Source organism: Streptomyces sp. NPDC103540, assembly GCF_055584445.1.
In genome coordinates this window covers 279846-335798 of sequence record NZ_JBVJMA010000008.1, presented here as the reverse complement: position 1 = coordinate 335798, position 55953 = coordinate 279846, and the positions used below count along the sequence as shown (strand labels likewise).

General features: G+C 72.0%; 49 protein-coding genes and 1 pseudogene (1 of these 50 cut by a window edge). 25 read left to right on the top strand and 25 right to left on the bottom strand.

The features are described from left to right. Positions 1 to 95, top strand: partial view of an ABC transporter permease gene (locus tag ACZ6ZI_RS21570; protein ID WP_469523274.1) — the final stretch only. It extends 775 nt beyond the left edge of the window; 95 of the gene's 870 nt are visible here — the last part of the coding sequence; the start codon falls outside the window, past its left edge; the stop codon is at positions 93 to 95. Next, positions 92 to 841: a nucleoside phosphorylase gene (locus tag ACZ6ZI_RS21565; RefSeq protein WP_469523271.1), complete on the top strand. Its 750-nt coding sequence runs from the start codon at positions 92 to 94 to the stop codon at positions 839 to 841. Before ACZ6ZI_RS21570 ends, ACZ6ZI_RS21565 begins: the two co-directional genes overlap by 4 nt. A gap of 979 nt (positions 842 to 1820) precedes the next feature. On the opposite strand, the gene ACZ6ZI_RS21560 is transcribed toward ACZ6ZI_RS21565, so the two are convergent. Together ACZ6ZI_RS21560 and ACZ6ZI_RS21555 are read right to left on the bottom strand one after the other, a co-directional pair. Next, positions 1821 to 2147, bottom strand: a complete 327-nt coding sequence (locus tag ACZ6ZI_RS21560) for a hypothetical protein (protein WP_469523268.1) — start codon at positions 2145 to 2147, stop codon at positions 1821 to 1823. Positions 2148 to 2489: 342 nt separating this feature from the next. Next, a complete protein-coding gene (locus ACZ6ZI_RS21555) occupies positions 2490 to 2975 on the bottom strand; it encodes a response regulator transcription factor (RefSeq protein WP_469523265.1) in 486 nt (161 codons plus the stop codon). A gap of 758 nt (positions 2976 to 3733) precedes the next feature. Here ACZ6ZI_RS21555 and ACZ6ZI_RS21550 point away from each other — a divergent pair. Both ACZ6ZI_RS21550 and ACZ6ZI_RS21545 read left to right on the top strand, forming a co-directional pair. Beyond that, positions 3734 to 4465: pseudogene (locus ACZ6ZI_RS21550) on the top strand (NUDIX hydrolase); the annotation flags it as partial. A gap of 392 nt (positions 4466 to 4857) precedes the next feature. Continuing rightward, entirely contained in the window at positions 4858 to 5406 is a 549-nt protein-coding gene (locus ACZ6ZI_RS21545; RefSeq protein ID WP_469523262.1) for a P-loop nucleotide/nucleoside kinase family protein, read from the top strand. Positions 5407 to 5634: 228 nt separating this feature from the next. Here ACZ6ZI_RS21545 and ACZ6ZI_RS21540 read toward each other — a convergent pair whose 3' ends face one another. The 3 genes from ACZ6ZI_RS21540 to ACZ6ZI_RS21530 form a co-directional block, all read right to left on the bottom strand. Then, positions 5635 to 7080: a hypothetical protein gene (locus ACZ6ZI_RS21540; protein ID WP_469523259.1), complete on the bottom strand. Its 1446-nt coding sequence runs from the start codon at positions 7078 to 7080 to the stop codon at positions 5635 to 5637. Positions 7081 to 7126: 46 nt separating this feature from the next. After that, on the bottom strand, positions 7127 to 8542 hold the full coding sequence (locus ACZ6ZI_RS21535; RefSeq protein ID WP_469523256.1) for a DUF1214 domain-containing protein: 1416 nt from the start codon (positions 8540 to 8542) through the stop codon (positions 7127 to 7129). Positions 8543 to 9001: 459 nt separating this feature from the next. After that, positions 9002 to 9535 (bottom strand): MarR family winged helix-turn-helix transcriptional regulator, encoded by a 534-nt coding sequence (locus ACZ6ZI_RS21530; protein WP_469523253.1) that lies wholly within the window; start codon positions 9533 to 9535, stop codon positions 9002 to 9004. A gap of 90 nt (positions 9536 to 9625) precedes the next feature. Between ACZ6ZI_RS21530 and ACZ6ZI_RS21525 the strand changes: the two genes are divergently transcribed. Next, positions 9626 to 10225 (top strand): malonic semialdehyde reductase, encoded by a 600-nt coding sequence (locus ACZ6ZI_RS21525; RefSeq protein WP_469523251.1) that lies wholly within the window; start codon positions 9626 to 9628, stop codon positions 10223 to 10225. 24 nt (positions 10226 to 10249) lie between these two features. Continuing rightward, positions 10250 to 11473: an MFS transporter gene (locus ACZ6ZI_RS21520; RefSeq protein WP_469523248.1), complete on the top strand. Its 1224-nt coding sequence runs from the start codon at positions 10250 to 10252 to the stop codon at positions 11471 to 11473. A gap of 82 nt (positions 11474 to 11555) precedes the next feature. Here ACZ6ZI_RS21520 and ACZ6ZI_RS21515 read toward each other — a convergent pair whose 3' ends face one another. Further along, positions 11556 to 12044 carry a GNAT family N-acetyltransferase gene (locus tag ACZ6ZI_RS21515; protein ID WP_469523245.1) on the bottom strand — a complete coding sequence of 163 codons (489 nt, stop codon included), beginning with the start codon at positions 12042 to 12044 and terminating at the stop codon, positions 11556 to 11558. 362 nt (positions 12045 to 12406) lie between these two features. Further along, positions 12407 to 12868, bottom strand: coding sequence for a hypothetical protein (locus tag ACZ6ZI_RS21510; RefSeq protein ID WP_469523243.1), 462 nt, complete (start codon positions 12866 to 12868; stop codon positions 12407 to 12409). Positions 12869 to 13173: 305 nt separating this feature from the next. On the opposite strand from ACZ6ZI_RS21510, the gene ACZ6ZI_RS21505 reads away from it, so the two are divergent. Continuing rightward, a complete protein-coding gene (locus ACZ6ZI_RS21505; protein ID WP_469523241.1) occupies positions 13174 to 14046 on the top strand; it encodes a DUF4394 domain-containing protein in 873 nt (290 codons plus the stop codon). A gap of 280 nt (positions 14047 to 14326) precedes the next feature. Here the strand turns inward: ACZ6ZI_RS21505 and ACZ6ZI_RS21500 are convergent, their stop codons facing one another. After that, complete coding sequence (locus ACZ6ZI_RS21500; protein ID WP_469523238.1) at positions 14327 to 14566, bottom strand: chaplin; 240 nt, start codon at positions 14564 to 14566, stop codon at positions 14327 to 14329. Between the two features lie 358 nt (positions 14567 to 14924). Here ACZ6ZI_RS21500 and ACZ6ZI_RS21495 point away from each other — a divergent pair, with 358 nt between their 5' ends. Both ACZ6ZI_RS21495 and ACZ6ZI_RS21490 read left to right on the top strand, forming a co-directional pair. Then, complete coding sequence (locus ACZ6ZI_RS21495; RefSeq protein WP_469523236.1) at positions 14925 to 16031, top strand: metalloprotease; 1107 nt, start codon at positions 14925 to 14927, stop codon at positions 16029 to 16031. 121 nt (positions 16032 to 16152) lie between these two features. After that, positions 16153 to 17766: a sigma-70 family RNA polymerase sigma factor gene (locus ACZ6ZI_RS21490; protein ID WP_469523233.1), complete on the top strand. Its 1614-nt coding sequence runs from the start codon at positions 16153 to 16155 to the stop codon at positions 17764 to 17766. Between the two features lie 152 nt (positions 17767 to 17918). Here ACZ6ZI_RS21490 and ACZ6ZI_RS21485 read toward each other — a convergent pair whose 3' ends face one another. Further along, a complete protein-coding gene (locus ACZ6ZI_RS21485; protein WP_469523230.1) occupies positions 17919 to 18362 on the bottom strand; it encodes a hypothetical protein in 444 nt (147 codons plus the stop codon). 323 nt (positions 18363 to 18685) lie between these two features. Between ACZ6ZI_RS21485 and ACZ6ZI_RS21480 the strand changes: the two genes are divergently transcribed. Next, positions 18686 to 19798, top strand: coding sequence for a DNA alkylation repair protein (locus tag ACZ6ZI_RS21480; RefSeq protein WP_469523227.1), 1113 nt, complete (start codon positions 18686 to 18688; stop codon positions 19796 to 19798). 457 nt (positions 19799 to 20255) lie between these two features. Next, positions 20256 to 21734, top strand: a complete 1479-nt coding sequence (locus ACZ6ZI_RS21475; RefSeq protein ID WP_469523223.1) for an MFS transporter — start codon at positions 20256 to 20258, stop codon at positions 21732 to 21734. 348 nt (positions 21735 to 22082) lie between these two features. On the opposite strand, the gene ACZ6ZI_RS21470 is transcribed toward ACZ6ZI_RS21475, so the two are convergent. After that, positions 22083 to 22520: an NUDIX domain-containing protein gene (locus tag ACZ6ZI_RS21470; RefSeq protein ID WP_469523220.1), complete on the bottom strand. Its 438-nt coding sequence runs from the start codon at positions 22518 to 22520 to the stop codon at positions 22083 to 22085. Between the two features lie 418 nt (positions 22521 to 22938). On the opposite strand from ACZ6ZI_RS21470, the gene ACZ6ZI_RS21465 reads away from it, so the two are divergent. The 3 genes from ACZ6ZI_RS21465 (at position 22939) to ACZ6ZI_RS21455 (ending at position 26306) form a co-directional block, all read left to right on the top strand. After that, positions 22939 to 23934, top strand: coding sequence for a DUF4344 domain-containing metallopeptidase (locus ACZ6ZI_RS21465; RefSeq protein WP_469523217.1), 996 nt, complete (start codon positions 22939 to 22941; stop codon positions 23932 to 23934). 212 nt (positions 23935 to 24146) lie between these two features. Beyond that, positions 24147 to 25556, top strand: a complete 1410-nt coding sequence (locus ACZ6ZI_RS21460) for a DHA2 family efflux MFS transporter permease subunit (RefSeq protein WP_469523214.1) — start codon at positions 24147 to 24149, stop codon at positions 25554 to 25556. 144 nt (positions 25557 to 25700) lie between these two features. Next, entirely contained in the window at positions 25701 to 26306 is a 606-nt protein-coding gene (locus ACZ6ZI_RS21455) for a dihydrofolate reductase family protein (RefSeq protein ID WP_469523211.1), read from the top strand. Positions 26307 to 26529: 223 nt separating this feature from the next. Here ACZ6ZI_RS21455 and ACZ6ZI_RS21450 read toward each other — a convergent pair whose 3' ends face one another. Together ACZ6ZI_RS21450 and ACZ6ZI_RS21445 are read right to left on the bottom strand one after the other, a co-directional pair. Beyond that, positions 26530 to 27156 (bottom strand): NAD(P)-dependent oxidoreductase, encoded by a 627-nt coding sequence (locus tag ACZ6ZI_RS21450; RefSeq protein ID WP_469523208.1) that lies wholly within the window; start codon positions 27154 to 27156, stop codon positions 26530 to 26532. A gap of 49 nt (positions 27157 to 27205) precedes the next feature. Beyond that, a complete protein-coding gene (locus tag ACZ6ZI_RS21445) occupies positions 27206 to 28123 on the bottom strand; it encodes an EamA family transporter (protein WP_469523204.1) in 918 nt (305 codons plus the stop codon). A gap of 79 nt (positions 28124 to 28202) precedes the next feature. Here ACZ6ZI_RS21445 and ACZ6ZI_RS21440 point away from each other — a divergent pair, with 79 nt between their 5' ends. Further along, positions 28203 to 29093: a LysR family transcriptional regulator gene (locus tag ACZ6ZI_RS21440; RefSeq protein ID WP_469523201.1), complete on the top strand. Its 891-nt coding sequence runs from the start codon at positions 28203 to 28205 to the stop codon at positions 29091 to 29093. Between the two features lie 161 nt (positions 29094 to 29254). Here the strand turns inward: ACZ6ZI_RS21440 and ACZ6ZI_RS21435 are convergent, their stop codons facing one another. After that, complete coding sequence (locus ACZ6ZI_RS21435) at positions 29255 to 31327, bottom strand: transglycosylase domain-containing protein (RefSeq protein ID WP_469523199.1); 2073 nt, start codon at positions 31325 to 31327, stop codon at positions 29255 to 29257. Positions 31328 to 31574: 247 nt separating this feature from the next. Then, positions 31575 to 33191 carry an RICIN domain-containing protein gene (locus ACZ6ZI_RS21430; protein ID WP_469523195.1) on the bottom strand — a complete coding sequence of 539 codons (1617 nt, stop codon included), beginning with the start codon at positions 33189 to 33191 and terminating at the stop codon, positions 31575 to 31577. Positions 33192 to 33419: 228 nt separating this feature from the next. Between ACZ6ZI_RS21430 and ACZ6ZI_RS21425 the strand changes: the two genes are divergently transcribed. Together ACZ6ZI_RS21425 and ACZ6ZI_RS21420 are read left to right on the top strand one after the other, a co-directional pair. Next, positions 33420 to 34358, top strand: coding sequence for an NlpC/P60 family protein (locus tag ACZ6ZI_RS21425; protein WP_469523192.1), 939 nt, complete (start codon positions 33420 to 33422; stop codon positions 34356 to 34358). 81 nt (positions 34359 to 34439) lie between these two features. Next, a complete protein-coding gene (locus ACZ6ZI_RS21420; RefSeq protein ID WP_469523190.1) occupies positions 34440 to 35900 on the top strand; it encodes a phospholipase A2 in 1461 nt (486 codons plus the stop codon). A gap of 133 nt (positions 35901 to 36033) precedes the next feature. Here the strand turns inward: ACZ6ZI_RS21420 and ACZ6ZI_RS21415 are convergent, their stop codons facing one another. The 3 genes from ACZ6ZI_RS21415 to ACZ6ZI_RS21405 all read right to left on the bottom strand — a co-directional run bounded on the left by ACZ6ZI_RS21415 (position 36034) and on the right by ACZ6ZI_RS21405 (position 40206). Next, positions 36034 to 37104 carry a hypothetical protein gene (locus ACZ6ZI_RS21415; RefSeq protein WP_469523452.1) on the bottom strand — a complete coding sequence of 357 codons (1071 nt, stop codon included), beginning with the start codon at positions 37102 to 37104 and terminating at the stop codon, positions 36034 to 36036. A gap of 2 nt (positions 37105 to 37106) precedes the next feature. Beyond that, entirely contained in the window at positions 37107 to 38456 is a 1350-nt protein-coding gene (locus ACZ6ZI_RS21410; RefSeq protein WP_469523188.1) for an ATP-binding protein, read from the bottom strand. Between the two features lie 373 nt (positions 38457 to 38829). Beyond that, positions 38830 to 40206 (bottom strand): MFS transporter, encoded by a 1377-nt coding sequence (locus ACZ6ZI_RS21405; RefSeq protein ID WP_469523185.1) that lies wholly within the window; start codon positions 40204 to 40206, stop codon positions 38830 to 38832. Positions 40207 to 40334: 128 nt separating this feature from the next. On the opposite strand from ACZ6ZI_RS21405, the gene ACZ6ZI_RS21400 reads away from it, so the two are divergent. Both ACZ6ZI_RS21400 and ACZ6ZI_RS21395 read left to right on the top strand, forming a co-directional pair. Further along, positions 40335 to 40694: an ArsR/SmtB family transcription factor gene (locus ACZ6ZI_RS21400; RefSeq protein WP_469523183.1), complete on the top strand. Its 360-nt coding sequence runs from the start codon at positions 40335 to 40337 to the stop codon at positions 40692 to 40694. Between the two features lie 466 nt (positions 40695 to 41160). Further along, positions 41161 to 42984 carry an alpha/beta fold hydrolase gene (locus ACZ6ZI_RS21395; protein WP_469523180.1) on the top strand — a complete coding sequence of 608 codons (1824 nt, stop codon included), beginning with the start codon at positions 41161 to 41163 and terminating at the stop codon, positions 42982 to 42984. 189 nt (positions 42985 to 43173) lie between these two features. Here ACZ6ZI_RS21395 and ACZ6ZI_RS21390 read toward each other — a convergent pair whose 3' ends face one another. Both ACZ6ZI_RS21390 and ACZ6ZI_RS21385 read right to left on the bottom strand, forming a co-directional pair. Further along, positions 43174 to 43893: an NADPH-dependent F420 reductase gene (locus tag ACZ6ZI_RS21390; protein WP_469523177.1), complete on the bottom strand. Its 720-nt coding sequence runs from the start codon at positions 43891 to 43893 to the stop codon at positions 43174 to 43176. A 199-nt stretch (positions 43894 to 44092) separates the two neighbouring features. Next, positions 44093 to 45007: a LysR substrate-binding domain-containing protein gene (locus ACZ6ZI_RS21385; protein WP_469523175.1), complete on the bottom strand. Its 915-nt coding sequence runs from the start codon at positions 45005 to 45007 to the stop codon at positions 44093 to 44095. 79 nt (positions 45008 to 45086) lie between these two features. Here ACZ6ZI_RS21385 and ACZ6ZI_RS21380 point away from each other — a divergent pair, with 79 nt between their 5' ends. Further along, the gene (locus ACZ6ZI_RS21380; RefSeq protein WP_469523173.1) at positions 45087 to 45815 is read left to right on the top strand and encodes a helix-turn-helix domain-containing protein; all 729 of its coding nucleotides are present in this window, start codon (positions 45087 to 45089) and stop codon (positions 45813 to 45815) included. 225 nt (positions 45816 to 46040) lie between these two features. Here the strand turns inward: ACZ6ZI_RS21380 and ACZ6ZI_RS21375 are convergent, their stop codons facing one another. Beyond that, on the bottom strand, positions 46041 to 46421 hold the full coding sequence (locus ACZ6ZI_RS21375; protein ID WP_469523170.1) for a winged helix-turn-helix transcriptional regulator: 381 nt from the start codon (positions 46419 to 46421) through the stop codon (positions 46041 to 46043). Between the two features lie 139 nt (positions 46422 to 46560). Between ACZ6ZI_RS21375 and ACZ6ZI_RS21370 the strand changes: the two genes are divergently transcribed. Together ACZ6ZI_RS21370 and ACZ6ZI_RS21365 are read left to right on the top strand one after the other, a co-directional pair. Next, positions 46561 to 46968 carry a RidA family protein gene (locus ACZ6ZI_RS21370; protein WP_469523166.1) on the top strand — a complete coding sequence of 136 codons (408 nt, stop codon included), beginning with the start codon at positions 46561 to 46563 and terminating at the stop codon, positions 46966 to 46968. Positions 46969 to 47277: 309 nt separating this feature from the next. After that, a complete protein-coding gene (locus ACZ6ZI_RS21365) occupies positions 47278 to 47766 on the top strand; it encodes an STAS domain-containing protein (RefSeq protein WP_469523164.1) in 489 nt (162 codons plus the stop codon). A gap of 167 nt (positions 47767 to 47933) precedes the next feature. Here the strand turns inward: ACZ6ZI_RS21365 and ACZ6ZI_RS21360 are convergent, their stop codons facing one another. Continuing rightward, entirely contained in the window at positions 47934 to 48365 is a 432-nt protein-coding gene (locus ACZ6ZI_RS21360; protein WP_469523161.1) for a VOC family protein, read from the bottom strand. 133 nt (positions 48366 to 48498) lie between these two features. Between ACZ6ZI_RS21360 and ACZ6ZI_RS21355 the strand changes: the two genes are divergently transcribed. From ACZ6ZI_RS21355 to ACZ6ZI_RS21345, 3 genes are all read left to right on the top strand, one after another. Continuing rightward, positions 48499 to 49917 carry a hypothetical protein gene (locus ACZ6ZI_RS21355; RefSeq protein WP_469523159.1) on the top strand — a complete coding sequence of 473 codons (1419 nt, stop codon included), beginning with the start codon at positions 48499 to 48501 and terminating at the stop codon, positions 49915 to 49917. A gap of 224 nt (positions 49918 to 50141) precedes the next feature. Next, positions 50142 to 51425 (top strand): AAA family ATPase, encoded by a 1284-nt coding sequence (locus ACZ6ZI_RS21350; RefSeq protein WP_469523157.1) that lies wholly within the window; start codon positions 50142 to 50144, stop codon positions 51423 to 51425. A gap of 65 nt (positions 51426 to 51490) precedes the next feature. After that, positions 51491 to 52771 (top strand): vWA domain-containing protein, encoded by a 1281-nt coding sequence (locus tag ACZ6ZI_RS21345; RefSeq protein ID WP_469523155.1) that lies wholly within the window; start codon positions 51491 to 51493, stop codon positions 52769 to 52771. A 231-nt stretch (positions 52772 to 53002) separates the two neighbouring features. Here the strand turns inward: ACZ6ZI_RS21345 and ACZ6ZI_RS21340 are convergent, their stop codons facing one another. The 4 genes from ACZ6ZI_RS21340 to ACZ6ZI_RS21325 form a co-directional block, all read right to left on the bottom strand. After that, positions 53003 to 53188 (bottom strand): hypothetical protein, encoded by a 186-nt coding sequence (locus tag ACZ6ZI_RS21340; RefSeq protein WP_363053975.1) that lies wholly within the window; start codon positions 53186 to 53188, stop codon positions 53003 to 53005. Positions 53189 to 53205: 17 nt separating this feature from the next. Then, positions 53206 to 53745 (bottom strand): hypothetical protein, encoded by a 540-nt coding sequence (locus ACZ6ZI_RS21335; protein WP_469523153.1) that lies wholly within the window; start codon positions 53743 to 53745, stop codon positions 53206 to 53208. Between the two features lie 134 nt (positions 53746 to 53879). After that, complete coding sequence (locus tag ACZ6ZI_RS21330) at positions 53880 to 54632, bottom strand: IclR family transcriptional regulator (RefSeq protein WP_469523149.1); 753 nt, start codon at positions 54630 to 54632, stop codon at positions 53880 to 53882. A gap of 22 nt (positions 54633 to 54654) precedes the next feature. After that, a complete protein-coding gene (locus ACZ6ZI_RS21325) occupies positions 54655 to 55728 on the bottom strand; it encodes a sugar kinase (RefSeq protein ID WP_469523146.1) in 1074 nt (357 codons plus the stop codon). Between the last annotated feature and the right edge of the window lie 225 nt (positions 55729 to 55953).

The following is a 55953-nucleotide window of genomic DNA, read 5'->3' as shown; positions in this document are numbered from 1 at the left end:
ACGCGGCGCCGTACGCCGTCACCCTCGCCGCCCTCTTCCTGACCACGGCGGGCCGTCGCCGCCGTGCCGCACGTACCACTGGAGCCACGGCATGACACAGCAACCGCTGCCCCTCACCCGTATCCCGCGCACCGGCCTGCCGGCCCACGCGCTCGTCGTCGGAGATCCTGCGCGGGCCGAAGCCGTCGCCGGACTGCTCGAAGACGCCAAGGAGCTCTCCCACCACCGCGAGTACCGCCTCTTCGCCGGCACCCGGCGGGGACTTCCGGTGGCGGTCGCCTCACACGGGGTCGGCGCCCCCGGAGCGATCCTGCTGTTCCAGGAGCTGGCCGAGGCGGGCGTGCGCACCTTCGTCAGACTGGGCACGGCCGGGGCGATCCGCCCCGGAATCGCCGACGGCGACCTGGTGATCGCCGAGGGCGCGGTACGCGACGACGGGGTGACAGGCCAACTGCTGCCTCCGGAGTACCCCGCCCTCGCCGCACCGGAAGCGGTACTCGCCCTCCAGCAGGCCGCCCGCGAAGCCGGAGCGGCCCACCACCGGGGCATCGTCTGGACCCGTGCCGCCTTCCAGCCCGGTCTCGTTCCCTTCCCCGTCTACGAGAACGCCGGCCTCGCAGCGATCGAGATGGAACTCGCCGCACTCCTCGTGACGGCCTCGTTGCGGGGACTGGTCGCGGGCGGACTGCTGGTGGTGGACGGGGCGAACGCCGACGACCTGGTGGACGAGGAGGCCACCGGCGGTTACGACCCGCACCGCCGGGTGGTGGCGGACGGAGTTTCGCGAGGCAGCGCCGTCGCCTTGGAGGCTCTGCTCCTCCTGGCCGAAGGCGAGGCATGAGGCCCGGCTCAGACCCCGCGGCGGCCTGGTCCTCCGGGGGCACTGTTGTGCGGTGTCTCCGCGCAGTGTGCTCTCCGCGCGGCCCGGTGACCTCGGCACTCCCTGCGGTAGGACATTTCGGAGTCCGGTGAACCATGCTCTCTCAAGGAAGGGCGCCCAGGTGTTCGGAGGGACGCAATCCCTCCGAACAACCTGCTTGCTGACGGGTTCTGAGGCCACGACCGGAGTCATGGCCCACGCGGGCCTGTGGCTCCGGCGTTCGCACACCGCCCTGATCCACGACAGCCGGAGCGGCGGGCGCGGCGCGGCGCGGCGGAGCCACGGCGGGTGTCAGGACCTGCCTGGTATCCGTGAAGCGCCGCCCGGTTCGCAGGTCAGGGGGTTGAGAGGTCGGCCGGGGTGCAGCCCTCATCGCGGCCCCGGTGACGGGGGCCGCACCCCGCGCCGGCGACGGGCTGATGCGCATGGTTGCCTCGCCACTCAAGGGGCGGCCGTCGAGAGTCGCCCGAAGGGCTGCCGTTCCCTCACACCGTCCAACTGCCGTACGTGGACTCCGCCGTGATCATCTACCCGGGCGGCGGTGCGCACGAGTACGGTCGGAGGCGGCTTCGCATTCTGCCCCGCACTTCACGGCCATGCGAGTGGTCGAGGACCGGCGGGGCCTGCGGGGCCGTGGACTCCGGGGGTTCCGGGGGCTCCGGGGGTTCCGGAAGGGCCGTCGGACCCGTCCGTGTTCAGCGCACCATGCGAACAGCGATGCTCGTGGCGCTGGCCGTCCTGCCGTTTGACGCCCTCCGGCAGCAGTTCTGTCACCTCGTGACAGCCAGGATCGATCCCTCCAGCCTGAGCAGGAAAGCTGTTCCGTCCCGGCCGGCGCCCATTCAGTGCCGGCTCCGCACCCGTTCGCAAGGGGCGCGCGTGTCGGCCCGGCGCTGCAGTGCAGCGTCCGGGCCGGTTTGTGTCGTGTGTTCGGTGGAGGTCAGTTGAAGACGACCGAGCGGAACTTCAGCAGCAGGCCGAGCTTCTTGCCGGGGTTCATCACGTAGTAGGTGTCACCCTCGCAGTTGAAGTCGAGGAAGACGGTGGCGGTGGAGTCGGTCTTGTTCCACGGAGCGGACGCCGGGGTCAGGTCCGTGGCGTGCTCGATGTTGATGCACTCCTCGTTCACCGGGTTCTCCAGGACACGGGTGCGCAGGAGGGAGCCCCTGTACTCGAATTCGCCGATGGCTGCATGAGCAGAACTCGTCGTAGACAGAGTCATCAACAGGGCAGCGGACGCGGCAATGACGGTGTTACGGAGACGCATGACGTTTCCTCACGTTGAACGGCACCGGAAGGACCGGCTCGGACACGCCTTCCCGTACACCCACTTCTACAAATGCAGCACAGCCTGACATTCACCCAGGTGGCGCAATAGCGGGGCCTTCGAACGGTGTCCCGATCCTAAGAATGGCCGCGATCACACCCGAACCGAGGTGTGGATCATGAACCGTCATCACCCGACCACAACCCGAGATCCTCCAGTCAGAGCGACGGGTACGGGTCGAGAGGTGGTCGTCAGCGCCAGACCAACAAGACGATGATGCGGAGAAAGCCACGGCAAACGGCGAGGAAGAGAAAGTTTCCGACCGCCGCAAAGATGCTCATGTCAAGAGTTTGGTCCATGATCCGGTTCGGGATACCGGCCAGCGCGAGAGCGAGCAGGTCCAGGATGATGTTGACGATCAAGCCCAGTGGTGGGCCTCACCCTGTTCGTCAGCGTCTGAACGTCGAAGGGCTTGAACAGCACTTCCACAGCGTCCAGTCCCTCGATCGCCCTGTCCTGCGTCAGGAGAACGACCGGCATGTTCGAACCGAGTTCGTTCTGGATCCGCCCGATGATCTCTTTGCCGCTCGCGTCCTGCTGGTCGACGTCGTAGATCAGAAGGTCAGCGATCTTCTCCTTCAGCTCGCCGAAAACCTGGTGACCGGTCTTCACCTGAACAACCGTCACTCCCGCATTTCTCAAGCGACAACCCACCAAATCCCGCAGGGACGGTTCCTGAGACGCGGTAGGCACGTACTTCACCAATGCCTCCGATGAGTGGCCGACCGCAGCAGGTCGGCAGACGTCGCACCGCGCCCAGCCGCCCATCGCGACCGTGCGCCACCGTCCGTGGCTTCGCTGCGGAGAGGGCGAGGAAGGCGGAAAGACACCGTCGAAGGCACGGTAGGGCAGGAACTCCGGTACGTGGAGGTCCTGAAGGGTAGGCGCAACACGGCTCGACGCTTCGCAGGCCCCGAGCGCCTTCTCCGGTAAGGACCTGGACATGGTCCGCCGTCACACACGTTGGTCCACCCCTACACCCGATCGACGGAAGGTCCGCACAAGCCCCTGATCGGGTGCCGCAGCTCGGCGACCACTCGAACGTGTGAGTTCAGAACCGACCAGGCAAGCAGCCCTTGCCCTCGGCGAGAAGCTCGCATTCACGTTCGAGACATTCCCCCGTTCGGGGCCGTTACGGCCGTCGATTCGGGGCGTTCTTGGAGCACCAGTACCAACCCGCCGCCCAGATGGAGGACATCGTGAACGTTGAATCCGCCTCCGTCCATCGGCCTCGCGAATTCGAACGGCGGCTGCCCCCGGGTCTCCTTCCGACGCCGGGCCCCCATCGGTCCGGTATCCGCGCGCAGCGGGGTGATGCGACGAAGTACGAGGTGGGTGGCGTGAACGGTCGTCGAGCTGCCGCGTCCGCCTGCGGCGATGCGGGCCGGATCGGAGGGCGGGCCCGTGCCGTCTGCCGACGACGACACCGCTCTCGTCGTCCGGCTTCCAGCCGCCGCCGACGTCGATCGACCTGCACCACGCCGGTGAACGTCGCCGGTTGATCCCTGCCCCCGCCCCTCCCACCTGTGAGGCCGCTCTTGCCACCCACCCGCTCACACATCCACGATCTCGTCACCGCCTACCTGGAACGTCATCCGGCCGAAACACCCGCGCTCGCACCGTTGTTACGGCTGCTGGACGCGGACGCCGATCCCACGAGCCGCTCGACGGTTCCGGGGCACATCACCTGCAGCGCTGTCGTCGTCGACGACGACCGCCGTGTCCTGCTCGTCCACCACAACCTCTTCGGGCTGATACTGGCACCCGGCGGGCACGTCGAGGCAGGTGATCGCACGCTGCCGGCGACGGCACTGCGCGAGGTCCACGAGGAGGCCGGCATCCCGCCCGGTGCCCTGTGTGCCACCGCCACGTACGGTCTGTTGCCCATCGACATCGACGTCTTCGACGTCGGCGCCAACCCCGCCAAGGGCGAAGGCGCGCACCAGCACTGGGACTTCCGCTTCGTCTTCCGGCCGGTGGACGGGGACGTCGAGGTCACGGTGCGCACGGAGGAGGTCTCGGCCGCCGAGTGGCGTCCCCTCGACGAGGTCGCGGCCCCGCAGTTGCGGGCCAAGCTCCGCGCCTGCGGGCTCGACGGCCGCATCGAGCCGGTCGACGCCTCGGCGTTGGTCCACGACGGGCACGGCCGCTACCTGCTGCACCTGCGCGACGACCGTCCCGGGAACCGGGAGCCCGGGGCCTGGGCGCTGCTCGGCGGAGGCCGCGAGCCGGGCGACGCTTCGCTCGAGGACACCGTCCGACGAGAACTACGCGAGGGGGCCGGGCTCGAAGTGGGCGTCGTCGAGCCGTACGCCGTCGAACTCGCGACCGGCACAGACGGCCTGACCGTGCCGATCCAGGTGTTCACCGCCCGGTGGAACGGCGACCCCGCCGACCTGACGCTCACCGAGGGGCGGCGAGCCGGTCCCGGGCCGGGTGCCGGACCCGGCCCCCACGATCGGGCCCCGGGGCGGCCGTCGCCGGTCCTGCCCCGCGAGGACGTCCGCCACTTCCTCTTCCGGCCGCCGGCCCGTCACCCCCGCCGAGCTGCCCCGGCACCCGGGTCGCAACCAGCGCCCCCGCATGGCCTCACCCCCGTGCCGCCCTCGGCAGCCTGCCCTGGATTCCTCCTGCCTACGGAGTTCAACCCATGCGAAAACCCCGCCTCATCGCCGTCAGCGGTCCCCCGGGATCCGGGAAGTCCACCCTCGCCCGGGCACTTGCCGCCGAGTTGGGGTGCCCCGCCATCCTGCGCGACGAACTCAAGCAGGGCATGGTGGCCACCCTCGGCCGGGCAGCGACGGACACCGACGCCCTCAACACCCCCGTCATGGAGGCGTTCTTCGGCACCCTCGGCGTCCTGCTCCGCGCCCGGGTGACCGTGGTCGCCGAGGCCGCCTACCAGGACCGGCTCTGGCGACCCGGTCTGCAACCCCTGGCCGACATCGCCGACCTGCGGGTCATCCGCTGCCACGCCCCCGCCCATACCCTCACGGAACGGATCAGGGAACGCGCCGCCCTGGACCCGCACCGTGCGGCGCACGCCGACGAGCGACTGCTCACCGACATCGCCACCGGTGGCTACGACCCCGAGGCCTTCGTCGAGATCTCCCTCCGTGCACGCGTCCTGCGTGTGGACACGTCCGACGGATACCGACCCTCCCTGGCCGAGATCACCGCCCACCTCCAAGGCGCATGATCGCCCTGTTGCTCAAGCCGCCACCCTTGGAGCACGACCATCGCCAGGGTGTCCCCCCACGAACTGCGCGTGGTTGTCGGGGCGTGAGCCGGTACCCGCGCGGGTACCGGCTCACGTACGTGTCACGGCCGGGGCACCGGCCCCGCCTCTCCATGTCCGACTCCCTTGGGCAAGGAGCTTCCAGGGGCCGCGGAGCCGGCCACCGCCGGCCGGGAGGCGGAGCCGGTTTCAGGTACGGGAGGCACCTTCGGCCGGCGGGCGACCGTGAGGCTGTCCCGGCTTGCCGGGCTCACCTTGGTTGCCCGGCTTGCCCGGCTTCCCGTGGCCATGGTCCGGGGCTCCCGGTCCACTCGGCTGCTCGACCGCAGCGAAGCAGGCGTCGGCACCACCTCTCTCGAACACCGCCGGGGAGCAGTAGACGGACTCCGGGTAGTAGTCGCCCATGATGCGCCGCGCCGTCTCGGGCAGACCGTCGGCGGGGACGTTCTGCACGGCGTGCGTGAAGTCGGGGTTCGGCAGCATGTTGCGCAGGAGCAGGATGTCGCGCGGCGCCGGGCGGCCGATGAGGTTGGTGCCCCAAGGGAGCCAGGTCACCCCGTTGGCCGTCGTCGCGTTGCGCGGCCGGTCCTCGGGCGTGGAGACGACATAGGTGTACCGGCCCGAGGCGTCCATCGTTGTCTGGTAGTCGCCGGCGCAGGAGGTCACCGGGTACGGCTTGGCGTAGACGTTGTTGCACATCGACCAGTAGCGCATGTCCTGGGGTCGGGTGACCGGTTGGCCGTGACTGGTGTCCGGAGCCTGGGGCCCCTTGCCTCGAACCACCACGATGCGCCGTGACTGGTAGGTCAGCGGCGAGGCGATGTACTGGCTGGCGCTGTTGGGGAACAGGCCGGCCTCGTAGGAGGGCGGCTGGTGGGCGAAGAGCGGCTCCGCCCACAGGTCCGGGTACGGGCCGGGGGCGACGGCGTACACGAACGCCGTCAGCAGCGCGTTGACGAGCGTGTTGCCACCGGGGTTCGGGCACGGCGGCAGCGGGGTCGCCACACCGCCGGCGCCCGTGACCGTGACGGCGGGCAGCGCGGGTGTGCCGGCCGGCTCGTCCGGATCGGTGGGGATGTAGACGCGGAAGATCAGGTACCCGACGCCGTTGCCGCCGGGGGGCACCGCACGCAGCGGGTTGGGGCCCTCGATGCCGTTGGCCGTGATCGTCGCGGTGTAGGTGGCGTCGTACGAGGCTCCGGGGACGGCGTACGGGTTGGGGGCGCCGTCGTCGGGACGGATCTGGGCGTCGTACAGCAGGTCGGGGCCGCCCTGCACCGGTGAGAACTGGTTGTCGTAGGTGCTGAAGGAGAAGAAGCGGGCCTGCGGAAAGGTACCGGTGACCGTCAGCTTCATACCGGGGCTGAATCGGTAGGGGATCACCCAGTACGAGGAGTTGCTGTCGGGAAAGGCCACGTTGAGGTTGCTCGCGGTGGCGAGCAGCGGCCAGGCGCAGCGTGAAGTGACTCCGGGGGTGGTCGGGGCGTCGACCACGAGTTCCTCGGGGATCCGAGGCGGGGCGGGTGGGCGGGGATCGGCGGACGCCGCGGGGGCGACCAGGGCTGGTCCGGCGGCCAGGGCGCCGGCGAGGGCGACCAGGGCGGCCTTGCGGCGAAGGGTGGTGAGAAGTGACATGGCTCCTCGTCTGTGCGGGGGAGAAGACGGAGCGGTGCGACCCGCTTCAGTCGAGCGGGGTGACCGCAGGGGGGACGTAGGTGTCGTCGGCCGCGCTGCCCTCGGGGCCGTAGACGCGCAGCATCGTGTTGAACTGCCCTGCCGGTACGGGCAGCCAGTTCGCCTCCGGCACGCCCTCGGGCTTCTCGGGGGTGAGGTAGATGGTCAGAGACCCGTCGGGGTCGGTCCGCAGGCCGGGGGTGTAGCTGCCGACGAGGTACTTGTCGGCGTCGTTCGGCACGAGGGTGATGGAGCCGGGCAGGTAGGCGGTCACCGACCAGAACCTGCGGGCCTGAGGCTGTCCGCCCGGCGGGAAGGTGATCCGGTAGCCACGGCGGGCGGCGTCGAGCCGGGCTCCGGAGCCGTCGGTGAACGCGTGGAAGTAGGAGGCGGTGGTGAGGGTGTTGCCGTACTGGAGGAACTCGCCGATGGAGGACCGGTCCAGGTACTCGTCGGGCTTCCAGACGCCGATGTTGGCGAAGTGCACCCAGTTGGTGGGGATCGTGTGGGTCAGGTAGTTGCGTACGATCCGGGCGTGTGCCGCCTGGGTCCCGCGGACGAACTGTTCCCGGTGCTCCGGGGTGAAGCCGTTGCCGAACAGGCGGTCGAAGCGGTCGGCGACGGCCTTGTCGGCCGGCGTGAGCGGAGCGGTCGACGGGGCGTGCATGCCGCGCTGGAGCTCGCGCAGGAACGCGAGCGGAGCCCGGGCGACCTGCTCGTCGGCGATGGACTTCAGTTTGGCCCCGTAGGCGATGAGGGGCAGCAACCTGGTCGCGCCCGCAGTGGGGTCCCGTCGGTAGTCGGCCAGGGTTGCCAGGCGCAGACCGCGCCGAAACCGCTCGGCCTCGGCGATCTGGTCGACGCCGGTGGAAGAGTACTTGTCCGCCCGGAAGATCCACGAGGACGCCGCCAGCGGTACGTCGACGCGGGTCATCCCGCCCGGGAGGGTCCCCGTCCAGCCGGGCGGGACCAATGCGTAGGTTCCCGGCGTGCCGTCACCCACCGAAGTGACGAAGACGTCGCCGAAGAGGCCGCTGGTGTGGAGCGAGTGCGAGGCGTTGGTGGCCGGGACCGTGAGGACCAGGGGCTGTCCGGCGGTCATGTCCACGAAGGCTCGGGCGTAGAGGGTGTCGTCGTTGGGTGCGACGACGAGCCCGAAGAGGGGCCCCATGCGGACCGGGCCGGTGAGGCTGTTGGCCCCGAGGTCCGCCGGGTTCTGGTGCCAAGTGAACCAGCGAGGGTAGAAGTGCTCGACGTAGCTCGCCGCCGCCTGGAAGGCGCGACCGGCCTCCCCGCCCGGGGGCACGGGCGAGGGCTTCGGATGTGCCGCACCCGTACCGCCGACAAGGAGTGCGGCGGCTGCGGCCAGCGCGACGAACCGGGTACGACGGCGGAACGGTGCTGCGCGCAGGTTTGTTCTCATGTGGTCTTCCGGCTTGGAGGAGGTGTCTCTTCCCTACCTACCAGCGCCGACGGCGGCAGTACCTCGGACGACACATCGCGGGCGGAAGGACTACTCGTCCGGCTGTCCCGACCGCGGGAGACGACGACCGCTCCCCTACGTTCCCGGACGGCGGCGCCGCGCTCCGGCCAGGGTGGGTGATCGCCGAAGCCGGCCCGGGACGCGACCTCGAGGCCGTGACCGCCGTGCCGGCCACCGACGGGAACTCCAGGCCGGTCGAAGGAGCGGCCAGCCGGATCAGGATGCTCGAACGGCAGACGTCCGACCGCGCCGAGTCCCGCTCTTGCGGAAACGATCCAGCGCAGCCGGGAAGAACAGGTCGCGGCTTCGTCTGCGGTAGGGGAGGCGCGTGGGTGGACCTGGGGGTGACCCGGCTCGTCGGTGTCGAAAGACTCGGGCCGGGCCGCGTCGGGGTGGGTGTCAGCGGATGTCGGTGTCGCCGAGGGTGATGAGGAGGCGGCGCAGTTGGCCTGCGAGGGCCTCGCACTCGTCCCTGTCGAAGTGTGCGAGGAGGCGGGCTTCGTTGGCGAGGTGGTCCTTCATGTAGGCGGCGGTGATTTCGTGTCCCGTGTCGGTCAGCCGGATCTTGATCGAGCGGCGGTCCCGGGTGTCGCGGACCCGTTCGACGAGTCCTTTCGCCTCCATGCGGTCGATGCGGTTGGTGATGGCGCCCGGGGTGACCATGGAGGCCTTGCGGAAGGCTCCGGGCGTCAGCTCGTAGGGGGGGCCGGAGCGCTGGAGGGTGGACAGGACGTCGAACTCTCCGAGTTCGAGGCCTCGTTCGGCGGCGAAGGCGCGGAACTCCTTCTCCAGTGCGACGCCCAGGCGCTGGAGGCGTCCCAGGACCTGTACGGGCCACAGGTCGCCGGCGAGGTCGGGGCGTTCGTCGGTCCACTGCTCGACGATGTCGTCGACCGCGTCGGTGTCGGTCTCGCCCGCCCGCGTCTGGTTCATGGCCTGCCCTCTCGGCTTCGTTCGCCCTTGATCACGCGTCACAGGATATATCAACGTTGAAATTATCGACGTTGAACGAACGGATCCTCGATGTCCTCCTCCGCCCTCCTGCTCGACGCCTCCGCCCAGGACCTGCTCTTCCGCGAGGCCCGCACCGCCAACACCTTCACCGACGAACCCGTGACCGACGACCAGATCCAGGCGATCTACGACCTCGTCAAGTACGGTCCCACCGCCTACAACCAGTCCCCGCTGCGCATCACCCTGGTCCGCACCCCCCAGGCGCGTGAACGGCTCGTCAAGCACATGGCCGACGGCAACCGCGCCAAGACCGCCACCGCCCCGCTCGTCGCCATCCTCTCCGCCGACAACGAGTTCCAGCACGAACTCCCCTCCCTGCTGCCCCACTTCCCGCAGGCCAAGGACGTGTTCTTCGCCGAGCGCCCGGTCCGCGAGAGCTCCGCAGCGCTCAACGCCGCCCTGCAGGCCGCGTACTTCATCATCGGGATCCGCGCCGCGGGCCTCGCCGCCGGCCCGATGACCGGTCTGGACTTCGCCGGCGTCCAAGAGGACTTCCTGGACGCCGACCACACCCCGCTGATGGTCGTCAACATCGGCAGGCCCGGCGAAAACCCCTGGTACCCCCGCTCCCCGCGCCTGGCCTACGACGACGCCGTCACCACCGTCTGAGCCCGAGAGAACCGGAGCGTCCTCGTGCACACCGCCGCCGTACCCCCCGTCGCACCCGCACCGACCCGCCGCCTGTCGGCCCTGTGGCTCGCCCTGCTGGCCGCGCCCATCGCCACCGGGGCCAACGCCCCCGTCCTCATCCTCCCGGACATCGCCCGATCCCTGGGCGTCCCCACCGATCAGGCGACGTGGACGGTGACCGTCTTCGCCTGGGCCATGACCATCGGCACCCCCCTGTTCGCCGCCCTCATACGCCACCGAGGCGCCGCGGCAACCCTCCTCACCTCCACGATCATCGTGCTCGTGGGCACCGCCACCCTCGCACTCGCCCCTTGGATACCCCTGGCACTCGCCGGCAGGGCCGCGCAGGCGGCAGGCGGCGCGGGACTGGTGGCCGTGGCCATGAACCTCGCCGGATCCACCCGGCGCATGGGGGCGATCACCGCCGGGTTCGGCATCCTCGGCGCCATCGGACCGCTGCTCGGATCCCTCCTGTCGAGCACCCTCGGCGCCCGCGCCCCCCTCACCGTCTCCGCCCTCGCGCTCCTGGCCGTCCCCGCCGTCCGGCTCCACCTCGCCAGGGACGAGACCGCGCACGCGCCCGCTTCCGGCACCACCCCGTTCGACGCCGTCGGCGCAAGCCTCGTCGTCGCCCTGGCCTCCGCCCTCGTCCTCACCCCGAGCGCCCCCCTGGCCGGCACACTCACAGCCGCCGCCCTCGCGGTCCCCCTCGCGCTCCACATACGGCGCCACCCCGACGGCTTCGTGCCCGCCACCGCACTGCGCTCAGCCGCCTTCCGCCGCTCCGCACTCCTCGCGTTCGTCTTCTCCACCAGCTACTTCACCCTGCTCTTCGCCCTGCCCGAGCTCGCCCGCCACCGCACAGGATGGTCCGGCGCGACGATCGGCACGGGCCAGGCACTCGCGCTCCTCACCGGCTCCGCGCTCTCCTGGATCCTCGCCGCCGCAGCCGGCCGCCTGGGACACCGACGCTCCCTCATCCTGCTCATCGCGCTCGGGACCGCCGCACCCTTGATCGCGCTTACGGCGTCCTCGGCGCCCCTCCTGCTCCTGGCGGCCGCGACCGCCGTGTTCGTCGCCACCGGAAGCAACGCGGTCCTCTCCGTACACGCCTCCCGACAGGTCCCGGCCCCGCAACGGCCCGCCGCCATCGGACTCTTCGTCCTGTGCTACCAGCTCGGAGGCGCCGTCGGCCCCACCCTCGCCACGCTCCTCGTCCTCACCTGACCCGGACGGCAACCGGCGGCCACGCCGGACCGTGCGCCCCTACGCGTTCGACGCCGAGCCGGCAACGGCGTACGTCCGACCCTCAGGCGGCCGCTGCTCCCCCCGCCCCCAACGCGACGACGATCTCCTCGTCCTCGAAGTCGCCGGTGGGCTCGAAACCCAGTTTCGAGTAGAGGCGTGCGGCCGGAATGTTCTCCGGGTGGTACGAGAGCCGGATCTCCCGGCAGGTCGGAAGGGCGACGAGGCGCCGGATCAGGGTCTGCATCGTGGCACGGCCCAGGCCTTTGCCCTGCTCGGCCGCGTCGACGATCATGCCGCCGATCCAGTGGCTGCCGCCCTCCTGGTCGTACGCCCACATCACATGGCCCACGATCTCCTCCCCCGCCCGCACGGCCAGCGAATTCCACACCCCGTCCCGCATGGACAGCAACAGGTAGCGCGCACCGAGAGCGGCCACGAAGCGGCGCTGGTCATCAGCGGGCGCCACGTCCGCGACCGCACGCCAGTTCTCGTCCGTGATCTCCTCGAGCGTCACGCACCGGTCCTCGCCGTCCCGGTAGTCCTTCGTCATCGCTCCCGATCCCCTCTTTCGCGTACGGCGACCAGGCCCCGGACCGGGCTCCGACCCACCCCGTGTCGATCAAGCCGAGCCTATCCGCACCTGCGCGGGCGCGGCCGGGTCCCCACTCAAAGGGGAAGGGCTCGCGGAGCGGTTCCGGGCCGTGGCCGTCCGGCCGACGACCACCGCACGGTCGCCGGGGTGGCGGAGGCGGATGGTCTCGTGCACGGCGCACATCCTTCGCCACGGCCTCCTTCAACCCGAGGCCCGTTGCCGGCGGAGCCGGTCGAAGACGTCCTCAGCACCCGCCCGCGGGAGCACCCGATCGTGCCTGAGCGCTTCGGTTGTGAGCGCTCTACGTGGCCGCGTAAGTCTCACCGCAGGAGGAAGCGTCGGCGCATTCCCGCGAGGGTTCCCGTGAGGAGGGAAAGCACGAACAGCGCGAGACCTGTGAAGATCAGGGGATTTACCCAGCCCGGGGCCAGTTCGGTTCCCACGCCGTCTGACGTGACGCACTGAGCACTGACCGGCAACGTCCATCGCGTCACGATGTGATCACCGGGTACGCCCTGCACCGCGCACACCTGGTCCGGGTCCAGGATGTAGAACCCCGACATCACGCCCCACGAGTACGCGCCGTACGCCGCCGCACCGGCCATGACCGCTACCAGAGCGCAGAGGGCGCTGCTTGGCAGGTGTCCCACCAGGGTCGGTTGCCGCTTCCGGGCTTGCCTGACGAATACGGCGACCCGGACGAACGCCATGGCGGCGCCCAGGAAGATGCAGGGCGCCAGGATCGGCGCGAACAACACGGCGCAGTACAGAAGGTTCTCCACCTCTGCCCAGACATCGCCCCGAACGAGTCCGGTTCCTGAACCGGCTGAGCGCCCGCACGGCAGCCCCCGCCGACTGCGGCGCTCAGTGCACGACCGCCCCCGCGCCCCCTGCCAGACCTCAGCCGGCCGCGTGGGCGCAGAGGTCACGGAGTACGGGCCCGACCACCCGGCTGGAGCTTCGTTTCGTGTGCCGCTTGGGCCGGGTGGGTGGCTTTCCCCCAGGTGGCCTGTCCATCGCGGCCGCTGTGACGAACCCCGTACAAGCCGTCGGCCACCTTGCCGATGCGCCCATACCTGGAGGAATTTTGCGAAACCGCACCGCGACCGCCGTTTCCGCTGCTGTGCTCGCCGCTCTGTGCGCGGCGCCCGCCCTGGCAGCTTCCGACGCTCCGCCGCAGACCCTGCCCGCCCACGACCACAAGGCCCTCGGGGCGGTCGGGCTCACCAGCGACCAGCGTTTGGTCGAGTTCGACGTCAACAAGCCCTCGAAGACCTGGTCGCTGGGCAGGGTCTCCGGGCTTGCCGGGGACACCAAGCTGGTCGGCATCGACTTCCGCGTGCAGGACGAGAAGCTGTACGGGGTCGGCGACCGGGGCGGCGTCTACACGCTGAGCACCACCAACGCCCGGGCGGTGAAGGTGTCCCAGCTGACCGTGGCGCTCGCCGGGACGGCGTTCGGGGTGGACTTCAACCCGGCCGCGAACCGGCTGCGGGTGATCTCCGACACCGGCCAGAACCTCCGGCACAACATCGACGACCCGGCGGCGCCGCTGACCACCACCGTCGACGGCACCCTGACCAACCCGACCACTGCGCCGTCGACCGCCATGGGAGTGACGGGCGCCGCCTACACCAACAACGACCTGAACGCCGCGACCGCGACGACTCTGTTCGACCTCGACACGATGGCCGACCGGATCTCCCTGCAGTCCCCCGCCAACGCCGGCACGCTCGCCCCCACCGGCACCCTCGGCGTGGACGCCGCCCTCGACGCCGGCTTCGACATCTACTACAACCCGGCCGCCGGCACGAACCACGGCTTCGCCGCCATCGGCAACAACTCCGGCGTCCACCGCCTCTACGCGATCGACGTGCTGACCGGCAAGGCCACCGAAAAGGGCGCCTTCCCGACCAAGTACCGGGTCACCGACCTGGCCCTGCCCATCAACCAGAAGTAGCCGCACCCTGACGCCCGGCCCGGGAAACCGGTTCCGACGGGGGACCGGTGCACCGGGCCGGGCCGGCCGGCCGATCCACGCGGAGAGGCCGGCCATGACGGTGGCCCTGCACCCTTCGGGGAAGGGTGCAGGGCCACCGGTCGCGGATGGATTTCCCCCTGGTGCGGGCTACTCGGGCATCAGGACGCCGGCCGCCGTCCCCGGGGCCGCGTCGGGTCACCGGTCCCGCGCCTCCCCGTCTTGGCGGCGCAGGACCGGAGCTCGTGCTCGCGACGAACGGTCAGGCGTTGACGCAGGTGTTGCCGAAGGCCGGGTTCAGCAGCCCGATGACGCTGACGGTGTTGCCGCAGACGTTGACCGGGATGTGGATCGGCACCTGGATGAGGTTGCCCGAGCCCACGCCCGGCGAGCCCGCCGCCACGCCCTGCGCGCCCGCGTCCGCGGACGCCACCGAGGCCCCCGCCACCACCACCGCACCGGCCGCCAGGGCCATGGCCAGACCTCGTCGCACATCAACCATGTCTTCGTACCTCCCATGAGGGTGCACGGCCGCGCAGAGGTCCCGCTCGGCCGGTGAGGAACCCCCGCAAACGCCTTCGGGCTCCCTCACGCCCGGTCTTCGCCGCCGTACCCCCGGCGGCTTGGCCGAGAGACCCGGCTTCCCTCCAACGGATGAGTTCCGGTGCACAGGAAGTGGACGAGAAAGTCACTGCGCCCGATCAGGTTTTCGTTATGGCGAGCCCCTTCGCTCCGTCTTCAGCGGTGAGGGCACCGATCCGGCGCCCTCCCACACCCGGCCCGGCGGTACGAACAGCACCGCCGGGCGCGAACAAGGGAGCACCACCATGGCGCTGCACCGCCGTGTCAGAAGCAGGTCCGTGAAGATCGCCGCGGGGGTCACCGCGCTCGCCGGGGGTGTCCTGTCGGCCGGGCTGGCAGTCGGGTCGGCCGGCGCCGCGGTGCCGGGGAGCGTGTGTGTTCGCGGCACGCTGGCCTTCGACGCCGTCGACTCCGAGACCGCGGGCAAGCCGCTGGTCACCTCGGTGGCCCGCAACGCGAACTGGGAGCTGTGGGGCAGCGCCACCTCCTCGGGTCCGGAGTCGCGTCTGGCCACCGGGCTGACCTCTCACCAGGACGGCACCTTCAACGCCTGCCACACCACCGCGGGCAAGCCGATGAGCCGGCTGCGGGTGAAGTTCCTGTCGTCCTCGACCCGTGCCTGGAGGGTCGTCAGCGACGCGAAGACCCTCCAGGAGTACACCTTCTTCTCCGCGACCCGTCCTGGGTCCTCCGCGGTGCAGAACCTCGGCACGGTGAAGGTGCCGACCGACATGGCGCTGGCCTGGAAGGCCGTCGACACGACCAACAAGCTGTGGTGGAAGCGGGCGAACACCCAGACTCCGTGCTGGACGCGCAACGAAGCCGCCGGTCAGTGCACCCAGCTGACGTATGTGTGGAAGAACGACGGGAAGAAGGGGTCGTGGTGGGACGGCGGCACGGGCTACGTCCACCTCGCGGGCCTTGACCCGCGCTCGCAGCACTTGGTCCTGCACGAGGCCGGCCACTTCTTCATGGGTCGCCTCTACAAGGGGAACGCCCCCTACGTCACCAACTGCGCGACCCACCCGATGGGGAAGCGGACCTCCGCCACCTGCGCGTTGTGGGAGGGCTTCCCCGACGCCGTTGCCGCGTACGCGATGGGGGACCGCCGCTACGTCTACAGCGACAGCTCGTCCGTGGACTTCGACAAGCCCACCGGCTGGGAAACCGGTGACCAGGTCGAAGGGCGGGTCGTCGGCGCCCTCCTCGACCTCTGGGCCAAGGGCGGGCCCGACGGGGGGAACTGGGACCGCACCGTCGACGCGATGATCACCAGCCACCCCGGCACCTTCCGCGACTACTGGCTCACCGCCCGCCCCAAGGCCGGCCTGCCCATCACCGGCCAGGCCCGCGGCATCATCGAGAACCGCACCATTCGGTACTGAGCATTCCGGTTCCACCGGCATCATGGTCCCTCCGCCCCGGGTCCCGCACTCCGGAACCCGGGGCCACCCACCCACCCCGTCACCACACACCGCACGCACCGGCACCGAAAGCGAACCCGCCATGCCCGAGCCCGACGACAGCACGACCGCCCTGGTCCTCGACGCCCAGCGGGGCGACACCCGGGCACGGGACCGCCTGGTCGCCCACCACCTGCCGCTCGTCTACAACATCGCCGGACGGGCCCTCGGCGGCGGCCACGCCGACGTCGACGACATCGTCCAGGACACCTTCATCCGCGCCCTCACCCACCTCGACGCACTGCGCGAGCCGGAACGTTTCCGCGCCTGGCTCGTCGCCATCGCCACCAACCGCATACGCGACCACTGGCGCGCGCTACAGGCCGCACGCGCCGCCCGCACGTCCCTGCACGAGAACGTGGACGGGGACGAGGCCTTCGCCGACCCGGGCGCCGACTTCGTCAACCTCACGATCACGCACCTCGGTCTGAAGGGCCAGCGGGCCGAGGTGGCCGAGGCCACCCGCTGGATGGACGAGGACGACCGCACCCTGCTGTCCCTGTGGTGGCTGGAGGCCGCCGGACAGCTCAGCCGCGCCGAAGTCACCGAAGCGATGGAGCTCTCCCCACAGCACACCGCCGTGCGCGTCCAACGCATGAAGGAGCGACTGGAAGCCTCCCGCGCCGTCGTCCGCGCCCTCGCAACCGAACCACGCTGCCCACAACTCGACGAACTCACCGAACGCTGGGACGGCACACCCTCCGCACTCTGGCGCAAACGCCTCGCCCGACACGCCCGCGCCTGCCCCGAATGCACCCGCCGCACCCGCGGACTCGTGCCCGCCGAAGGCCTCCTCATGGGGCTCGCCCTGCTTCCGGTCACCGCCGGACTCGCCCGGCTCGCCGGAACCGCCGCGCCGGAGCTGGTCCTGGCCGCCGCGCAGCAACCGTTCGTCACGGACCCGCACCGCGTCGAGGGGAACGCGCACACGGGTACGGGCGGCTCGCCATGGCCCGATGCGCCCGAAACCAAGGGCAGCGGACGGCGCGCCGCCGTGACACGAGCGCGCACACCCCTGGTCGTGGCCTGCCTCGTACTGCTCGTCGCCGCCGGCACCGCCGGCCTGGCCACACTCGACCGGGACACCACACCGAACACCGAACTGCGCGCCGCCCAGGCCCACTCGGCCGTCCCTGAACCGGAACCCACCCCACTGATCGGAGAAGCCGCCTCCGGCACCACTGCGCCCAAGCCGGCCTCGTCCCCCTCCGCCTCCCCCACCCCCTCCACCTCCCCCACCCGGCGGGCCACACCGACGGCCCGCTCCACCCCCACGCCCTCGTACACCGAGCGGATGCTCATCGCCGTCAACACCGAACGCGTGAAAGCCGGCTGCGCACCCGTCCGCTCGAACCCGCTCCTGACCCGCGCCGCCCAGGCCCACTCCGACGACATGGCCACCCGCGGCTACTTCGACCACACCAATCCCGAAGGCCTCGACTCCACCGACCGGATCGAGGCAGCCGGATACGACACCGACGGAAACAACGAGAACCTCAGCAACTACACAACCCCCGAAAGGGCGGTCCGCTCATGGATGACCGGAGGCGGCCACCGCGAAGCCATCCTCGACTGCGACCACCAAGACGCCGGAATCGGATACGCCAAGGACTCCGAAGGCGAAGAGCTCTGGACCCTGGACCTCGCCCACCGGTGAAGGCCCGGTGGCCGACCGGCCCCGGCCGCCCGGTCCGGTGCCGGTCAGCACCAGACGGATCCGTCGTGGCCGGCCGTCAGCTCGATGTTGTATTCGCTCGGCTTGGCCCGCGCCGGGCCGGCGCGCGGCCTGGAGGGCAGGTACGCGACAACTCAGGCCCGGCCCGGCGGGGGGAACTCGTCGGCGAAGGGGGTGACCGCGCTCGGCCATGTGAAGGCGAAGCGGTGAGCGGACCTGTCGTAGGTCACCGAGGCGCCGCAGGGCGCGAGACCGAAACGACGATGGATCCAGCCGTCGAGAGCGAGGGCGGCCACCTCCGCACGGAAGTCGGCGCCCGGATACGTGAACGCATCGACATCGAGGACCACGGCCCGACCGCTGGCCAGCTGATCGGCGTGCAGGGAAGCCCCGAAGGCAAGCCAGGCCGCCTCCAGCCAGTAAGGGGTTCGGTCCGCGGGCAGGCGCAGGTACAGGGAGCGGTTGATGCGGAGTGCGGGGGCGGTCGGGGGCCCGTCCGTCTCGTACGCGTCGACGCACAGGTCGGCGGCGAGGCCCATGCCGGCGTGGAGGTAGCGGAAGCGGAAGGTCTCGTGCATGGCACGAATCCTCCGCCATGAGCCCCTTCCCCCCCACCTTTCGCCCCACCTCGCACCCCATGTTCCTTGCCCAACCCCGGACAGGGCCAAGGCTCGGTCAAACGGGAGAACGGCGGAGCGGGGGGCCGTCGCCGGATGGCGCGCCTGGGGGCTCGGCCGGTTGTCAGTGGTCCGTGGCAGACTCCGGATCATGATGCCCGAGTCAGTGTTCACGCTCGTTTCAGATGATCAGAGGGGACGTGGTGAGCTCCTCCTTCCCCCGGCCGGAAGCCGTACGGGCCGAGTCGCCGGGGGCCTCCACGTGATCATGGCCGGGTGTTGAGATGGCCGATTTCAAGGATGAACTGTCGCCGCGGCTCATCGGGCGTCTCGCGGATGACCTCGCGGGTGCCTCGACCTCGTTCGACAAGGCGGGATTCGAGGAGCTCGCGTGCACCGGGATCGGTGACCTGGAGCTGAAGGCCCGAGTCGACTGGATCGCCCGTGCCCTCACGGCGACGATGCCGACCTCCGCCGACGAAGCCGACCGGGTGATCCGTGGTGCCCTGCGCGACGGAGGGCTCACGGGATGGGCGTCCATGCCCGTCAACGCCTACGTCGCTTCGGCGCTCCTGGACCGGCCCGACGTCGCGCTGCCGTTGCTGGCCGCGCTCACTTCCCGCCACACCGCCGAGTTCGCGATCCGCCCCTTCATCGAGGCCCACTACGAGGTCACGATGGAGCGGTTCCGAGAGTGGATCACCGACCCGGACGAGCACGTGCGCCGCCTCGTCTCGGAGGGAACGCGCCCGCGGCTGCCCTGGGCTTCACGGATCCCGCGGTTCATCGCCGATCCCGCGCCCGCGCTGGCGCTGCTGGAGCCGTTGGTCAACGACGGCTCTCCCTACGTGCGCCGCTCCGTGGCGAACCACCTCAACGACATCAGCAAGGACCACCCCGACCTCGCCCTCGACACCGCCCGGCGCTGGTCCCTCAACAGCACGCAGGGTGACTTCGTCGTGCGTCACGGCCTGCGGACGCTCGTCAAGCGTGGACACCCGAAGGCGCTCGCGGTCCTGGGGTTCGATCACCGTGCCGCGATCGAGATCACCGACCTCGTCTGTTCTCCGGCCACCATCCCCATCGGGGAGTCGACCACCGTCACCTTCACGCTGCGCGCCGCCGAGGCGACGCGAACCGCGATCGACTACCTGGTCCACTACCAGGGGATCCGTGGCCCCAAAGCGGGCAAGGTGTTCAAGCTGACCGTCCGGGACCTCCCCGCCGGCCAAACGGTCGACTTCTCACGCCGACACCGGTTCGCGCACGTCTCCATCCGCACCATCCACCCCGGCCCTCACCGCATCGAGATCCAGGCCAACGGACGCGTCCTCGGGGCGACCGAGGTCCACGTCACCGCCGCCGACACATCCCCCGGACCGGCCCAAGAGCACTGACCCGGCCAACTCCTTCCCGTCGCCCCGGGGCCCGGGCCCCGGGCCCCGGCGTCAGTCCGATCATCTGTGCGGGCAGATCGTGATCACCGTCTTGGCCTTGACCGCACGCCCCCCAGCCCGAATTCGTGTGCGACGGGACCGCGGGTGTCGTATGTTGGAACGGTTGCCGGGCCGGGGTACCGGTGGCAGCGATCGGATTCACTGTTCCTCCTTCATCGCGATCCTGAGGTGACTTCGTATTAACCAGGCCGTTTAGTCGTCCGTGTTCCCGCGTGCTGTTGTGTCGCACGTGTGCGGGGGCGGACGTCGCACGGGCCTGAGTTGCGTCACCCTCCCTCGCCGTTTCCTTTCTTCTCCCGGGTGCAGCTCCGCGTCTGCCCCGGGCCCCGGTGTCTCCGGCCCCGGCGCGGCCGTCCGCAGAGCTCCCCCGATTCCTTCGGATCAGGAGTTTCCCGTCGTGTCTTCCCCCGCGCTCGACAACGAGCCGCAGCGCCCGACCCCACCCCCGGACCACCCCGCACCCGGCCTGTCGAAGATGGGCTCGGCGGCCTGGATCGCCCTTCTGGTACTGCTGGGCGCCGAACTGATGGACATGATCGACCAGTCGGTCGTCCTGACCGCCCTGCCCGCCATCCAGGAGTCGACCGGCGCCGGACCGGACGCGGTGCAGTGGCTGACCACCGGATACTCCCTGCCCATCGCCGTCGGCCTGATCACCGGCGGTCGCCTCGGCGACCTCTACGGCCGGCGCAGGATCCTCCTGATCGGCACCGTCGTGTTCACCGCGGCCTCGCTGCTGTGCGGCCTCGCCCCCGGACCCGGTGTGCTGATCGGTGGCCGAACCCTCCAGGGCATGGGCGCGGCGATCATGATCCCGCAGATCCTGGCCACCCTCCACGTCACCTTCGAGGGGAAGAACCGCAGCAGGGTGTTCGGCCTGTACGGGGTCGTCATGTCGCTCGCCAATGTCCTCGGCCCGGTGATGGGGGGCCTGCTCACGGAGGCGGACCTGTTCGGGCTGTCCTGGCGGCCGATCTTCCTGGTCAACGTGCCCGTCGGCCTCGCCGTACTCCTCCTGGGGCGCAGGTTCATCCCCGAGTCGACCGCTCGGAAGGCCGACCGGATCGACCTGCCCGGCACGCTGCTGTCCGCGGCGGCGATCGTCCTGATCGTCTTCCCGCTCACCGAGGGCCACCTCCGCGGGTGGCCGCTGTGGTGCCGCGCGCTGCCCGTCGCCGGCCTCCTCCTTCTTGCCGTCTTCCTGCGCCGGCAACGGCGCGAGCAGGGCGACGCACCGCTCGTGGCCCTGTCCCTGTTCCGGAGCCGGCAGTTCTCCGGCGGCACGGCCGCGCAGCTGGCGCACGGTTTGCTGTGCGGTCTGTTCTTCATGACCTGGACCCTCTACCTCCAGCACGGACTGGCCATGAGCCCCTTCCAGGCCGCTGTGGCCTTCGCGCTGCTCTCCGTCGGCGAGCTGACCGGCGCGACGATCACGACCAGGAGCGCCGGGCGCTTCGCCCGCCGCCTGCCGCAGGCCGGAGCCCTCATCACGCTCGCCTCGATGGCCGCCTACGGACACCAGGCCGACACGGGCCGGGGAGACCTGACCCTGCTGTCGATGACCGCTCCGGTGGTACTGATCGGCTTCGGCCTCGGCATGGTCGGCGGCCCGCTCGCCGACATGTCCCTGGCCAGGGTTCCGCACCAGGACGCCGGATCGGCCTCGGGCCTGTTCAACACCGTCATGCACCTGGGCATCGCCCTCGGTACCGCGCTGACCGCCCTGGTGTTCTTCTCCACCACCAACGGCTCACCCGACGCCGCGCTCAACCGCGACGCGTTCCTCACCGTGCTGTGGTGGACCGGCGGCCTCCTCGCCCTGATGTGGGCCCTGATGTTCCACCTGCCCAAGCACGCCGACCACCAGACCGACTGAGCCACTCCCCACCCCGGCCGCGACGTCGGCCGGGGTCCTCGACCCACGATGCCGGAGCGCAGCCGCCAACCGCCCCTGCCACGGCCGGCGCTCTGCACCTACCGACCGTGCCCCGTGGGCCTGGCCAGGGCCGACGCGACGGGCACACCGCCGACCGACGCTCCGCCCTCGCGAATGCCGCAGGCCTTGAGGAAACCGGGAACGGTGGGCTGCCCATTCCACCCGGGCGAGGCCCCGTCAGGGCGGTCCGGTGCCTGGGCGAGGTGGTCGGCGGAGAGGGCGAGGGGGTCGGCGTTGGTGGAGGAGACCGGCGAGGAAGCCGCCCGGTTCGACCGGTCTGACGGCCGTCTATGCCACGGGGAGAGTGAGGGTTCCCGCGCGGATCGCGTCGAGCAGCGCGTCCTTGATCCGGGGAGGCATGAGGTTCAGTGCCTCGACGGCTTCCGCGGTGAGGGGGACCTCCTCGAGCAGGTACTCGCCGCGGTCGTCGCGCGCGAACTCCGGGCCGGTGCGGTCGTCGAAGTTCCAGGTGGCGATCCGGGCGGTGTAGAAGTGCTCGGTCTCGCCCTTGTCGTTCTCCAGTCGGCTGAACGGGTGCGGGTCGCCGGCCTCGCCGCCGACCTCCTCGCGGACCTCCCTGAGCAGCGCGGCTTCCAGGTCGGCGTCCTCGGGCTCGACGCCGCCGCCGACGAGGACCTGGTACGGGGGGATGCCGGGGCGGATGCGGTTGATGACGAGCATGGTGCCGGTGGTGGTGAGCAGGATGGCGCGGACGCGCTGCTTCATGGGCTGGTCTCCCTGGTGGGGGTCGAGTTCTGGGTCGGCGGGGCATCCAACCGCCGTCGATGGTCGATGGTCGACGACCGGGCGGTGACGAACGATGCGTTGGGGTCGGCGAGGCAGGTGACGGCGGGGACGCGGTGGCGGGCGATCCGGTCTTCGGCCTGGCGCGGGTGGTGTGCGGGGTGGTCGTTCCCGGTGGGGCCTGAATCGCCCCCGGGAGGACAGTGTTCACGGTGATCCCGTACGGGCCAAGTTCCCCGGCCGGCGAAGGGGTGAGCCCGCGGACTGTGCGTCGAGGATGTGGCGGGCAGGCGCCGGATGGGGGGTGCGGTACTCGTCCGAACGGGCTGCCCGGCGGGCGGCGGCCATTCGGCGGCCGCAGAATCGGCGCGGGAGAAGCACACGACGGGAGCCGATCAGGATGCCGAACACCGCCGGTCGCTCAAGGAGGGCCCGCGCCGTCGTGGTCTCGGGCGCGCTGGCCCTCGCCGGGGCCGTCGTGACCGGGTGCGGTGGCGGAGCGGCGGGCGGCGGGCAGGTACCCGGGGCGGGGTCCCACCCGCAGGGCGCGCGCTCCGGGCGGGTCACGGTCGTCTACGAGAACGACGAGGTCGCGCCGCGGGACCGTGAGGTCGTGGACCTCATCCGGAAGTCCCGGGTACTGGAACGGACGGCGGACTGGGTGAACAGGACGCTCACCCTCCCGCACGATCTGGTCGTGAAGGTCACCGGCGACGTCCCGCGCGGTGTCACCGACGCCGTCACCCAGCCCGACGGCAGGACCGTCTTCGTCCCGCCGTCGTTCCTGGCCGAGATCAAGAAGGCCTTCGCCGACGTCGTGAAGACCGTCGAGAGGCCCGACCCGTTCCCGGCGTCGGAGTACAACACCGACGATCTGACCGTGCTGTCCACCGAGTTCATCTTCGGCCACGAGATGGGGCACGCGTTGCAGCGCCAGCTGCAGCTGGCCAACCTCGGCCTCGAAGAGGACGCGGCCGACGGCTTCGCGTCCTTCTACACCGTCGACGAGGTCGGACCGGGCCCGTCGCTGGCCGCCGCGATCCTCTTCGACGAGATCGCCCGCAAGGAGGGAACGCCGACCCTGGAGACCATGTCGAGCGACCACCCCGTCACCCAGCAGCGGGCCTACAACTTCCTGTGCTACCTGTACGGCAGCGACCCGCGGGAGTACCAGCGTTCCCTGGTCGACGGCGGCCGTCTCCCCAAGTCGCGGGCCCCGCTGTGCCCGCAGGCGTGGGCGATGCTGGACTACGGCTGGTGGACGCAGCTCCGCCCGCACTTCAGCCCGGCGTTCAAGGCCCGGGGCGACGAGGAGCAGAAGCAGGCGCAGGCGCAGTTGATCGCGCAGACGCGGGACCTGGCGAAACGCATCGACGACATCCGCAGCAGCCAGTGAGCCCTCTCAGTTCCGACGCTCCAGGGTGAAGATGGCTGCGCCGATCACGGTGGCGGTCATGCGGTGGGGCTTGTAGCGGTCTCTGCGGAAGGTTCGTCAGACCTTCGGTCGCGCGATGCCCCGCTCGACCGGTGCTGACGGTTCGGTTCTGTCAGCTGTGTCCCGTGCCACCCTGTGCGGCCGGGGCGGGCACCCGAAGGACACGACTGCAATTGCACCGCCTGCTTCGCAGCCACGCCGGCTCACCCGCGAACCCCCGGGCAGCGCTGTACGCCCTGTGCGTCAGCTTCTTCATGATCTGCCTGGACGCCACGGTCGTGAACGTGGCCGTCCCCGCCATCCGCACCTCGCTCGGGGCATCCCTCAACGAGGCCGTCTGGGTCAACAGCGTCTACGCCCTCTGCTACGCCGTCCCCCTCATCCTCGGGGGCCGCCTCGGCGACCGCCACGGACCCAAAGGGATCTTCCTCACCGGCTTGGCCGGTTTCACCGCGGCTTCGCTGGCCTGCGCGCTCGCGCCCAGTGCCTCCGTTCTGATCGCGGCCCGTGCCGTCCAGGGGCTGGCCGCCGCGCTGATCGCGCCCCAGACCATGTCGGTGATCGTGCACATGTTCCCGGCTGAGCGTCGTGGCAAGGCTCTGGGTGTATGGGGTGCGGTCGGTGGCGCGGCCATGGCCGCCGGACCGGTGATCGGAGGCCTCCTGATCACCTGGACCGGATGGCGGGGCGTTTTCCTGATCAACCTTCCCGTCGGCGTTCTCGGCTGGGTCGCGGCGGCCCGTCTGCTGCCGGACTGGCGGCCCGCCAGGAACCACCGCCTCGATCCATGGGGCATCGCGCTCAGCACTCTGGGCCTGACCGCGCTGGTCTTCGGCGTGCAGAGCGGCGAAGCCTACGACTGGGGCACGGTCACCGGACCCGTCACAGTCCCCATGATCCTCGCCTTCGGCATCCTGTGTCTGGGAGCGTTCGTGTGGTGGCAGCACCGCAATACCCGCGAGCCGCTCCTGCCACTTCGTCTGTTCCGCAACCGGGACTTCTCGGCCGCCGCCAGCGCGGGCGGGGCCATGGGAGCCGCCATGGGCGGCCTGTTCCTCCCTCTGATGATCTACCTGCAGAGCGATCTCGGCTACAGCCCGCTCGCCTCGGGGGCGGCCACGGTCCCCATGTTCGCCCTGTCCTCCCTTTGCGCGCGCCTGGCGGGCAAGTGGTCCGACACCACCAGCCCCCGGGCACTGGCAGCCCTGGGCTTCGCCCTGCTGGTCGTGGGTACCGGATCCCTCACCCTGCTGCTCCACCCCCGCGTCGACGCCTGGGTACTGATGCCCTCGCTCCTCGTGGCCGGCATCGGCATCGGCCTGGTCTCGGCCCCGCTCGCGGGGATCGCCACCCGAACCCTGGAACCCTCCCTGGTCGGCGCCGCTTCGGGTGTCTTCAACACCACCCGGCAACTCGGCGGGGCATTCGGCAGCGCCGCCACCGGTGGCCTCCTCCAGGCCGACTTCGGGAACACCTCCACCACCGCCACCCAAGCCGCCCTCGTCTTCCCCGTGGCCATGCTCCTGATCGGCCTCGCCTGCTGCGCCGTCGCGCGGCCGGCGCCTCTCCCACGGACCGGCTAGGAGGCCGCCGCGGTCCAAGGCGCCGCCGGAGCCCTTCCACGACGCCGCGGTACAGAAAATTTCCGCGCCACTCCACAGCGTGGCCGATGAGTTCGTGGCTCCCGGTCGGTCCAAGCTCGTGACACTCCAGGAAAGGACACCACCATGTCGGAGCTTCTCGTCGACTTCATCACCTCCCTCGACGGCCATGCGTCGGGACAGGGCTGGCCCGGGTTCTGGGGCCTGGAGGGCCCGGAGTACCTCGCGTGGCTCGGCGAGCAGCCCGAGGCCACCTACCTGATGGGGGCCAACACCTACCGCCTCATGTCGGGCTTCGCCTCGGGCGAGGTCCCGGAGGGCCAGGACGAGTTCAGGCCCGAGGAAGAGGCATCCGTGGACGAGCTCACACGAGCGCGCAAGGTGGTGTTCTCCTCCTCTCTCCAGGAGCCACTGACGTGGGCCAACTCCACGCTCGTCCGCGACGACGCCGTCGAGACCGTCCGCGCCATGAAGTCGAGCGGCTCGGGGCTCCTCAGCACGATCGGCAGTCTCGGCCTGTCCCGGTCCCTTCTGCGGGCCGGACTGGTCGACCGCTTCCGGGTCGTGATGTTCCCGGTGATCACCGGCGCCACGGGCGAGGAGCGCATCTACGACGGCTATCCCGACGTCGCCCTCGACATGATCGGGCACCGCACCTTCGACGGCCGCATCCAGCTCGTCGAGTACGAGCCCCGCGTGCTCGACCACCCGCCGCTCGGCGCCCCCGCGTAGCCCCGCCGACGGGCGCGGAGCGGCCACCGGCGCCGGCGGCCGATGACCTCGCGGGGCGGTGTTTCGTACGGCCGAACCCGCGGAGGCGGCACTACCGGCTCCCGTGCGGCTCCGCCGGGCCGGCGGGGCAACCTCCCGGACGGACCCCGCACCGGCCTCCCCGACGAGGGTCCTGCGCTCGTGGTGTCCCGGTACGGGCGCGCTCGCGGGTCGGGCCGCGCGTTCAGTAGCCGACCGTGAAGTGGCGCTCCCCGCCCGGGTTCTCCAGCTCGTCGACGGCGGCGATGGCGAGGTCCTCCGCCGAGATGCGGGAGGAGCCGTCCGGGGCCACGACGAGCGTGGTGGCGCCGCGCCGGTATCCGCCGGTCCGGGGCCCGGGTTCGAACAGAGCGGGCGGGCTCAGGTAGACCCAGTCCGCGGTGTGGGCGCGGCAGACCTCCAGCTGGGCGAGGCTGGCGGAGGCGATGTCCCGCCAGGCCGGAGGAACGTACCGGGGGTCGTCGATCACGAGGCCGCCGGACGGGCTGTCGAGGGGGCCGGCGCCGCCGATGAGCAGGGCCCGGGTTCCGGCCGCCGCGGCGGCGTCGAGGAGGGCTCCGGTGGTGCCGGCGGCGTCGGATTCCGAGCCGGGGGCGGGGCGGGTGGCGCCGACGACCGCGTCGGCGCCACCGAACAGGCCGGTCATCCGGGCGACATCGGTGGCGTCGCCGTGGACGGCCGTCACACCGGGCGGCAGGTCGTCCGGCTGTGAGCCGCGGAAGACGGCGGTGACCTCGTGTCCTCGGCTCACGGCTTCGGTGATGATGCGGGAGCCTGCCATGCCGGCGGCTCCGACGACGGTGATCTTCATCAGGTGTTCCGTTCCTTGGTGGGGCGAGAGGTGTGGCAACGGGTGGGAATCAGGGGGCGGGGGCCGGGGCGGGGGCCGCGGCGCGGGCGGACTTCGGGGCGATCTGGGCAGCGGCGATCGCGGCGAGGGAGAGGGCGAAGCCGACCATCTGGACCGGGCCGAGCGACTGGCCGAGCAGGACCACGCCCAGCAGCGCCGCCACCATCGGCGAGAGCAGGGTGAGGACGGCCACGGAGGTGACCCGCAGGGTGGTGACGCCGCGGAACCACACGATGTAGGCGAACAGGCCACCGACCAGGCCGAGCCACAGGTAGCCGAGCCCGGCGCGGGCGTCGACAGCGGGCGGCGCGCCCTCGAACAGGAACGTCAACGGCACCAGGAACAGGCCGCCGGCGGTGAGCTGCCAGCCCGCGAACGCCGTGGGGCCGACGCCGTCCGGGCGGCCCCAGTGCTTCGTGAGCGTCACGCCGAGCGCCATCGCTCCTGCGCCGCCGAGGCCGGCCAGGATGCCGACCGTGTCCAGTCCCGCGTCCGGGCCGATGACCACGAGCCCGACGCCCATGACTCCGGCGAGGCCCCAGCCGAAGCTCCGTATCGACGGTGTCTGGTGAAGCACCGTCACCGCCAGGACCGCCACGATCAGGGGCTGCGCCGCACCCAGGGTGGCGGCCACCCCGCCGGGCAGCCGCTCGGCCGCGACGAAGAGCAGCGGGAAGAGCAGGCCGATGTTGAGCACGCCGAGCACCGCCGCCTTCCACCACCACGCTCCGCGGGGGAGCGTACGGGTGACGGCCAGCGCGATCAGGCCCGCCGGCAGAGCGCGAGCGAGCCCGGCGAACAGCGGGTGGCCCTGCGGCAGGAGCTCGGTGGTGACCACGTAGGTCGTTCCCCACACGACGGGCGCGAGCGCCGTCAAAGCGGTGCCGCCGAGGCCGGCCGGGAGCGGTGATGCCGCCTGGATCTTCATGGATCCCAGCATCGGCGTCCGAGATCGATGAGTCCAACACATGTTTGTCACTTGATCCATCGTGATCCACGATGGATCCATGGAGCTCCAGCAGATGCGATACGTCGTCGCCGTCGCCGAGACGAACAGCTTCACGCGGGCCGCCGAGCGGTGCCTCGTGGTGCAGTCCGCGCTCAGTCATCAGATCGCCCGTCTGGAAAAGGAGTTAGGGGCCCGACTCTTCGAACGCACCAGCCGCCGGGTGCGGTTGACCCCGGCCGGGGAGGCCTTCCTCCCGGCGGCCCGGCAGTGCCTGCACGCCGCCGAGCGCGCCGCGGCCGAGGTCGCCTCGGCCGTCGGCGAGGTCCGGGGACGGCTCGCCGTCGGTGTGATCCCCACCGTCGCGGCCGTCGACATCCCGGCGGCCCTGCACTCCTTCCACCAGCGTTACCCGCATGTCCGCATCGGCTTGCGGGTCGCCGCCAGCGAGCAGATCGTGGAGCAGGTCAAGGAGGGCACGCTCGACCTCGGGTTCCTCGGGCTGCCCGTGACGGCCCGGCCGGAAGGGGTCGGCAGCAGGGCGCTGGCCCACGACCGTCTGGTCGCGGTGGTGGCTCCGGGTCACGCGCTGGCCGGGGAGAGCGAGGTCGACATCGCCCGGCTGTCCACCGAGGTGTTCGTGGACCTCCCGGCGGGAACGGCCGGACGCATCCAGTCCGACCAGGCCTTCGCGGCGGCCGGCGTGCGGCGCGAGGTCGCCTTCGAGGTGACCACCATCGACCTGATGATGACGCGGCTGATCCACCAGAGCCTGTGCGTCGCCCTGCTGCCCTCGAACTACACGAGGCATCTGGCGGGCGTGGTCACGGTGCCGGTGCGGGACGCTCCGGCACGGATCGAGCACCTCGTCTGGAACCGCTCCGCCCGTACCCCGGCGGCGACGGCCTTCCTCGCGGAGCTGGGCGTCTCGATCGACGGCGAGCCCGGCTGAGGGGCCCCGCCGAGCAGGACGGCTCCGACGGTGTCGGCCGGCGCGTCGGTCGCCGACGGTGTCGGTCGGCCGGCGCGTCGACCGGGGCCCGGTCGGCACGGTCTGCCGATCGGGTCCCGGACCGACGGCGCGGGACGTCGGGCGCTACCGGCCCGAGACCGTCACGGGCGGTTGGGGGAACCGTTCGCCGAGGACGGCGACGCGGGCGCCGTCGCCTCGTCGTAGGCCTTCCAGATCAGCGGCGGCAAGGCGCTGCCCCGATCGGAGTCGGGGCCGCCCACACCCTGCATGGGCAGGAGCCGGGGGACGTCCGGCTTCGTGCGGAACATCGCGACCGAAGTGCTCAGTTCCTGGGTCGCGCCGACGTACCACGCCGAGTTCATCCGGTCGTGCGGACCGGTCCTGCCCGCCCGGGCCAGGGGCTGGTTCGGCCCGCCCCGTGGCCGTCCCACGGTGTTCACGCTCACCTGGCGGAGCGCCTCGCCGACCGTCGCGGCAGCCTCGGGGCTCATGGCCCGTCGGGGTTTGGGCCGGCTCAAGCCCTCCACCGCGGCTCCGTTCCGCTCGACCTTCGTGACCGAGTAGGGATCGGTGGCCCGGCCCTGGTTGACGAACGTCGTGTAGGCGCCGGCCAGCCGGACGGCGCTGGGGGTGGACGTACCGATGGAGAAGGTCGGTTCCAGCTTGGCCATGCTCTCCTCGCGCAGTCCCGACGCGACCGCGAGGTCCTTGACCTTCTTCAGCCCGATCTTCTTGCCGATCTCCACGAACGGCGTGTGGCCCGATTCCACGAGGGCCGCGTGAAGGCCCGTGGACGCCGTCGACGATCCCCCCGGCCCGGTGATCCGGGGGGCCGGTTCGGCGCCCTCGGCGGGGCGCTGCCCGCCTTCGCGATCCTGCTCCGCGGCGGCGGCGTACACGAAGGGTTTGAACGCCGAAGCCGCCGGCACGCCCGAGGTGTCCGCGTTGTTGGTGAAGTACTCGACCGCGTCGGAGCCTCCGTAGACCGCGACGATCGCTCCGTCCTTGGGGCGTATCGACGCGGCGCCGACCTGTACGTGCTCGTCCTCGGCGCGCTGCCTGGGGTCCAGCCGGTCCGCGCGCACCCGCTCGACGGCCTTGGTCAGCGCGAGCACCTTGTCCTTCTCGAAGGTGGTGTGGACGCTGTAGCCCCCGGCCGCCAGGTCCTTGTCGGTGATCCCGCCGCGGCTCTTGAGGTACTTGTTGGCGATGTCGACGAGGTAGCCGGTCTGTCCGGCCTGGCTGGTCGGCTTGACGGGGGGCTTCGGCTCGGGGAAGTCCGTGTACTTCGCGCGTTCCTCGGCGCTCATCGAACCCGTGTGGACCTGTCGGTCCAGGATCCAGCTCCAGCGGTCCTCGGCGCGCCGGTGGTTGGCGTCGCTCAGGGCGGGGTCGAAGCTCTCCGCTCCCTTGAGGACCGCGGCCAGCAGGGCGCCCTGGCTGGGGTTCAGGTCCTTGGCGGGGATGCCGTAGTACGCGTACGAGGCCGCCTGGACGCCGTACGCGTCGCGGCCGAACCAGGAGGTGTTGAGGTACCCCTCGAGGATCTCCGCCTTGGGCCTCTGGTTGCTGACCTTCAGGGAGAGGAACAGTTCCTTGACCTTCCGCTCGACGGTCTGGTCCTGGCTCAGATAGGTGTTCTTCACGTACTGCTGGGTGATCGTCGAGCCGCCCTGGGTCTCCTTGCCCTTGAAGATGTTGACGGCGGCGCGGCCGATGCCCGTCACGGAGACGCCCGAGTCACTGTAGAAGTCCGCGTTCTCCGCCGCGATGACGGCGCTCTGGACGGCACGGGGCACCTGGGAGAGCTTCACGTCCTGGCGGTTCACGTCGCCGACGCTCACCATCCGGCTGCCGTCCGCCCAGTAGTAGACGGTGCCCTGCCGGCTCGCGGAGTCATGGGGGTCCGGGATCTCGACCTGAACGTAGACGGCGGTGAAGAGTCCGGTGAGGGCGCAGGCGAAGAGCAGGAACAGGCCGCAGGCCAGTTTCCACGAGGGCGTCCAGCGCCGCAGGCCCCGCCGGCCGCGTCTGGGGAAGTCGATGAGGGGGCGACGGGCCCTGCGCGTGGTTCGCCTACGTCTTCCGGCCCGGCCACGGGGGCGGCGTCCGTGCTGCGGGCCTCCCGTCCCGTCCGGGCTTGCGGGAACGTCCGTGGTGTCCGTACCACCGGCGGGGACTGCGCGGACCGCGCGGCGTTTTCGGGGCCTCATGGGGGATGCGGACCTCCTCGATCGCGACCCGCCACCTCGGGGGTGGTGACGGATTCGGCCAGGAAGATGATCAAATCGCGCCCACGGTTGGTCCGATCATGAAATCTTCACGCACGCCATGGGACGACCGCGATCACCGCCGGTACGACGGAGAGACCCGGCCGTCGCGATGCGCGCCCGGTACCGCGTACCGACCGTGGCCGGGGTGGCCGTGGCGGCGACCCCGGTTCCTGCGGGCGCCCGGGGGTCACGACGACAGCAGCGACCAGTTGTGGTCGTCGGTGGGCCCGTCGACGCAGGGGTACAGCTGTAGCCGCGCGTCGTTGCCCGCGTTGAGCCCCGCGACGTCCAGACACAGGCCGCTGGCCTCGTTCACGACCCAGGCGCGTCCGCCGGGCAGGGGCTGCTCGTAGAAGCGCTGGTTGTCCGCGGCGCTCGGCACGCAACTCCACATTTGCAGGGGGTCGTTGACCCCCGGCTTGCCCACGCCGACGGGATCGAGGCACATGTTCGTGACCTTGGCGCTGCGGAGGGTGAATATCTGCCATCCCGACGGGGTTCTCCCCCGGAAGTCGACGAAGAAGAGCTGGTTGTCGGTGGTCGAGGTGTCGCAGGTGTACTGGTTGACCGGGGTGCCGTTCACGGCCCCGCCAAGTCCGGGAATGTCCACGCACTTGCCCGTGCGGTCGTTGCGGATGAAGAGCGGGCCCACGCTCCCCTCGGTACGCCCCTGCCCGGCGGCGGGCGGAGCCGGCGGAGCCGCGGCGGGTGGGGTGGTGTCCGGGGTGGAGGCCTTCTCGGAAGGGGCCGGGTCGGGGGTCGTGGAGGCCGAAGAGGTAGGGGACACCGAGGTCGTGGGTCCGGTGGCGGAGGGGTCGGGCGCCGGTGGAGGGGACGTGTGCGCGCCCGGGTCCGCCGGTGCGGTGATCTGCCGGTCATCCGGAAGATCACCGGGTGCGGCCGTGTCGGACGAGGTTTTGGCGCGGTCGCTCTGGTTGGCGATGACGAGTACGGCGACCAGTGCCGCGAGCGCCGCCCACTGCGCCGGTACCCTCCAGCGGCCCCACCGTCGCGCCGGCCGCCGGTACGCCTTCGCCGGCCCGAGCCCCTCCGTGGGGGTCGCGGTCCCGGCTTCGGCACGGGGGCCGGAGGACGGCGGAGGTTCGGCCGCCGCCTCTGCGGGGGACAGCGGCGCGGCGGCCGGGGCCGAAGGCGGCGGGCCCGCGGGGGCGGAATCGTCACTGCGCGGGCCGGAACCCTCAACCGGCGGCCCCTCGACGGGGGCCGGCACGGTCGGTGCCGGCACGGTCGGTGCCGGCACGGGGTCGGCGGTCGGCGCGGGGTCGGCGGTCGGGGCGGGGGTGGAGGTCGGGGCGGGGGTGGAGGTCGCGTCCGGGCCGGGTACGGAGGGCTGCGGGTCCGGCTCCGCCGAGCTCTCGGCCGGGGGCCCGACGACGGCCGGCGCCGCGGCGGAGTCCACGGGCTCGGCCGGGTGTGCGGCGGGTGTCGGCGATCCGGAGACCGCGGGCGTCCGGGAGGCGGCGGGCACGGCTGCGGTGGCCGCCGTGGCGGAAGCCGTGGCGGAAGCCGTGGTGGCCGCCGTGGTGGCAGCCGTGGTGGCCGCCGTGTGGAGGAGGCGCGCGTCGCGCAGCTTGTCGGCTCGTGTGCGGCCGTCGCGCGCGTAGCGGTCTTCGACGATCTTGTTCAGACGCGGTAACGGAATGATCTTCAGGCCGGAGCGGTACTCGCTCCACACGCTCGGGCTCAGGCTGTACCGCTCCGCCAGCTGCCGACCCGTCCAGTCCGCGGTCAGTTCCCGCAGGAAGGTCGCGAGCGCGTTCGCCTCGGCCGTGCGGCCCTTCAACGGGCCGGGCATACGCCCTGATCGATTCATTTCTCCCCCTCCACAGCCCGGCACGTCTGCCGGAAGTTCGCCCAACTTCGCGAACGTTCGCGGTTCTTCGCCGTCCATACCTCTGTGACCTGCGCGAACGCACGAACACCCCAGCGAACAATCAGATCAGGTTCCAGCGTGGTGTTCCACCGCTTCCGCCAACCAGCCGGCGGAACCACCACAGCGAAGGGGACCACCGTGCAGCGACCGTTCCTCCGGCGTCCCAAGGCCCTCGCGGCCTTGGCGGGACTGGCGATGGCCGTCGGCCTGACCGTCATCCCCGCACAGGCCCAGAGCACGCCGCGCTACGAGCGCCCGATGACAACCGGAACCCTCGGCAAGGGCGCGGCGCCCGGGGGGCCGGTCACCCGGGAGCAGATCATCGCCCGGGCCCGGCACTGGGTGGAGCGGGCGGTCCCGTACAGCCAGACGCGCTGGTGGAAGGACGAGGCGACCGGTGGTTCCTACCGGCAGGACTGCTCCGGCTTCGTCTCCATGGCCTGGCAGCTGCGGGAGAGCCTGACCACCGCCTCCCTGCCCTCCGTCGCGAACCGCCTGCCCGGCTTCGACCAGCTGGAGCCCGGCGACGCCCTCGACAACCCGGCCGCCCACGCCGTGCTGTTCGGCGGCTGGACCGACAAGGCCAAGGGCGACTTCGTCTACTACAGCGAAAGCCGTCCCGGACGCCCCGCCCGCAAGGACACCGCCAACATCCACGACCACCGCATCGCCGGGCACCCCCGCGCCTCCTACATCCCCCTGCGCCTCAAGCAGCTCACCACCGCCCAGGCGCCCGCACCGATACCGGCCAAGCCCACCGCGTCCGCGCAGCCCGTCCCGACGGCCACCCGCGCGCCCTCCGCGTCGACCACGCCCCCGGCGAAGCCGAAGCCGAAGCCGAGCACCACGGAGGCACCGGGCCGGAAGCCGACGCCGAGTACCACCGCGACGCCGGGCCGGACGCCGAGCACGACCGCCCCGGCCGCGCCCGCGCCCTCCACCACGAAGCCACCGACCGGCGCCACGCCCGGCCCCGCCGTCACCGCCGCACAGCCGGCCGCCCCCGCTCCCCCGCCCGGCGACGGTTGCCAGTCCGGCCGCCAGGTCTCCTTCTGGGCCTGGATCTTCAGCTTCTGACCGGCCGTACGTCCCGCCCGCCCGCCCGCCCCACAGCACGCCATGCGCTCAACTCCGTCGACGTCCCGGAAAGGGATCACCATGCAGACCGTCACGCCACGAAGCGGCGGGCAGGCCGCGAATCGGGCCTCCGCCCTCTGGGGTCGGATCCACGGCGGCATCCGCCTGCTGTGCCTCCTCATGATCGGCGTCATCGCCCTCGGCGTCGCCGCCAACGCGGCTCCGGCCGGCCCGTCCAAGGCCTCGGCCCGCCAGAGGGCGACCTCCTCCCCCGACCACGTGGCCTCCCTGGTCGCGGCGGGCCGGGAGATGTACGCCCTGGCCCGGGACCGGTCGGGGGTGTACAAGGCCACCCGGCAGGACTCCTGGGTGAAGATCAAGGAAGACGGCCGGCAGATCCACGGCGGGCGCGCGGGGCTGTTCGCCGTACTGCCGGGCCGGGGCGACATCGCCCGCTACATCGAGGGCCCGGGCTCCTCGCGGGGCACGTGGGAGACCATCGGCGGGCCCGGGGCCGAGTTCGCCGTCACCGACGACGCCCTGTACGGGCTGTCCCCCGACCGGACCTCGCTGCACCGGTGGACCCGGGAAACAGGCTGGGTGACCGTGCCGCTGCCCGTCGCGGGCCGTGTCGAGCGCATCCACGGCGGGGGAGCCGGACTGTTCGCCGTACTGCCCGGCGGCAAGGAGGTCGCCCGCTACGCGGACGGCGCCTGGCGGACGGTCGGCGGCGCCGGAATCGAATTCGCCGTCACCGACACCGCGCTGTACCGGCTTTCGGCCGACCGGTCCGTCGCCGAGTGGACGCCCAAGGGCGGCTGGCAGAACATCGCCGACAGGATGGAGCACATCCACGGCGGTGGCGACGCTCCGCTGGCGATCGCCCCGGGGAGCGGCGACGTGCTCCGGTTCCAGACCGACACCCGGCAGTGGAGCGTGATCGGCGGGCCCGGCGCCGCCTTCGCCACCACCTCCGACGGGAGGGTCTACGGCATCAGGCCCGACGGTTCCGGAGTGGCGCGCCGCGGCCTGCTCGGCGACTGGTTCATGCTGCCCAAGCCGACCGACCCCGCCCCGGTTCTGCCGGACGCTCAGAAGGTCCGCCGGCTGAACGAACTCACGGAGCCGGGAGACAAGGCCACCGCCGCCTGGGTGTGGGCCCGGGGCAGTCACCTGGGGGGTGAACCCGACCCCTACGGCTTCCGCTGGGAGAACACCGAGTGCAACGTGATCGGTGACTCCCTGAGCAAGTTCGGCATCGACTTCAAGGGCGCCTGCGCACGCCACGACATCGGCTACCGCGGCTACCGCGACGCCCTGGGCGAAGAAGGCTTCCGCAAGGGCGTCCTGGGGGTCACCGAGGTCGGGACCGGCAACCCGAAGAACCGCGTCGACGCGGTCTTCCGGCAGGACCTGTACCGGGCGTGCGAGCACGGTCCCGAAAGGAACGGCCACGGGGGTCCCCCGAAGCCGCCCGGTTACGACTGGGCCTGCCGGCAAGCGGCCGACAAGGTCTGGCTCGCGGTAGCGGCCCTCGGCTGACGGACGGCTCCCCGAAGGGGCGGTGGTGCGGCGGACACCGGTCCGCCGCGCCCCCGCCGCCGTGCGTTCCGTGGCGTCGGCGTCGGGCGTCGGGCGTCGGGGGCAGCCGGAAGGCCCGTCAGGCGTCAGGCGGTCAGGCGGTCTTCCTGCGGTCGTACGCCATCGTCACGAGCGGTACCGCCAAGCCGGCCCAGAAGACGATCGTCGGCACTTCCCGATCGGTCCACGGGACCTGGGATATCACCAGTGCGCAGAGCATGGTCCACGCCGCCTGTCCCACCACGATCCGGGCCCAGGGGCCACGGCGCACCAGGGAACGGATGTTGAGCCGGACTCCGGCGCGCATCCGGCGGTAGCGCAGCAGCGCGCCGAAGCCCCAGATCGCGGCCATGATCACCAGAACCCACAGCCGGTTGCCCAGGGGTACGGGCAGTTCCCGCAGGATCGGGTCCTTGGCCGTGGCGAACAGGTCGATCGTCACTCCCGCGGCTGCCAGGCAGGCCAGCGCGAGCCAGCGCGTCCCCCGCAGCAGGCGGTACGTGGCGTGGTCGAGGCCGCTGTGGAGCATCGCGGACTGCGGCGCGCCCACCAGGCCCTCGGAGTACAGGTCCGCGGCCTGGGTGGCCGTGACCTCCGGGCCGCTGGCCATCGCCTCGGTGTACATGGCTTGTGCCGTCGTGTTGGACGGGTCGAGGCGCAGCCATTCGACCAAGGCCTGCTTCGCGACGTCCTGGCGCCCCGTGCGTACGGCGGTGAAGCACAGGGCCTGGTGGGCGTCGGGTTCGTTCGGAGCGAGGCGCACGGTCTCGCAGGCCGCCACGTAGGCCCGTTCGTGGTCGGCGGCCGGGGCGTTCGGGTAGGCGGCGAGCACCTCGGAGAGCGCGAAGTGCGTGGGCCACTTGTCGGGCGCCCTGCGGATGGCCTCCTCCGCCGCCTCCCGGGCCTCAGACCGCTTGCCCAGGCGCAGCATCACGCGGGACAGCAGGATGAGCGCGCCGACGTGGCCGGGCGTGATCCGGAGCATCTCGGTGCCCGCCCGCTCGGCGAGCTCGTACTCGTGGAGCCTTTCGTGGGCGACGGCGAGCAGCTGCCAGGCCCATTCGTCGTCCGGCTCCTCGGCGAGATACGGGGCCAGCAGGGCCTTGGACTCCTCGTACCGTCCTGCCGCCTGCAGCGCGCCGGCGCGCTGCACCGCCGGATCCATGCTCACAGCTTCCGCCTCTTCTTCAGGTACGTCACGAGGTCGTCGTACATGCCGCCCTCGTTGGCGAACATCGCCACGTTGCGTGCCGCCGCGAACCACGGTTCGGTCGACGGGACCACCGACTTCGCGGCGCCGAGCAGGTCCTTCGTCGTGATCATGCGGATCCGGCCGGTGCGTACCGAGTCGAGCAGGGCGCTCTCGGCGGCGGACTCGCACACGTGGGCGAGGTCCGCGCCCGAGAGGCCGTCGGTCGCCTTGACCAGGCGGCCGAGGTCGACCGCCTCGATGGGCCGTTCGCGCAGGTGGTAGCGGAGGATCGCCTCGCGGGCGGTGGCGTCGGGAGGCAGGACGAGAAGGGTGCGGTCGAGGCGTCCGGGGCGGCGCAGCGCGATGTCCACGTCCCAGGGGACGTTGGTGGCCGCGAGGACGAACACGCCCTCGTTCGCGGCGGAGTCGATGCCGTCGAGCTCGGTGAGGAGCTGGTTGACGGTGTTGCGCATGCCGCTGTGCTGTGTACGGCTGCGCTTGGCACCGAGCGCGTCCAGTTCGTCGAGGAAGACCACGCAGGGCGCCTGGCGGCGTGCGGTCTCGAAGACCTCGTGCATGTTGCGTTCGGAGTTGCCGATCCACATGTCGAGGACGTCGTTGACGGACACGGACAGGAAGTTCGCGCCGAGTTCGCCTGCGACCGCGCGGGCGATGAAGGTCTTGCCGCAGCCGGGCGGGCCGTAGAGGAGGAGTCCGCCGCGCAGGCTCTTGCCGTACAGCTTGCGCAGCTCGGGGTTGCGCATCGGGGCGAGGAACGCGGCTTCGAGGCGGTCCTTGACCTCCCGCATGCCGCCGACGTCCGCGAGCCGTACCGTGCCGGGAGCGGACACCTCCCAGGCGTCGGCGTTCCCGGGGTCGCCGTCGCCGCAGGCGCTGAGCGGGGGTTCGACGTAGCGGGGCTGGACGATGCCGTCGACCTCCTGCTCGGCCGCCCGCCAGTCGAACCCGGCCGGGCGGGGCGACTCGTCGGGCTCGGCCGGGCCGTCCACCGGCTCGACCGGCGCCGTCAAAGTGGTCGGCTCGACGGGTGCTGCGGGATCGGCGGTCGTGGGCGTGCTCCGCGGCACGGGCGCGGGGGCGGCCGGCGCGCCCATCGCCCGTACCATCAACTCCCGCGCCGCCCCGTCCCCCGGAGCGTGTTGCAGGGCGGCGGCCACCTCCGTCACCGCGGCGTCGTGCAGGCCCTCGGAAAGCAGCAGTTCCGCGAGGTGCAGCCGTAGCGGGACGTCTTCGGGGGCGGCGGCCACGGCTGCGCGCAGGCTCCGTATCAGCGGGGGTTCGGAAGGGGGTGACTCTTCGAGCATGATCCATGTTTACGCGGGACCACCGACAAGAGTCCAGGCGGGGTGGTGTGCGGTGGATCACCGGGAGGCCGGGGAGACGATGGGGAGGCCGTGATCGGCCGGCCGCGCAACCCCTACCGGGGCGCCGCGGGAGAACTCCGCTTCCGCGTCGGCTCCCGCCTCGCCGCCCCGCCCGTCGAAGACCGGCGAAGGACGCCGTGCCGCATTCCGATGTCCGGAGGCGGGGGGGCCGCTCCCCCGCGCCGGTCGCCGGTGGCCGCTCTCGTGGAACGCGGCGCGAGCCCGTGCCCGTTCCCGTCGGTACGGGAGCCGGCCGGCGGGGTGAGCGGTCGGTGGGCGGGGCGCCCGGTTCTGCGGGTGCCCCGCCCACCGGTCAGCGGGCGGCACCCGCGCAGGTCGGGTGGAGTCCGTCGGATGTCGGGCTGTGGTAGTGCCACCAGGCGTTCCCGTCCCGGACGGCGCCCCACAGGTGGGGGTGGCCGGGCTCCAGGGTGGTGTGGACGTGGGGGGTGTCCGTCGCGTCGCGGGCGGGCCACAGCCACACCGCCGATACGGCCGCGATCAGGCCGATCACTCCGAGGGCCACGACGGCGGCGAGCAGTCCGGCCGCCGCTCCCACCCAGCCCGCCAGGGGGTAGGTGAGCAGCCAGGCGGCGTGGGAGAGGGAGAACTGTGCGGCGAAGGCGGGGGTTCGCTCCTCCGGCGGGGCCGAGCGGCGGATGAGGCGTCCGGTGGGGGTGAGGACCGTGGAGCAGGCCGCGCCGAACGCCGCCCAGGCCGCGAGGAGTGCCGGCCAGCGCCAGCTCCCGCCGGGGGCGGAGGTGATCACGCCGACGGCGGCGAAGACCGGCGTCAGCGCCAGGCCGCCGCGCAGCATGACCGTGCGGTCCGCGGCCTTGTCGAGGAGGCGCGGGAGGAGGAGGGCGACCGACATGGAGCCGGCGCCGTACGCGCCGAGCGCGAAGGCCACGTCTCCCGTGGGGCGTTCGAGGTGGTCGCGGACGTAGACGACGGTGTTGACGGTGACCAGGGCACTGGCCGCGGCGACGGCCAGGTTCAGGCAGAGCAGGGCGCGCAGGCGCGGGACGCGGAGGAAGAGGCGGCTGCCGGCGGTGGCTTTCGCACGGGCCCCGCCGGTGCGTTCCGGTGTGGTGGTCGGGGTGGTCGGGGTGGTCGGGGTGGCCTTGGGGAGGACGGCGGAGACGACGAGGGCGGCGGAGGCCAGGAAGCCGCCCACGGTGCCGAGGAAGAGCCAGTCGTAAGTCATGAAGCTCAGCAGCGCCGCGGCCAGGGCCGGGCTGAAGAGGCTCTCCAGGTCGTAGGCGAGCCGGGACATCGACAACGCCCGCGTGTAGTCGCGTTCTTCGGGCAGGACGTCGGGGATGACGGCCTGGAAGGTCGGAGTGAAGGCCGCGGAGGCGGCCTGGAGGGCGAAGATCAGGACGTAGACCTGCCAGACCTGGTCGACGAACGGCAGCATCAGCGCCACCGCGGCGCGGGTCAGGTCGGAGGCCACCATCAGGGCCCGGCGCGGAATGCGGTGCGCGACGGCGCCGATCGCCGGGGCGATGGCGACGTAGGCCACCATCTTGATCGCCAGCGCGGTGCCGAGGACGGAGCCGGCGCGCGGGCCTGCGATGTCGTAGGCGAGCAGGCCCAGGGCCACGGTGGCCAGCCCGGTGCCGACCAGGGCGATCACCTGGGCGGTGAACAGGTGCCGGTAGGTGCGGTTGCGCAGCACGGGGAGCATGCGGGCGTCCTTCGGGCGGAGGGGCGGACCTCTCCACCCTATCTACATGTGCGCAGATGCGCACATGTAGATAGGGTGGAGGGGAAGCCGCAGGCGACCGACGCGCACGCCCGGCTTACCCTGTCCGCATGGGTGTGAGCGAATCGGTACCGGCCGCGACGGGCGCGCATCCGGGAGCCCCGGACGAGGCCCGTCTCGCCGAGGCGGCCTCGGTCTTCAGCCTGCTTTCCGACGCCACCCGACTGCACCTGCTGTGGCTGCTCACCACCGGCGAGTCCGACGTCGGCTCACTCGCGGAGCGGTGCTCCGCCTCCAGGACCGCCGTCAGCCAGCACCTGGCGAAGCTGCGGCTGGCCGGCCTGGTCGAGACCCGCCGGGAGGGCAGGTACGTGTTCTACCGGCTCGGGGACGGGCACCTGCGTCGCCTCGTCACCGAGGCCCTCAGCCACGCCGACCACCGCGTGAGCGGCGAGGCCCCGCACGACTGACCCCGGGGTGCGGAACCGGGCCGAGGAGCTTCCGGCGCGGGAGTCGGCGTCCGGCGCGGGCAGCCGGTGGGTGACTCCGGAGGGGAACGCGGCGGGCACCGGTCCGCCCCGCGCCGCGATCAGCCTGTGGATCCGTTCGGCGGGATCCTGTCCCGCCATCCCGGCCGGGCCCGGATCGAGCCCGGCCGGGCCGCCTCGTTCCACCGGCATATGCGACTGAATCAGGTCGATCACTCTGCGACCGCGTACGACCAGGTTGATCCACTCGATGTCACGCAATGGCCGTTTCACGCGAACCGCGAGTACCGCCGCGCACGAAACCGCCCACACGGGTGACATACGTCCGCCGCCTCGATGACCGGAGATGTCCGGATATCCGCTACAGGGTGATCCGGCAGGGCTAGAACGGGTGCCCCACGGCGCCGAGCGGTCCGCCCGGTCGGCGCGATGACGAGAGGACCCCTTCGTGAGCCACTCGCAGGACGACAACCCGATCACGCAGGTCACCGCGGCACAGTTGAACCGGATCGCCGGGCAGGGCGTCTACACCTCGCCCACCTCCGTGGACCCGGACGCCGTCAACGTCGCCGAGGCCCTGGTCGCCACCCTGAACGGCACGGCCGAGACGCCGCTGCTCACCGCCGACCTCCAGCAGCTCACCGAGCAGGTGCGGCAGAAGGCGACGATCGGCTTCCCCCGGATCACCGCCGACGACGGAGTGCGCCTCTCCGCGCACACGATCAAGCTCAACACCTCGGAACCCCGCCCGGTGGTGATCGTGCCGTCGGGCTGGACGCCCTTCGGCTGGATCCTGTTCGAGTACGCCTACCTCCAACTGGCGCTCCGCGGCTACCACGTGCTCGCCTACACCCCTCGCGGCATCGGCCTGACGTTCCCCCTCCCGGGCGGCGGTTTCATCGACGCCCCCTGGACCTCGCAGGGCACGATCGACGTGGCCGGCCCCTCGGACTGGGCCGACGGTTCCACCGTCATCGACTACGCCCAGCAGCACCTCAACCCGAGCAGGATCGCCTTCCTCGGCGAGTCCTACGGTTCCGGCATCAGCCAGCTGGTCGCGGCGAACGACCCGGCCGCTCGGGTGGACGCGGTCGTGGCCCTGAGCACGTGGGGCGACCTGGCCGACAGCCTCTACCAGAACGACACCCGGCACCTGGCGGCGGTCAACGCGCTGATCGAGTTCACCGGCGGCCCGATCGATCGCAAGTTCGACCCGGCCACCCGTCAACTCCTGGAAGACTTCCTGGCCGGCCGGAACCCCGAAGACGTGAAGATGTGGCTCAAGGAACGGTCACCGTCGTCGTACCTGGACGAGACCAACGCCCGCAGCGTTCCCACCTTCTTCTCGAACACCTGGCACGAGACGCTGTTCCCCGCCAACCAGACCATCGCGCACTTCGACGGCCTGACCGTGCCCAAGCGGCTCAACCTCTGGATCGGCGACCACGCCGCGCCCGAGGGCGCCGGCCTCACCATCCCGTTCAGCGGGCCGAACGTACCCGTCGAGGAGGCGTTCGCATGGCTCGACCACCACGTGCTCGGAGCCGACAACGGCGTCGGCGCATGGCCGCCGGTCAACAGCCAGATCATGTTCACGTACACGACCCGGATCGACCCGGAGACCGGACAGAACGTCATCACCGAGCCCGCCGTCCGCGAACCCAGGCCGTCCTGGGCGGACGTCACCACCTCCACCGAATCCTGGTACCTCACCGCCTCCTCCACCGACCGCCGCGACGGCGGACTCGACACCTCGCCGGAGACGGGCTGGAAGCGGGAGTTCACCGCAGGCCGGCTCACGGCCGCCACCGCGGTGGACGCCATCATCACGACGGGCCAGGCGGAATGGAAGGGCACCCCGAAGTCCTACCCCACCGGCACCTTCGACCGGCGCCACCTCGCGGTGTGGACCAGCGGCCCGCTCCAGAACGCACGCCGCATCCGCGGTGTCCCCGAGCTCTCCCTGACCGTCCGCAGCTCCGCCGCCGCCACGACCCTCGTGGCGTACCTGTTCGACGTCGCCCCGGACGACACCGCCCGCATCATCACGCACGAGCCCCTCACGCTCGCGGACCTGTCCCCCGGTGAGGACCGCAACGCCGCCTGGAAGTTGCAGGCCGCCGGCTACGACCTCGCCGCGAACCACCGGCTCATGCTGGTCGTGAACAGCAGGGACCAGCTCTACTCCGACGCCGGCGAGGGCGAGAGCAGCACCACCACGATCACGTCCGCGGAGGACAGCACCGCCCATCTGGTCCTGCCGCTCGGATAGTCCCCGCGTCGGCGTGACACGACACGGAAGACGGCGCGTCCACTGATCGGGGCCGGGCGCCGTGCCCGTCGAAGTCCCGTGCCCCGTCCTCCCCGGGAGGACGGGGCACGCGCCGTTCTTCCCCGCCCCCTGGCCCGTGCTCATGCCACCGGGGTGAGGCCGTGATCCCGAGCGGCGTGTCGAGGTGGGTCAGCGGACGACCTTGATGCCGAAGTGGCCGCCGAACTGCTGTCCGAGACCGAAGCCGATGGCGGAGTGCAGGTGGGCGTACATCTCCATCCCGCGGGCGCACACGAGCGGGCCGAGGTCGAGCACGTCGGTCCAGCCGTACGCCTCCAGCAGGTCGGTGACGCGCCGTTTGGCGTCGGAGTCCTCGCCCGCGACGAACATCGTGTGATCGCCGCCGCCGACCGCCTTCGGATCGACGACGGTGGTCTGTTCCTGGGTGACGAAGCTCTTGACGACCTGCGTGGCGGGCAGGGCGCGCTGGATCCGCTCGCCGAGGCTGTCGGTGTCGCACGGCTCCAGCTTCGGCATGACGCCCCACGGGGTGGGCCACGGGTGCTCGCTCTCGTGCCGGTAGACGTAGGGAACCGCGTAGTCGACCAGGGTCTTGCCGGCGAGCCGGTCGGCGATGGCGCTCAGCGCGGCGACGGCGTTGTGCCCGTCGATGCCGTTGACGACCAGGTCGTCGGCCGCGGCAGCGGCGTCACCGAAGGACAGCAGGGTGATGCCGGGGTGCTCGGCGAGCCACTGCCCGTACGGGACGTTCCCCATCATGTCCGACTCGGTACGGGCGAGGGTGGCCTCGGGGTCACGGGTACCCACGTACACCTCGTGGCCCAGCTCGACGAGCTTGGCCGCGTGGGCACGGGCTCCGCCGCCGGTACCGAGGACTGCGATCTTCATGTGGGGGCCTTCCGGTGGTTCGGGTGTTCGGGGTCGGACAAATCCACCGTAGGGGGCTTTTAGGACAGCATCTGTCCTCTGCGGAGACCTGCGCGCGGCGTCCGCCGGTCGGCGGCGTGGACGTCGCGGTCCACACCGGGCCCGGCGGCCCCACCCACCGGGAGCACACGACCCGCCTTCGACGCCGCGCCCGGTGCGTTCAGGAGCGCCCGGCGCGGGCGGACGCGTGGAGGGCCCTGGTGACGGCCGTGGTGGTGGGGTTCTCGTTCTCGGTACGGCGGTTGGCGGCGAAGAGGAGACGGCGGATCGGGTCACCGACGACGCGGGCGACGCGCAGGCCGGGGGCGGCCCGGTCGAGGGCGCTGCGGGGCACCAGCGCGGCGGCCAGACCCTGCCGGACGAGGGCGAGTTGGGCACCGATGTCGGCGCTGACGTACCGGGGCGTCGGGGTGAGGCCCGCCTGCCGGCAGGCCGCGAGGATCGCGCGTCCGCAGTCCGTGTCCGACGGCGGCACCACGAGCGGATGGGCCGCCAGCTCGGTCAGCTCCACCGGATCCGAGGGGCCGGCCGCCGGGTCGTCGTCGGTCGCCGCGGTGACCGCGAGCAGGGGGTCGTCGAGGAGAGGGGTGATCTCGACACCGCGCGGGGGATCCTCGGGGAGGTGGCGGTAGTGCTGACCCACCACCACGTCCACGGTTCCGAGGGCGAGTTCGTGCAGCTGGGCGCGGTCGGTGATCAGGCAGGTGACGGTGAGCGCGGGGTGGCGGGCGGCGAGGGCGGTGAGTGCCGGCGCGACGATGCGGGCGACGGTCGACGGCAGGGCGCCCAGCGTCGTGGTGGTACCGACCGTGCCCCGGAAGGCGGCGACGGCGCTCTCGGCCTCCTCCATGGCGGCCAGGACCCGATCGGCGTGCGCCACGAGGACCCTGCCGGCCTCCGTCAGGGCGACGCTGCGCCCGTCGGGGCGCAGGAGGTCCACTCCGAGATCGTTCCTCAGCGCGGCCAGTTGCTGCGAGACGGCGCCCGCGGTCAGCTCCAGGGAGCGTGCCGCCGCGGCGATGGAGCCGCGGGCGGCGACGGTGCGCAGGAGGTGGAGACGTCGGGCATCGAGCATGATCCGTCAGTTTTCCTATCGGGTCGGCGTAGAAAAGACGCTCTTGTCCTGTCGAATACTCGCAGGTGATCGTCGTCGTATGGAGATCTCCTCATGCGTGGCCCGGGTGGCCCGACCGCTGCACGACTTCGGCGACGCGTTCATGTCCGATCCGGCGACCGCCGAGGTCGGGCTGCGCGCGGGCTTCGCCCCGGGCCGGGGCTTCTACTGCCGGGGGCGCTTCGGGGTCCTCGGCGAGGCGCCGTCCTCGGTGGTCCGGGCGGTCCAGGGGTTCCTCGGTCCCGGTCTGGTCGTGACGGGGTGGCGGGAGGGCCGCCCCGTGATGGCGGCCCGGGAGGCGGCGGAGCTCTACGCGGCGGCCGCCCGGGCGTGGGGCGGGGCGAAGGTCCCGGCCGACACGGACGTGGTCCGCTTCAACGACCTGGCGGCCCGGGTGATCGGGGCCGCCGACGGTGACGCGCTGCCGCTCTTCGCGGGATGGCGGGAGCTGGTCTGCCCGGCGGGCGACCCGGCGGGCTCGGCGATGCAACGGATCCACGTGCTCAGGGAACACCGGGGCGCCTGTCACCTCCTCGCCGTCCGGCGGTGCGGTCTGAGCGCGCGGGAGGCCATGGTCGTCAACCTGGGTGTCGAGAGTGCCGCCGCCTACGGCTGGCCGGACCCGCGGCCGGTGGCGCCCGAGCGGGCCGCCCTGCTCGGGCGGGCCGAGGAGTACACGGACGCGGCGCAGTCGTCCCTCTACGCGGTACTGACCGCGCGGGAGCGCGCGGAGTTCGTCGGGCTGGTGTCCGCCATCACCGGGGGGTGAATCCGGTGGCCCCGGCCCCGGCGCGGGGGTCCGCGGGCATCGGGCCGGCCTTGCCGCGCACACACCCGGAGGGGCCGAGGGAGAGCCCCAGGCCGCTGATGCCGGGGGGATCGGGTACCCGGGTGATCGGGTGATGGGGCACTCGGTACTCGGGCGCTCCGGTGCTCGTCGCAGGCCGCGCCCGCGGCGCACCGCGTGCCGTTGGCCCTGCGGCGGGGCGGTCGGTCAGGCGTCGAAGCGGTGGCGTGACGCTTCGATGTGGCCGAGGTACCGGTGGGTCCAGTCGCACATGACGTCCACGGTCTCTCGGAGGGCTCGGCCCGACTCCGTGAGGGAGTACTCCACGCGCGGCGGCACCGTGGGGTACACGTCGCGCACGACGAGCCCGTTGCGCTCCAGCATCCGCAGGTTCTGCGTGAGCATCTTGTGGCTGATGCCTTCGACCGCGTTGCGCAGTTCCGTGAAGCGCAGGGTGCGCTCGCCCACCGCCTCGATGATGAGCAGCGCCCACTTGTTGGCGACGTCCGAGAAGATCTCGCGTGCCAGGGAGTCCGCGCGCCTGAGGTCCGCATCGTCGGAAGGGCCGTTGATCTGCTTGGTCACCATGAGGTTCCCCTCTCACCAAAAAGTGCGTTCTTCCACGTCAGCGCTCACTCTTCTACGGTTACCGAGTATCCACAAGAGAGCGTGGTGCGGCCCGCTCCGGCGGTCGTTCCTCCCCGGGTCCTCGCGACAAGGAGCACGCATGACCATCAACCTGGTGAACCCCGACGGTCTGGTGAAGGTGGACCTCTACCGACAGGCGGCGGTGGCGACCGGATCGAAGCTGGTGTTCATCGCGGGCCAGGTCGCCTGGGACGCCGACGGCGTACTCGTCGGCGAGGGCGACCTCGCCGCCCAGGTCGAGCAGTGCTACCTCAACCTCGCGGCAGCCCTCGCCGGGGTCGGGGCCTCGTTCGACCAGGTCGCGAAGCTGACCGTCTACGCCGTCGACTGGGCGCCCGACAAGATGGCCCCGTTCGTCGAGGGTGTCGCGCGGGCGTCCGCCAGGCTCGGCCCCCTGCCTGCTCCGCCGCTCACCGGCATCGGGGTCGCGGCGTTGGCCGAACCTGGAATCCTGGTCGAGGTCGAGGCCATCGCCGTCATCGACTGACCGCTCCGGTCGAGCGGGCGCAGTCGGTGGGAGTCTGACCGAAGCGCTTCCAGGATCAACGGTCGTGCGGCCACGACCCGGCGACCGGGCCGGCTCATCGCCACGAGCCGCGCGGGGCGGCGAACCGGAGTCCGCGACGGGCCCTCAACACGAGGGTGGGGCGGGCCTCGGCGGCCGGAAGGGCCACGTGCCGTTCCTCGGCGACCGCCTCCCGTCGGGCGGTACGGGAGCCACCCGCGCGACCGTGAAGTGCCGGAAGGCCGATTCCCCTCTGGCGAAACCTGAATCGCAAATCGCATGATTACGGAAATGGCTTCGGATGGACCACGCACCAACTGGACGTTCGTCGCCGGCCACCGGAAGATGGACCTCGACCTGTCCGGCCTGACCTTCTGCGACGTCGTCGGCCTGCACGTCCTGCTCGACTTCGCCGCCTCGGCCGCCCTCGGCGGCAGACGGCTCGCGGTGACGGGCCTGAGCCGGCGTCTGGGCCGACTGCTGGACCTCAGCGGAACCCGCCACCTGCTCCCCATCGCACCCGATCCGACGGCGGCCCGCGGCGAGCACCGCGCCGAGGGGCCGGTCGCCGGGCCCGTCGTTTCCCAGGCGGTCGGCGTGCTGATGGCCGCCACCCCGTGCGGCGCCGCCGAGGCCAGGAGGATCCTGGTCCGCGCCGCCGCCGAGGCACACGTCGGCACGACCGCGCTCGCCACCGCCCTGGTGGCCGACTACCGCGGCACACCGATGCCCGCCCTGCTGGGGGCCGCCGCACCGGCGGACCCGTTCCTTCGCCCGTAGGAGGATCGGAAGATCCCGCACGACCGCCACCCGCTCGGGAGTCGAGGGTGTGCGCGACGCCGCGCAAGGCGTCGCCCGCCTGCACGACCTCGCCCTCCCGGGATGGCTCCCGCCACGTGCGAGACCTGCGAGGTCCACCGGAGCCCTCTCCGGCCTCGGGTAAACGGTCAGTCGAGGCAGAACTCGTTGCCCTCGATGTCCTGCATCGTGATGCAGGACTCGTTGACGCCGTCGGCGCGCTGGGTCAGCACGTGCTTCGCACCGAGCGCCATCAGCCGTGCGCATTCGGCCTCCAGCGTGGCCAGGCGCTCCTCGCCCACGAGCCCCGTGCCTGCCCGTACGTCGAGGTGCACCCGGTTCTTGACGACCTTGCCCTCGGGAACCCGCTGGAAGAGCAGGCGCGGGCCCACACCGGAGGGATCGGTGCACGCGAAGTAGGCCTCGTCCTCGGGCGGCAGCGAGCCGTGGTACTCCTCCCACGTGGCGAAGCCCTCCGGAACCGGCGGCAGGACGTATCCCAACACCTCGCACCAGAAGGCGGCGAGGCGCACGGGCTCCGCACAGTCGAAGGTCACCTGGAACTGCTTGATCGTAGACATCGGCGCACCATAACAGGGGCCCGGCGGCCGGGAAACGCGGCTGACAGATCGTCCGGGAGCTGCTTATGATGCGCGTGATGAAGACCTTCCTCCTCTCCGGATTGGGGGAATCGTCCGCTCAAGGTGAGTGCTGATGGCAGCTCACTTCGCGGACCCGATTCCCGCCCGCCTGTTGATGTGGCAACGCGTACGTGAGTACGCCGTGCCACCGTCCATGATCGAAGAAGCGACCGCCCGCCGTGCGAACGGCGACTGGGCCGGTGCCTGCGCCGTCGCCCGTGTCGACGTCGATCTCGATCTGCGCGCCGTGCGCCTGCGTCACGGCAACGAACTCACCGCCCGCCTCCGGGCGGACCTGCGACGGCTCGCGCCGGACCTGCTGCGCTGGCACATGCCCAGGGTCGCCCCCGACGGACGACTCCGGCCCGGTCTCACCGTGTCGTTGGCCCGCTACGGGGACCCGGGCACCCCGGCACCGCACCTCGTCGTGCGGACGCCGCCCGCCCGGGCGGCCGCGGGTCAGCGGATGTCCCTGGCGCTGTGGGAGGCCTCCGGACACGAAGCCGGCGTACACGACGCCGGCGTACACCACCCCCATCCGCACCCCGACCGCCGCTTCCGTCTTGACCTGCACCGTCACCTCTGGGACGCCACGCGCGCCGCCGAACTGGCCCGCCGCCGCGGTCCGGACGACTCGTACGGGGCCGACGGCCACGGGCCCTCCTGGCCGCCGGAGCACTGGGCTACCGAGGCGGAGCTGCTGCTGCGGGCCGAGGGCCGGCCCCGCGGTGCCCTGACCGTACGGCTCGGCGCGCGCGGCCGCACCGTGCTGGAACTGGTCGCTCCCGACGACGTGCACGTCCCGGTGCTCCGGCCGGCGCGGGAGGCGCCGTCGCGCCGGCGGATCGCGGAGCTCCCGGCGCTGCCGGAGGCGGCGGTGCGACCCCTTCCGGACCTGGAGCTGCTGCGGGCCGGGCTGTTCCCCGTGGAGCGGCTCCATCCGCTGGTCGCGGCGGCGCTGGCGGGACCCGCGGGCTTCGCGGACGCGCCGCCGGCCCCCGGTCCGGGGGACGACCCGCACCGCGTCGAGTGCCTGGGCCGGGTGCACCGGATCGCTCTGCGGGACGGGGTACTGGCGGCCGTCGACCACGGCCCGGCCGAGCTCGCCCGCGAGGACCTCCTCATGGCGCTGGGCGGGCCCGGGCTGCCCTGCCTGCGGGCGATCGAAGCGGTGCACCGCAGCCCCGAGGCGCTGCCCGCGGTCCGCGACCGCCTGGCCCACGGCGACGTCACCGGGGCCTTGGCCGTGGTCGAGGAGCTGCTCGGTCCCGGCGCGGTCCTGCGCGAGGGGCCCCTGCGCGACGCCTTGGAGGAGGCGGTGGCCGGCCGGCTGGAGCACGGGCTGTTCCGCTCGGGCCTGCTGCCGGTACACCCGGCCGCGGACGGGCCCGGTGGCGACGGCTGCCGGCCGCGACCCGACCGCCGTCTCCCGCGGGCGATACGCCGCAAGCGCGACAGTCGTACCCGGCCGCGGACCGGCCTGCGCGACTGAGGGCCGCCCGCGGGACCGCTCTCCCTCGGCCCTGCTCTTCCGCGTGCTCGCGGACCTCCTCCCGCGCCGGCCGACCCGGCGCACCCACCAACCGACCGCCCGTCGCGCGGCGCGCCCCGCGCTCCGTGCCCCGCGCCCCGTGCTCCGCGCCCCGTGCTCCGTGCCCGCGTACGCCACTCGGCCGCGACGGGCCTTCCGTCCTCGAATCCACCCAGGTGATGCCCATGACGTCCGACGTCCTCCTCCCCTCCCTCCCCCGACCCGAACTGCCCTCCCCGGCCGACCGGCCGCAACTCGGTCTCGCCGAAGACCTCCTGACCCTCCTGCGGACGACCACCACCGAACCCCGCCCCGACGAACAGCTGGAGGCCCTGACCCTGGCGGTCGCCGCGGACCTGCCGGTGCTCCTGTGGGGTGAGCCCGGCATCGGCAAGACCGCCGCGCTGACGCAACTCGCCGCCTCCCTCGATCTGCCGCTGACCACGGTGATCGCCAGCGTCCACGAGCCGACCGACTTCTCCGGGCTGCCCATCGTGGGCGACGACCCGGCGGTGAACGGGGTTCCCATGGCTCCGCCGCAGTGGGCGGTGGAGCTGGTGCGCGCCGGGCGGGGACTGCTCTTCCTCGACGAACTGTCCACCGCCACCCCCGCCGTCCAGGCCGCACTGCTGCGCGTGGTCCTGGAGCGGAAGGTCGGCTCGCTTCAATTGCCGCCGGGCGTACGGATCGTGGCCGCCGCCAATCCCCGCGCGTCGGCCGCGGACGGTTGGGAGCTGAGCCCGCCGCTCGCGAACCGGTTCGTCCACCTGTACTGGGTGCACGACCGGGACGTGGTGGTGCGCGGGCTCGGCGGGGTCTGGCCGAGGGCGGAGCCGCCCCGGCTGGACCCGGCGGGGTTGCCGGACGCGGTGGCGTTCGCCCGCCGTGCGGTGTGCGGTTTCCTCAACGCCCGGCCGACGCTGATCCACCGCCTGCCGACCACCGAGACCCGGCGCGGCGGCGCCTGGCCCTCGCCCCGCAGCTGGGAGGCGGCGATGACGCTGCTCGCGTTCGGTACGGCCGCCTCCGTCTCCCAGGACGTGCTGGCGCTGCTGGTCCGGGGTGCGGTCGGGGACGGACCGGGCCTCGAACTGCTCGCCCACATCGACCGGATGGAGCTGCCCGACCCGGAGCTGCTGCTCGCGGACCCGGGCGCCGCCGAACTCCCCGAGCGCGGCGACCTGCGCCAGGCGACGCTGGAGGCGGTCGTGGCAGCCGTCGGCACCCGACCGGTGCGGGAACGCTGGGAGGCGGGCTGGGCGGTGCTGGTGCGGGCTCTGGAGACCGGCGCACCGGATCTGTTGGTGGGCCCGGCGAAGGCGCTGGCCGCGTTGCGGCGCGAGGGCTGGGAGGTGCCGGAGGCGGTGGAGCGCCTCGCCCCGGTGGTCGGTCTCGCCCGGCGGGCCGAGGGCTCGGTGGCCCGGACCGCGGCCGCGGCCGGCGCCCGCGCCGCGGGCGGCCGCCCGTGACCGGGGCCGTGCGGCGGCCGGAGCCGCGCCCGAAGGCCCCGGCGGTGCGCCCGTTGCCGCGCCCGATGGCTCCGCCCCCGCCGCCCCGGCCGGTGCGCGTGGCGGCCCCCGGCCCGCCGCCGGGGCCCGTCGTCCCCCTGGACCGGGAGAAGCTGCTGGCCGCGCGCCTGCACGCGGTCGCGGTCCGCCCGTACCTCGCCGGTGCGCTCTTCGCGCTGCACGTGGTGGAGGACCGGTCGGTGCCGACGATGGCGGTCGACGCGTACTGGCGTTGCTACGTCTCCCCCCTCTTCGTGGCGCGGACCCCGCTGGAGGAGCTGGCGGGGGTGTGGGTGCACGAGGTCTCCCACCTGCTGCGGGACCATCACGGGCGCAGCGGGCGGTACGCGCGGCAGCACCCGGCCGGGACACGGCTGCAGCAGAACATCGCGGCGGACTTCGAGATCAACGACGACATCTACGGGGACGGCCTGCCGATGCCGGACGGCGCTGTACGACCGTCGATGCTCGAACTGCCGGACGGGCTGCTGATGGAGGAGTACCTGGGGAGATTCCTGCTCGTGGGCCGCACCCCGCGGTTGGCCTGGCTGGACTGCGGGAGCGGCGCCGACGGGTACGCACGGCCGTGGGAGCTGGGTCCCGAGGGGGCGCACGCGCTGAGCCGCCGGCAGCGGGACGCGGTGCGCTTCCGGGTGTCCGAGGCGATCAGCGGCCGGCCGGGGGAGGCTCCGCAGGGGTGGCGCCGGTGGGCGGAGGAGGCGTTCCACCCCCCGCAGCCGTGGCGGCAGTTGCTGGGTGCGGCGATCCGCGCGGCGGCGTGCGCTCCGGGGGCCGGTGAGGACCACAGCTACCGGCGCCCGTCCCGCCGCTCGGCCGGCGTCCCCGGCGTCGTCCTGCCGAGCCTGCGCCGGACGCCGCCCCGGGTCTGCGTCGTGATCGACACCTCGGGGTCGGTGAGCGACGCGGAGCTGGGCAGCGCGCTGTTGGAGGTGGCTGCGATCTCGCGGGCCGTCGGCGGGCGCCGCGACCTGGTTTCGGTGATCTCGTGTGACGCGGCGGCGGGTGTCGCCGTACCGCTGTGCCGCGCGGAGAACCTCGAACTGATCGGCGGTGGCGGGACGGACCTGCGCTCCGGCTTCGCCCGGGCGCTGCGCTCCCGGCCCGACGTCATCGTCGCCCTGACGGACGGCCAGACGCCCTGGCCCTCGGTGCAGCCGCCGTGCCGCACGGTCGTCGGCCTCTTCCCGCGCCCGTCGCGCCCCGTGGACGAGGACGACCCCGATCACGTCCCCGACGCCCCGCCGGCCTGGGCCCGGGTCGTGGCCATCGGTCAGGCCGCCTCCTAGGGACCCGAGCCCCGGACGCGGTCTTCGGTCGCGGACCGGTCGGGAGCATCGCCGCGCCCCGCGCCGCCTCTGTGCCGCCTCTGCGCCGCCTCTGTGCCGCCTCTGTGCCGCCGCGAGCGGGGCGGGGCCCGTGGGCCGGGCGGCGAGCCGAACGCGGGGACGTGCGCGCGGGATCGGGACCACCGGGGGACGGCCGGTGATCCCGATCCCTGGCCCCGCCGCTACCGCCGGCTACCGCCGCCCGCGACGCATGAGCCACAGCACCAGCAGGCAGCCGGGGACGGCCACCGCCAGGTAGACCGCCAGCGTCTGCGTCAGGCCCTCCCCACTCGACCTCCACGTGGTGCACAGCAGCACCCCGAAGAGCACGAACAGGCCGACGACCAGCCCGGTCGAGAGTCCGGTGGGGCGGCGCACGGCGGGCTCCCCCCTCGTCAGTAGCACTTCGCGCCGGCGCCCTTGCCGGTGTAGGTGAACTTCATCTCCACGCCGTTCTTGCACCGGTCGATGCCCTCGTTGCCGAGGGAGACGACGTACGCGTACACGCCGGCCGCGACCGCGGCGCCGATGCCGCCGGTGATGACCCCGATGAGTCCGGCCGCGGTCGCGGCCGAACCGGCGTTGACGGCCTTGGCCTGGGACTTGCTCAGCTTGACGTAGACGTACCAGCCGAGGGAGACGCCGCGGGCCACGCGCGAGGGGGCCTCGCCGTTCTCCCGGGGCAGGTCGCCCCGGACGACGGTGACGACGTCGGAGTCCTTGAAGGCCTCGACGGCCTCCTCGTAGGTGTAGCCGGCCGAGGCCAGGTCCAGGTAGGCGCCGCCTCCGTCGACGTTCACCACCCGCGCGGCGTTCGCCGGCTTCGCCGGGGCGGCCGACGCGACCGGTGCGACGGCCACGAGCAGCGAGGTGGCGAGGACGGCGGCACAAGCGGTCCGGAACGTGCGAGAGGACGTGGTGGTACCGAAGTTCATGTGGATTCCCCCATCAAAGCGTATGAATGAACGCATCTGTTGATCAGTCACCCAAAGTTGATCATGGGTGTGAAGGGAACCTAAGGGACGAAAGTCCCGCACATGCCGCCGAAAGCCCTTGCCCTCCGGGCGGGTCAGGGCCGGGCCGAAGGATCGCCCGCGTCCGCCGAGACGGCCCGGGCGGTCGCGAGCAGCCTGGGGAGCAGCTCCAGGACCCGCTCGTACGGCAGGACCACGTCGGGCACCGAGATCGAGGCCGCGGCCACGGCGCGACCGGAGGCGTCCCGGATCGGTGCGGCGATGCAGTTGATGAAGGACTCGTGCTCGGCGTGGTCCTCGGCCCAGCCCTGGTCCGCGACCTTGCGGAGTTCGGCGAGGAGGGCTTCGGGGCCGGTGATGGTGCGGGGCGTGTGGACGGTGAACTCGACGGCCTCGACCACGCGGCGGCGTTCCGCTTCGGGCAGGTCGGCGAGCAGCACCTTGGCGACGGCCGTGTTGTGCAGGGCCGCGCGCAGGCCGATGCGGGAGTACATGCGGACGGGGTGCCGGGAGTCGTACTTGTCGATGTAGACCACCTCGCCGCCCTCGTACGCCGCGAGGTGGACGGTCTGGCCGGTGTCCGCGTTGAGTTCGGCCAGGTGCGGGGCGGCGGTGCGGCGGATGCCGTGCTGTTCGAGGGCGAGGCTGGACAGGGCGAACAGGCCGGCGCCGAGGTGGTAGCGGTAGCCGGCGTCCCGGTAGACGAAACGTGCCTCCTCAAGGCTCTGGAGCAACCTCAGCGCGGTGGTCTTGTGCACGTCGAGGACCTGGGCGAGTTGTTCGAGGGAGCGCTCGCCCTCGCCCAGCTCGGTGAGGAGGCGCAGGGCGCGAGTGACGGTCTGGCTCATGGTTCGGGTCGCTCCGGTCGGTTCACGTGACGGTCGTCAGGGGGGACACGATGCCATCCGCCGTGACGGAGGTCGCGGCCCACTCCTCGACGGTCGCGCCGAGGAGGCGGGTCAGGACCGGTTCGGGGGCGGGTACGCCGTGGTCCTCGTGCGCGGTGAGCGCCGCGGCGGCACCGATGTGGCCGAGGCGCAGTCGGGCGCGCTGGTCGAGGCCGCGCAGGGTGCCGGCGAGGTAGCCGGCGGCGAACGCGTCGCCCGCTCCGGTGGGTTCGACCACCTCCACGGTCAGCGCGGGTTCGGTGACGGTCAGGCCGTCGCGGGTCAGGGCGGTCACGGCGTTGCCGGAGTCCTTGACGACGAGGGTGGCGGGCGAGGGGAGCAGGGCCCGCAGGGCGTGCGGGTCGCCGGTACCGAAGGCGGACTCGGCCTCGTCGGCGCCGAGCAGGACGATGTCGGCGGCGTCGAGCAGGGCCGGCAACACCCCGGGGTCGCGGTCGTGCCACAGGGCCGGACGCCAGTTCAGGTCGAAGCTGACGAGGGTGTCGGGGCGGCGGCGTCCGGGCGCGAGGAGCGCGCGCAGCAGCGCGAGGCAGCTGTCGGAGAGGGCGGCGGTGATGCCGCTGAGGTGCAGCAGTCGGGCTTCCGCGAGCAGGCGCGCGGCGGCGGGGTCGGCGAGCAGGTCCGGGCCGAGTGCGGAGGCGGCCGAGCCGGTGCGGTAGTAGTGCAGGCGGCTGTGGCCCGCGCCCAGGTCGCCGGGGCGTCCGGAGCCGCCGGTCTCCTTGAGGTAGAGGCCGGTGGGCCGGTACGGGTCGACGGCGACGGCACCGGTGTCCACGCCCCGGGCGTCGATCTCGGCGGTGAGGCGGCGTCCGAAGGCGTCGTCCCCGACGCGGCTGATCCAGGCGCTCGGTATGCCGAGGGCGGCCAGGGCGCAGGCCACGTTCGACTCGGCTCCGCCGACGGACGGCCGGAACGCGCCGACGGTGTCGAGCGGGCCGGGGCCGTCGGCCAACAGGACGGCCATCGACTCCCCCAGGCAGACGGCCTGGACCGGTTCGTCCGTTCGGGGTGCGGGTGCGGTGTCCTGCCGGTTCATCGGTGGCTGCTCCCTGGCTTCGGGTGTCTGCTGGTTCGTCGGGTCGGCTTCGGAACGCCGTTGACGGGTCGCCGTCCACGGACCGCCGTCCACGGGTCACCGTCTGCGTGGCGTCGCCTTCGGGGCCGTCGTCGGGACCCGCCTTCGGGAGGTCGCCTTTCGGGACCCCGCCCTCAACGCCTGCACATCCGAGGGCCCTTCGGGCGTTGCCATCCCTTCCGACGG

Bases quoted from the DNA above. Each gene is read 5' to 3' on its own strand.
- ACZ6ZI_RS21565 (WP_469523271.1), top strand. From the start codon at position 92: ATGACACAGCAACCGCTGCCCCTCACCCGTATCCCGCGCACCGGCCTG.
- ACZ6ZI_RS21560 (WP_469523268.1), bottom strand. From the start codon at position 2,147: ATGCGTCTCCGTAACACCGTCATTGCCGCGTCCGCTGCCCTGTTGATG.
- ACZ6ZI_RS21555 (WP_469523265.1), bottom strand. From the start codon at position 2,975: ATGGGCGGCTGGGCGCGGTGCGACGTCTGCCGACCTGCTGCGGTCGGC.
- ACZ6ZI_RS21545 (WP_469523262.1), top strand. From the start codon at position 4,858: ATGCGAAAACCCCGCCTCATCGCCGTCAGCGGTCCCCCGGGATCCGGG.
- ACZ6ZI_RS21540 (WP_469523259.1), bottom strand. From the start codon at position 7,080: ATGTCACTTCTCACCACCCTTCGCCGCAAGGCCGCCCTGGTCGCCCTC.
- ACZ6ZI_RS21535 (WP_469523256.1), bottom strand. From the start codon at position 8,542: ATGAGAACAAACCTGCGCGCAGCACCGTTCCGCCGTCGTACCCGGTTC.
- ACZ6ZI_RS21530 (WP_469523253.1), bottom strand. From the start codon at position 9,535: ATGAACCAGACGCGGGCGGGCGAGACCGACACCGACGCGGTCGACGAC.
- ACZ6ZI_RS21525 (WP_469523251.1), top strand. From the start codon at position 9,626: ATGTCCTCCTCCGCCCTCCTGCTCGACGCCTCCGCCCAGGACCTGCTC.
- ACZ6ZI_RS21515 (WP_469523245.1), bottom strand. From the start codon at position 12,044: ATGACGAAGGACTACCGGGACGGCGAGGACCGGTGCGTGACGCTCGAG.
- ACZ6ZI_RS21500 (WP_469523238.1), bottom strand. From the start codon at position 14,566: ATGGTTGATGTGCGACGAGGTCTGGCCATGGCCCTGGCGGCCGGTGCG.
- ACZ6ZI_RS21490 (WP_469523233.1), top strand. From the start codon at position 16,153: ATGCCCGAGCCCGACGACAGCACGACCGCCCTGGTCCTCGACGCCCAG.
- ACZ6ZI_RS21485 (WP_469523230.1), bottom strand. From the start codon at position 18,362: ATGCACGAGACCTTCCGCTTCCGCTACCTCCACGCCGGCATGGGCCTC.
- ACZ6ZI_RS21480 (WP_469523227.1), top strand. From the start codon at position 18,686: ATGGCCGATTTCAAGGATGAACTGTCGCCGCGGCTCATCGGGCGTCTC.
- ACZ6ZI_RS21470 (WP_469523220.1), bottom strand. From the start codon at position 22,520: ATGAAGCAGCGCGTCCGCGCCATCCTGCTCACCACCACCGGCACCATG.
- ACZ6ZI_RS21465 (WP_469523217.1), top strand. From the start codon at position 22,939: ATGCCGAACACCGCCGGTCGCTCAAGGAGGGCCCGCGCCGTCGTGGTC.
- ACZ6ZI_RS21455 (WP_469523211.1), top strand. From the start codon at position 25,701: ATGTCGGAGCTTCTCGTCGACTTCATCACCTCCCTCGACGGCCATGCG.
- ACZ6ZI_RS21450 (WP_469523208.1), bottom strand. From the start codon at position 27,156: ATGAAGATCACCGTCGTCGGAGCCGCCGGCATGGCAGGCTCCCGCATC.
- ACZ6ZI_RS21445 (WP_469523204.1), bottom strand. From the start codon at position 28,123: ATGAAGATCCAGGCGGCATCACCGCTCCCGGCCGGCCTCGGCGGCACC.
- ACZ6ZI_RS21440 (WP_469523201.1), top strand. From the start codon at position 28,203: ATGGAGCTCCAGCAGATGCGATACGTCGTCGCCGTCGCCGAGACGAAC.
- ACZ6ZI_RS21435 (WP_469523199.1), bottom strand. From the start codon at position 31,327: ATGAGGCCCCGAAAACGCCGCGCGGTCCGCGCAGTCCCCGCCGGTGGT.
- ACZ6ZI_RS21420 (WP_469523190.1), top strand. From the start codon at position 34,440: ATGCAGACCGTCACGCCACGAAGCGGCGGGCAGGCCGCGAATCGGGCC.
- ACZ6ZI_RS21415 (WP_469523452.1), bottom strand. From the start codon at position 37,104: ATGGATCCGGCGGTGCAGCGCGCCGGCGCGCTGCAGGCGGCAGGACGG.
- ACZ6ZI_RS21410 (WP_469523188.1), bottom strand. From the start codon at position 38,456: ATGCTCGAAGAGTCACCCCCTTCCGAACCCCCGCTGATACGGAGCCTG.
- ACZ6ZI_RS21405 (WP_469523185.1), bottom strand. From the start codon at position 40,206: ATGCTCCCCGTGCTGCGCAACCGCACCTACCGGCACCTGTTCACCGCC.
- ACZ6ZI_RS21400 (WP_469523183.1), top strand. From the start codon at position 40,335: ATGGGTGTGAGCGAATCGGTACCGGCCGCGACGGGCGCGCATCCGGGA.
- ACZ6ZI_RS21390 (WP_469523177.1), bottom strand. From the start codon at position 43,893: ATGAAGATCGCAGTCCTCGGTACCGGCGGCGGAGCCCGTGCCCACGCG.
- ACZ6ZI_RS21385 (WP_469523175.1), bottom strand. From the start codon at position 45,007: ATGCTCGATGCCCGACGTCTCCACCTCCTGCGCACCGTCGCCGCCCGC.
- ACZ6ZI_RS21380 (WP_469523173.1), top strand. From the start codon at position 45,087: ATGGAGATCTCCTCATGCGTGGCCCGGGTGGCCCGACCGCTGCACGAC.
- ACZ6ZI_RS21375 (WP_469523170.1), bottom strand. From the start codon at position 46,421: ATGGTGACCAAGCAGATCAACGGCCCTTCCGACGATGCGGACCTCAGG.
- ACZ6ZI_RS21370 (WP_469523166.1), top strand. From the start codon at position 46,561: ATGACCATCAACCTGGTGAACCCCGACGGTCTGGTGAAGGTGGACCTC.
- ACZ6ZI_RS21365 (WP_469523164.1), top strand. From the start codon at position 47,278: ATGGCTTCGGATGGACCACGCACCAACTGGACGTTCGTCGCCGGCCAC.
- ACZ6ZI_RS21360 (WP_469523161.1), bottom strand. From the start codon at position 48,365: ATGTCTACGATCAAGCAGTTCCAGGTGACCTTCGACTGTGCGGAGCCC.
- ACZ6ZI_RS21355 (WP_469523159.1), top strand. From the start codon at position 48,499: ATGGCAGCTCACTTCGCGGACCCGATTCCCGCCCGCCTGTTGATGTGG.
- ACZ6ZI_RS21350 (WP_469523157.1), top strand. From the start codon at position 50,142: ATGACGTCCGACGTCCTCCTCCCCTCCCTCCCCCGACCCGAACTGCCC.
- ACZ6ZI_RS21345 (WP_469523155.1), top strand. From the start codon at position 51,491: ATGGCTCCGCCCCCGCCGCCCCGGCCGGTGCGCGTGGCGGCCCCCGGC.
- ACZ6ZI_RS21335 (WP_469523153.1), bottom strand. From the start codon at position 53,745: ATGAACTTCGGTACCACCACGTCCTCTCGCACGTTCCGGACCGCTTGT.
- ACZ6ZI_RS21330 (WP_469523149.1), bottom strand. From the start codon at position 54,632: ATGAGCCAGACCGTCACTCGCGCCCTGCGCCTCCTCACCGAGCTGGGC.
- ACZ6ZI_RS21325 (WP_469523146.1), bottom strand. From the start codon at position 55,728: ATGAACCGGCAGGACACCGCACCCGCACCCCGAACGGACGAACCGGTC.